The organism is Bacteroidota bacterium, assembly GCA_039821555.1.
Lineage (GTDB): Bacteria > Bacteroidota > Rhodothermia > Rhodothermales > Rubricoccaceae > JBCBEX01.
In genome coordinates, this window is record JBCBNX010000005.1 from 35069 (window position 1) to 92739 (window position 57671).

Below are 57671 nucleotides of genomic sequence, written 5' to 3' on the forward strand. Positions count from 1 at the left end.
AGCAGGCTGCACCGCGTCATCCTCACCCGCGACGACCTCGGCGAAGGGGTCGGACCAGCGCTCGTCGGCGAGGAAGGCTTCGTCGGTGAGCGTGCGCAAGAACGCCACCAGGGCCGCGCGCTCCTCAGCGGTCAGGTTGAGACGGAGCGGCTGCCCGTTCGGTGTGCGCAACGGGAAGCTCAGGTTCGGGTGGGGCTGAACGCCGCGGTCGTAGTGGTCAACGACTTCTTCGAGCGTGGCGAAGCGCCCGTCGTGCATGTAGGGTGCCGTCACGGCGATGTTGCGCAACGACGGCGACTTGAACTGGCCCCCACCGGCTCCCTCATCCGTGACCTGGGCATCGAGCCCGTTGTTGAGTGCCTCGACAGGGACCTGAAGGTCACCCCGGTGGCAGGCCGAGCAGCGGGCAGCGCCGTAGAACAAATCGAGGCCGCGGTTTTCTTGTGCCGTGAAGTTGCCAAGCGGCCCCCGCGGCGGTCCCATCGGCTGTGCCGCGCGGCCCTGGTCATACTTCGAGTTGGGCGCGACCATCGAGCGGACGAACTGGCTGAGCGCGCGGCTCATCCCTTCGTCCGTGACCTCCGGCGAGCCAAACGCGTCGGCGAAGAGGTCGGCGTAGAAGTCCGTCGCTTCGAGGCGTGCGCGCACGTCGTCGAGCGTCATACCCATCTCGATGTCGTCCTCGATCGGCATGAGGACCTGCTCTTCGAGCGTCTCGGCGCGCTCGTCCCAGAAGAAGCGCCCGTTGTCATAGAACCGCGCGAAGGCTAGGCTCATCGAGTGACGGCCCGTCTCGCCGCCTTCGAAGCCGATGCTAAGGATGCCAGGATCGGAGAAGCCTTGCTCTTGTCGGTGGCACGTCGCGCACGACACCGTCTGGTTGGCCGAGAGGCGCGTGTCGTAGAAGAGCACGCGGCCGAGCGTGGCGCCGGCGTCCGTGATCGGGTTCTCGGCGGGCGTGTTGTCCGTGTTCTGGACGGGCGGCACGTTGAGGTGCTGCGGGAGCGCGATGTTCGCGTAGTTGAAAGGCGTCGCCGGGAGCGTCGGCGTCTCTGCCGGTAGAATGGGCGCGGTGAACGCGGTAAGGACGAACGCGACGGCAGCGGCGACGAGGGCGAACAGGCGAAGCATAGGGAATAGACGGCAGGAGACGGGGCAGCGACGGTAGCAACATCGGCGGCGACCACTGCGACTTTATCGCGAACCTGTCACAGCCTCGCGCCAGGATAGCCACAAACGTCCAATCCGTTCACATCCAGACTCTTAGCCAAGGTCCCGCAGACGCTCAGCCCGCGATCATCGGCGTCCGATCAGCGAACGGCTCGGGCTGCACGACCGCATCGAGCATGTACGCGGCCACGTCGCTGCGGCGGATGTGCGCGGTGAGGCCGTAGTGGTTCACGCGGCGCGCGCGGCCCGTGGGACTACCCGGCGCGAGCGTCACGGGACGGACCGTCATCCAGTCGAGATCGCTCCCGGCGAGCACGCGCTCCATGCCCGCGAGGTCCGCGTAGGCCACACCGATGGTGCTCCGGTCGATCAGCGTCCGAAACAGCGGGTTCACCTGCGACCGGCTCTCCGCGACGCCGCCCGCGCTGATCGCGACGAGGCGCCCGATGCCCTGGCCGGGGAGCACCTCCACGAGATGCTCGGCGACGCGCGTGGTGAGGTCTGTTGGCGAGGCGGGGGCCGACCACGGATTCCACACCGCCTTGCGCTTGATGCCGAGCGCCGATACGACGGCGTGGCAGCTGTCCGCAGCGCGGTCGAGCACGGCACGGTCGAGCGCGCTGCCGCGAAACACCTCGGTGGTCTGCGACGGCGAGAAGGGCGTCCCGTCGCGCACGAGCGCACGGACGATGTGGCCCCGCTCCGTCGCGAGGCGGCAGAGCCACTGGCCGCAGCCCCCGGATGCACCTAGAACGAGCAGCTTCATCGGCGGCTAGCGGCCAAGCGACTGCTTTGCGGCGGCGGCGACGGCCTCAGGCGTGAAGCCGAGCGCCTTCATCACCTGGCCGCCCGGTGCGCTCTCGCCGAAGCGGTCGAGGCCGACGGAGACGCCGTCGAGCCCGGCATAGCGGCTCCAGCCGAGCGTGCTGCCCGCCTCCACGGTCACGCGAGCCCGGACGCCCGGCGGCAGCACGGATGCACGGTAAGCCGCGTCCTGCGCGTCGAACAGCTCGCAGCAGGGCATCGAGACGACGCGGGCGGCGATGCCTTCGTCTTTCAGCGTGGCCTGCGCGGCGAGGCAGAGGTGCACTTCCGAGCCCGAGGCAATGAGCAGCACGTCCGGCGTGCCGTCGCAGTCGGCGAGCACATAGCCGCCCTGGTGCACGCCGTCGGCCGACGCATGCGTCGTGCGGTCGAGCGTTGGGCAACCCTGGCGCGTGAACGCGAACGCCGAGGGGCCGTCGGTGCGCAGGAGCGCGGCTTTCCACGCCTCGCGCGTCTCGTTGGCATCGCACGGCCGGAAGACCGCGAGGTTCGGGATCGCGCGCAAGCCCGCGAGTTGCTCGATGGGCTGGTGCGTCGGGCCGTCCTCGCCCACGCCGATGGAGTCGTGCGTGAAGACGAACAGGACGGGCTGGTGCATGAGCGCAGCGAGGCGGATCGTCGGCTTCATGTAGTCCGAGAAGATCAGGAACGTCCCCCCGTAGGCCTGGAGGCCGCCGTGGAGCGTGAGGCCGTTCATCACCGCGCCCATACCGTGCTCGCGGACGCCAAAGCGGACGTAGCGCCCGCCCGCGTCCGCCGCCGTCACGTCGCGCATGTCCGACGTGCGGGTCTTGTTGCTCGGCGTGAGGTCGGCCGAGCCGCCGATGAGTTGTGGCACGGTAGGGACGAGCGCGCCGAGCACCTTGCCGCTGGCCGCGCGCGTCGCCATGCCCTTCGCGTCGGCCTCGAACTGCGGCAGCCCCGTGTCCCAGCCGTCGGGGAACGTGCCGGCCATCTGCGCCTCGAAGCGGGCGGCGAGGTCGGAGTGGGCGGCGCGGTAGGCTTCGAAACGAGAGTTCCAGTCGGCGTGCTGGGCGCGGCCTCGGTCGGCGGCCTCTTCGAGCAGCGCCTTCGCGCCCGTCGGGATGTAGAACGTAGGCTCGTGCGGGATGCCGAGGTTCTCCTTCGTCGCGCGCACCTCGTCCTCGCCGAGCGGGTCCGAGTGGATGTCCGACTTCCCGGCGAGGTTCGGGCTGCCAAAGCCGATGGTGGTCTTCGTCTGGATGAGCGTCGGGCGACCCGCATCGCCTTGCGCTGCGCGAAGAGCCTCCGCAACGGCGTCGATGTCGTGCCCATCGATGTCGCGGATCACGTGCCAGCCGAGCGCCTCGTAGCGACCCGGCACGTCCTCGGAGAACGAGAGGTCCGTGTGGCCGTCGATGGTGACCTCGTTGTCGTCGTAGAGCACGACGAGCTTGCCGAGCCCGAGGTGGCCCGCGAGCGACGACGCCTCGTTGGAGACGCCCTCCATCAGGTCGCCGTCGGAGGCGATGACGTAGGTGAAGTGATCGACGACGGTGTGCGCGTCGGTGTTGAAGGTCGCGGCGAGGTGCTTCTCGGCGAGCGCGAGGCCGACGGCATTGGCGATGCCCTGCCCGAGCGGCCCGGTCGTGGTCTCGATGCCAGGCGCGAGGCCGTACTCGGGGTGCCCGGCCGTCGGCGAATGGAGTTGGCGGAAGTGCTGCAGGTCGTCGAGCGAAACGGCATAGCCCGCGAGGTGGAGGAGGCTGTAGAGCAGCATCGAGCCGTGCCCGGCGGAGAGCACGAAGCGGTCGCGGTCGGCCCACTCGGGCGCGTCGGGATCGAAGGCGAGGAAGTCGGCCCAGAGCGTGACGGCGGCGTCGGCCATGCCCATCGGGAGGCCGGGGTGGCCCGAGTTGGCGTGCTCGACGGCGTCGATGGTGAGGCCACGGATGGTGCGCGCGGCGATGGCGTGGAGCGCAGGCTTGTCGAGGGCGGGGGCGTCAGCCATGAGAGCAGAGCGGTCGGCGGGAGAAGGAAGGGCGTCGCTGCAAAGTACCGAGGCGGGCCGATTCCGTTCACCGGCGCGTGGCGCCCCATCGCCTGCCGCCCGCCTTGCCAGGGGCCGCACGTCAGCCGGACCCACGCTCCACGTACGACACCGTCTACGGCACCTGTAAGCCCAACGAGGACAACAAAACACCGCCGAGGAAAAACGAAGTGACAATCGGTCAGAACGTAGCCTTTGCCCAAGTCAGGTGTCACGGTGATATACCATTCACGGAGGGTATTAACCGCATAAATCCAGCCCGGCACCTCCCTCCCTGCACGCTACCTAAGGCGCTACCTGTCAGCTAACCGCGCGAAAAAACCGGTTCCAGGCAATTCATAAACCCAAAGCGTTGAGTCTCGCTGCTTTGGCGTAGGGATCGCCGGGATCTCGTGCCTCCCTCATGAGGTCTGATCGAGGCATTTCGCCGCTTTGCGTTCTTGCTTGGTCTTCGTTTTCTTTAGAGGCGGCTTTCTCTGTTACCGGTGCTCCCCACCGTCCTGACCGGTACGAGAATCGCTTTGTGGTCGGCTCACCCGCCATTCCACCGCATCCCCTCCACGCTATCCCCTCCTCTTCGATGCGCGCTGTTACGCTTTCGCTGTGCGTCGCCCTGGTCCTGCTTCTGGCTCCGGCGGCGTCAGCCTCAGAGGTCGTTCGCACCGGCGAACAGGTCCCCGTACTCAACGGGGCGGCCCCCACGTCTATCCTCGCCTTCTCGTGGACATCCCGGACGGGCTGGGTCCAAATCCCTGTTCAGGTTGACGAACGCGAGTGGGTCGATGTGTCCGCCGCCTACGTCGGCCGCGACTTCTCCGGCTGCGACAACGTGGCCAACTGCCAGCTGATCATCGATCAGGTGGAGGTGCTCGAATACACGGACCCGAAGAGCATGCTAGGAGCCGACACCGATCCGACGTTCGACGCTGACGACGAGATCGTCTTCATGGAGCGGTTCGCTGGCGACCTCGCCCCAGGCAACCGCCACCCCAACGCCGTACGCCAAAACACGCGCACCACCGTGGTAACCGAGTCGGGCGTCGTCTACCTCTACGTCAGCCGCAACAACCGGGACCAGGGCGCGGGGCAGGACCTCGTGCGGTACGAGTTCGCGCTCGAAGCCGGCGCCTTCCCGCAGGCCTACGACTTCCAGGGCAAAGGTGAATACGAGATCATCGAGGAAGCGGGCGAACTCGTCGGCTCGAACCCGGAGCGTTCCTTTGCCGAGACCCCGTACTACCGCCAGGAGTTCAGCGACCGCTGGATCTCGGACGCGCTCTTCGTGAAGTCGGCCTCGGCCAACCGCTCGGCCTCGGACCTCCTGGATCGCCGCAAGTTTCTCTTCGCGCCCGGCTACTGCGCCCGCAGCGAATGGACCGCCTCGGTGGCGCGAGGCACGCTCGTAGCCAACATTGACGGGCCGGTGCGTGGCATCCGCGTGGTGCGCGGCTTCAACTCCGGCCCGATCACCACCCGGACGACCTACTTCTACGAGCAGGACGTGGTCAGTGTGACCGACGTGCGCGTCCACCCGGTCCCCTCGCTGATGGACCTCGTCGACTATGCCCCGTCGTTCCGCGACGCGACCTACGACAACCAGGAGAACCTCGCGCTCCGCGTCGACGGGCGCCCCGATGCCTTCGTGGCGGCGTCGCGCCCGGCCAACGAGCCGTTCTGGGAGGTCGTCAACGGCCGCCAGGGCTCGGTGGCGACGGCCCTCCAGGTGACCACGGACTGGCCCGACCTCACCATCGAGACCGTCTACCTCGAAGGCGACCTCTACCAGCAGTGCACCGGTGACGCGCTGGACCGCGGCACGAGCGGCTTCATCGTGCCCCAGAGCTTGCCGTGGACGGACGCCCGCTCGGAGCAATACATCACCGTGGTCGGTCTGCGCCGCTCGCGCTACTCGCAAACACCGATCAGCCGAGGCGAGGCCGAAGCGCTCTCGCAGCGGGCCTTCACGTACTACGGTGCCGGCACGCCCACGCGTCGCCTCGACGGCACCCCGTCTTCCGGCGGCGGTGTCGAGCCGCCTGTGGACCCGCCCGTCGATCCCCCGGTCGACCCGCCCGTCGATCCTCCGCCCCCGGCGCCTGCTGATGAGGCTGACCTCGTGATCGTCTACGACGGCCGCACGGCCACCATCACGAACCTTGGGCCGAGCACCTCCACGGGCGCCATCGCAGGATACCGAGGCCGCGACGAAATCGAGTCCGTCGCCCTGCCATCACTCGCGCCTGGCGAGACCTTCCAGTCCCGCGTCCGCAGGCCCGTCGACAACTGCGTCGAGGTACGCGCCGGCGACCAGGACGACCCGGATGCCACCAACAACCGCGCGTGCCAGACCAGCAACGCCGGGGCCTACCCGAACCCGTTCAACCCGTCGACGCAGATCACCTACACGGTCGACCGCCAGTCCCCGGTGACGGTGAGCGTCTTCGATGTGCTTGGCCGCCGCGTAGCGCTGCTCGTGGACAACCAGGTCCAGGAAGGCATCCAAACGGTCCGCTTCGACGCCAGCAGTCTCGCAAGCGGGGTCTACCTCTACCGCGTCGAGACGGCCGAGCGATCCACGACGGGACGCCTCCTCCTGCTGAAATAGCAGCAGCCGATCCTATTTAACCCCGCACGAACCGCTCGGTAGCCTGTCGCTACCGGGCGGTCTTGCATGGATATCGGCTCGTTGTGACCATGCGTTCTCCTCGGTGTGCTCACCACTCACATCGTTGTCGTGCTGAACCTGATTACTGGCGTGAACCTTCGGTTTCAGCATCTCAGCGATGCGGCGAGCCATTCGGGGCGACGGAGATTGGCTTCGCCGGCCTTCGGCTCTGAACCGAGTTCAGAGTGACACTGTAGCAAAGCGGGGAGCCTCTACGCTGCCTCCGCTTCGAACGGGGCGAGCGCGTCCTCCACGGAGCGCGCGGCCTCGAACCAGCCGACGACCTTGCGGATTACGCCGTCGAGGAGCGCGTCGGGGCATGAAGCCCCAGCGGTGAGGAGGATATCGAGCGGACGGCCGAAGTCCAGCGGGAGCCAGTCGCGGGTGACGTGGTGCGTCTTCGTGCGGTAGTGGAAGTGCCGGATTTCGTCGGGGCTCTCCAGTTCCTCAGGCCCCGAGACGAAGTAGGTCGGCATCGCCTCCTCGGCTAATTCGGCGAGGTGGCTCGTGTTCGAGGAGTTGTAGCCCCCGACGATGAGCGCCAGGTCAGCGCCGGCGGCGATAAGCGCCTTGGTGGCGTCCTGGTTTTCCTTCGTGGCGTAGCAGAGCGTGTCTGACGTGTCCGCGAAGTGGTCGTCGATGGCGTCGGCTCCGTAGCGCTCGACCATCGCCTGCTTCAGGTAGTCGGCGATGGCCTGCGTCTCGGTAGCGAGCATCGTCGTCTGGTTGACCACGCCGATGCGCGCGAGGTCCCGGTCCGGGTCGAAGCCCTCGGAGTAGCGGTCCGGGAACTGGTCGAAGAAGAACGCCGCGTCCTGCTCGCCACGGATGACCTGCGCCAGCCGCTCGGTCTCCTCCATGTTGCGGACGACGACCACCGGCGCGCCCGCCTCGGCATGGCTGAACGTGGCGCGCGTCTCCTCGTGGTAGCGCTTGCCGTGCACGACAATCGTGTAGTCCTTGCGGGCGATCTGGGCGCTCTTCTTCCACACCTTTGTGACGAACGGGCAGGTCGTGTCGTAGGCCTTCGTGTTCACGCCGCGCTCGGCGAGGGTCGCCTCGATCTCACGCGTGGTGCCAAACGCTGGGATGATGATCAGGTCGTCGGGGCCGAGCGCATCGAACGGGATGAGTTGCTCGCCGGTGGTGGTGCGGAGAAAGCGGATGCCGCGCCCCTGCAAGTCCTCGTTGACGTGCGGGTTGTGGATCATCTCCGAGAGGAGATAGATCTGCCCGTTGGCCGCCTTCTCGGGGTGCGTCTCAAGCGCCTTGTACGCGATCTCGATGGCGTTCTCGACGCCGTAGCAGAAGCCGAAGTGACGGCCGATCTTGAAGCGGACCGGTCCGAAGTCGAGGATGCTGGGTGCGAGGTCGCGCTTGAGGGGGTCGGTGGCACGGCGGGCGGCCTTGACCGGCCCGATGATCGCGCTGCGGTAGAACTCGGGGACGTTGAACGTGCGGGCCATGAAGGATGGAGCGGCCGGTATGCTAGGGCGTGTGAAATGCGGAGGCACGTACGCCGCAGCGCTGAGGGGGTTGCCGCGAACCTCGACCAGAATGTGCGGAGACGGTGGTCATCCTTCTGACCGTGCGGGTAGGATACGTGCAGGTCCTTGACGGCGGCGCGGAACCGCTCGTGTGTCTCATGTCGTCGGAGGGACCGTGACTCGGCTGCGGGCCACTGTCCTGCCGCTCCGTCCCCCAAGGGGGTGCGAGGCGGCCCCCTCTGCACGACGGTGTCTTCGAGTCCTCGCTCTTCCCTTCTCACATCCGCCTTTCTCTTCCATGATCTCCGCTACTCTCGGGAGCGGCCTTCGACGGCTTGCTTCCACTCTCGCGCTCGCCGCGCTGGTTGCCTTCGCACCGGCTGCGCTCGCCCAGACCTCCGACTACAACGCCATTCTCTCGGGCAGCAACGAGGTACCCGCTGTAGAGTCAGGCGCCACGGGGCGCGTTGGGCTCCAGCTCAACGGTACCACACTCGTGGTGACGGGCAGCTTCCAGAACCTCGAAAGCGCCTACAACACCGACATCGGCGCGCACCTGCACATCGGCGGGCCGACCGAGAACGGGCCCGTGGACATCGTCCTCAACCCGACGCTCGGTGCGCAGCAGCGCAGCGGCCAGTTCCAGGCTACCAACAACACGTTTGAGCTGACGCAGGAGCAGATCGACCGACTCGACGCGGGCGGCTACTACGTCAACGTCCACAGCGTCGACAATCCAACGGGCGAAGTGCGCGGCCAGGTGCTGCCTCTCGCCAACGTCATCCCCATTGCGGACGCCCGAGCGATGGGCACGGGCATGGAGGTGACCATCGAAGGCACCGTGTCCCGCGCGCTCGGGCAGTTTGCCTACCTCCAGGATGAGACAGCGGGCATCACGATCCGTCAGCCAAGCGGTGACCTCTTCGAGGACATCGCCGACGGCGACATCGGGCCCGGCACGGTCGTCCGCATCACGGGCACCACGAGCGAGTTCCGCCAGCTCTTCCAGATCAACGACGGGGACCTCACCGCCTACGAGGTGCGCGGCCAGTCGACCGCGCCGCAGCCGCAGGTGGTCACCCTCGCCGACCTCGCCGCGACCGGCGAAGACTTTGAGGGCGAACTTGTGCGCGTCACCGGCGCCACCATCGATGGGGGCGTGGGCGGCACCTTCGCCGCGGGCACTAACTACAGCGCGGACGACGGCACCGGGGCATTCACCCTGCGCATCGGCAACGCGGACAACACCAACCGCGACGATACCGGCATCCCGACGGGTGCAGTCACCGTCACGTCGGTGGTCACCCAGTTCGACTTCAGCGACCCCGCCATAGGCTACCAGCTTCTCCCGATCCAGGTCGGCGACCTGAGCGCCCCGACTCAGGTGATCCACAATAGCCCGGACCCCGCCGCGGCCGTCGTGGACATCTACATCAACGCCGGTGAAGACGATGCGCCTGCGCTCGCCGACGTGCCCTTCCGCCGCGCGACAGGCTTCCTCAACCTCCCGGCAGGCGTCGACCTCACCATCTCCATTGCGCCGGGCGACTCCGAGAGCGTGGACGAATTCGTCTTTCAGAACACCTACGTCCTCAACGGCGGCAGCACGCAACTCATCGCCACGGGCGTGCTCTCGGACGACCTCCCGGCCAACCCGGAGAGCATCAGCACGGACTTCACGCTGCTCGTCGCGGCAAACGCCCAAGTTGCGTCAGCCGACCCGATGCAGGTGGACTTCAACGTCGTCCACGGCTCGCCCAACGCGCCCTCGGTGGACGTGAACGCACGCGGCGTAGGGACGCTCTTCCCGAACGCACCCTACACCGGCATCACAGGCTATACCGGCGTGGCACCGGACACCTACATCATCGATATCACGGCGGCAGGCTCTCCTGACGCGGTGTTCTCGGCTGTTGCGCCGCTGGCCGACGCAGCAGGGGGCGCGCTCACGGTGTTGGCCTCGGGCTTCCTCGGCGAGAACCCTGGCCTGCCTGGCTTCGGCCTGCTGGCGGTCTTCCCGGACGGCGCGAGCACGCTGCTCCCCGCAGCCACGGCGAACGTGCAGGTGATCCACAACAGCCCGGATCCCGCCGCGGCTACCGTGGACATCTACATCAACGGCCAGGAGGGCGACGCCCCGACGCTTCCGGGCGTGCCGTTCCGCGGCGCGACAGGCTTCCTTCCGCTCCCCGCAGGTGAGGAGATCATCGTGACGGTGGTGCCCGAAGGTGGCGCGATCGCCGACGGGGCCGCGTTCCCGTTCACGCTCGACCCGCTGGTCAACTATCAGCTCATCGCGACGGGCGTGCTCTCGGACGGCCTGCCGGCCAACCCGGAGGAGATCAGCACCGACTTCGTCCTGCTCGCTCGGGACGGCGCGCTCATCCAGACCTCGTCGATGAACGAGGTAGGCGTGAGCGTAGTGCACGGCTCGCCCGACGCGCCGACCGTCGACGCGCTCGTGCGTGGCGCTGGGATCGCCCTCGCCGACGACGCGCCGTACCAGGGCATCACGCCCTACACGATCGTCCCGCCGGGCGAGTACATCGTCGACATCACGCTCGCTGACGGAACCACCAACGTGGCCGCCTTCACGGCTGACCTGACTGAGGCTGGCGGTCGCGGTGTGACGGTGCTCGCCTCGGGCTACCTCGCGCCCACCGGCGACCTGCCCGCGTTCGGCCTGCTGGCCGTCTTCCCGAACGGCGACTCGGATCTGCTCCCGTCGGCCCCGCTGCCTGCTCAGGCGCTCGTCCAGGTGATCCACAACAGCCCGGATCCCGCCGCGGCTGTCGTGGACATCTTCATCAACGGACAAGACGGAGACGATCCCACGATCCCGGACCTCGCCTTCCGCACGGGGACTGAGTTCGTACCCGTTCCCGCTGGTGAAGAGATCACGGTGACCGTGGTGCCCGACGGTGCCGCCTTCGCCGACGGCGCGCCGTTCCTGTTCACCCTGGACGCTGGCGTCAACTACCAGCTCATCGCCACGGGTGTGCTTTCGGACGGCCTGCCTGACAACCCGGAGGGCATCAGCACCGCCTTCACGCTGCTCCCGCGGGCGGATGCGCTCCCGGCGGCTGCCGCCGACGACGAAGTTGCCATCAGCGTGGTGCACGGCTCGCCCAACGCACCGACCGTCGACGCGCGCGTGCGTGGCACCGAGATCGCCCTCGCCGACGATGCCCCCTACCAGGGCATCACGGACTACACGGTCGTGCCCGAAGGCGTATACGTCGTCGACATTACGCTCGCCGACGGTGTGAGCCTGGTCGCGGCCTACGATGTGGACGTGAGCGAAGCTGGCGGCAGTGCCATCACGGTGCTGGCCTCGGGCTACCTCAACCCGCCGACGAGTGACCTGCCAGCCTTCGAGCTGCTCGCCGTCTTTGGCGACGGCAGCGAGGCGCTGCTGCCGCTGTCCGTCTCCAACGAGGACGGGACCGGGACGCTGCCCGAGGTGTTCGCCCTGCGCGGCAACTACCCGAACCCGTTCGCGGCCACGACGCGCATCGGCTTCGACCTGCCGAGCGACGCCGAGGTGCGCGTGAGCGTGTACGACGTGCTAGGGCGCACCGTGGCCGAGATCGCGCCCACGCGCTTGGCCGCCGGGTCGGGCCAGACGGTGGACCTCGACGCGAGCCGCCTCGCAGCCGGGGCCTACGTCTACCGCGTGGAGGCCCAGATGGGCGCTGAGACACGCGTGGAGACAGGCCGTATGACCGTGGTCCGCTAGTCGGACTCTGCTCAGACGCTCTGCGTTCGTAACAACCGGCGCGGCTTTAATGGCCGCGCCGGTTGCGTTTTGTTTACGCCTGGCTTGTCTTTTATCGGACGCGCTGCCGTATACTGCCTTGTTTCTTAGTAACAAGCTGCGTAGCTGGAGGGATACGCGGTGCGTCAACCCCGGCGTCTCCCCAGACGGTTCGGTGCGCCCTGGCATTTGTCGCCGGGCGTCCACCACGACTGGAACGACTAGGGTCCGCCATCGCCTCAACCCCTCCATCCCATGTCTATCGCTACGCTTCTGCGCGCGGGTGGCCGCACGCTCGGTGCCGTTGCTCTCACGGCGCTCCTGTTCGCAGCGACCTCTGCCTCGTCCGCTCAGGTCACCCAGTTCGGCGCCAAGCTCTCCGGGCTCAATGAAGTCCCAGCCAATGCCTCCACCGCCTCTGGTGTCGTCTTCGCCACGTTCAACGCTGGTGACAACTCACTTGCAGTCACCGGCTTCTTCGAGGGCCTAGAAAGCGACTTCAACTTCGGCGTCGGCGCCCACGTCCACGAGGCACCCGCTGGGGCCAACGGACCCATCGCCTTCGCCCTGACGCCCTCCATCAACGCCGACAACCGCAGCGGCAGCTTCAACGCTGCCCTGAACACGTTCGCGCTCACTGAGGACCAAGTGACGGCCCTCTTTGCCGAGGGCTTCTACGTCAACATCCACTCGACTGACATTGCGAGCGGCGAACTGCGCGGACAGATCGTGGAGACCGCCAAGGTGCAGGTCATCCACAACAGTCCGGAGCCTGCTGCTTTCTTCGTAGACGTCTATGTGGACGGCACCCTTGCCGTCGACAACCTCCGCTTCCGCAAGGCGACCCCCTACCTAGATGTCGCGGCAGGATCCACGGAGGTCGTCGTGATGTCGAGCGACTCGAACGAGGAGGGCAACGTCGAAGGAGCGACCACCTTTGGCACGTTTGACCTTGATCTCGAGGCTGGCGTCAACTACCAGGCAGCGGCATCGGGTGTCGCGCAAGCGGTACAACCCGCCTACTCGGGCAATCCCGACGGGCGTGACATCAGCTTCGCGCTGCAGATCAAGGAATCGGCGCAGACGACCTCGCCGCGCATCACCCGGGTCTCGGCCAACGCCTTCCACGGCGCTCCGGACGCCCCGACGGTCAGCCTGAGCCTCCGTGACAATTACGAAGGCCGTAGCGCCAGCATCACCTACGGGGACGTGACGCGCTACTACTCGCCCAGCGCCCGCCGCGACTACATCATCGATGTGTCGTTCGACGGTGAGGTGATCGCCGCGTTCTTCGCTCCAGCATTCACGCTCCAGGTGGGAGGCCTCGGCGGTGCTGTTCTCGCCTCGGGCTTCCTCACGCCAGAGGACGAGGCCACGCCTTGCAACACCTGCTCGGTGCAGAGGCTGCCCAGGTTCCGCCTCATGGCCGTCGCCCCCGACGGTCGCGCTGGTACGCTCAAGCCTGCACCGCTTCCCGACGAGGACGGCCCGACGGTCGCACAGACCGGGGGTGCTAGAGCCGAAGGCCTGATCGAGGAGATCGCGCTGCTGCCGAACTACCCGAACCCCTTCGCCGGTGCGACGCAGCTCCGCTTCGAGCTTCCCGAGGAGGCCGAGGTCAGCGCCCGCGTCTACGACGTGCTCGGCCGCGAGGTGCTCACGCTCCCGCAGCGCCCCTTCGCAGGCGGCACCACGCACGCCCTCGACCTCGACGCTTCGGGGCTCGCTGCTGGCACCTACCTCTACCGCATCGACGTGCAGATGGGCGCCACCACCGAAACCCTCAACGGCCAGATGACCGTGCTGCAGTAGCACCCCCTCCCGGTCATCTGCCCACGGCGCGGGCCGCTGCACTTCGGTGCGGCGGCCCGCGCTGCGTGACGGTCGCTGGACTACTTGTAGCGCCCCTCCGAGAACACCGCGCGGATGTCGGCGAGCACTTCGCGGTCGATGAGCAGCGGCTCGCCTGCGGTCACATCGGCGGCTTGCACCTCGTCGATGCGGAGGTCGTAGTTCTCCCAGCCCATGTAGTCGACGAGGATCTGCTGGAACTGGACGTCCACCTCGCCGTCGAGCGGGCCGTCGTAGAAGCCGCGCGTCTGCCAAATGGTTTGCAGTTCGCGGGCGATCTCGGGCGTGACCTCGACTTGGTCGGCGGGGTCGGTGTCGGTGAAGTAGAGGTTGTTGAGCCGGTAGAGCCGGTCGAGTTCGGACAGGGGCATGGGGTGGTCGTAGACCGAGATGTCGACGTAGTTGTCCTGGCCGTCGTAGCCCGCGCCGGCCTTCACGATGAGGAGCGCCGCGCTCTGCTCGCCGCGCTTGTCACCACCCGCCGCGCCCCCGGCCAGCATCGCCGCGACGAGCTTATCGCCGAGACCGCCGTCCGTGGCGAGGTAGGTGTCGGCCATCGCCTGCACGGTTTCCTCCGAAACGAGGATGTTGCCCTGCGCCGTGAAGCCCGTGCCCGTTACGACGGTCCCCGCGCCGCTCGCTGCGGACGCGCCGCCAGCTTGACCGACGCGCCCGCCAGCCCAGTCGAAGCACCCGGCGCCGGTCCACGAGGCAGCGTTGCCCTGCGCGTCCACGATGCCGACCTGCCGCTGCGCCGCGCCGGGATCGTTGCGGAGCAGAATGGTGAGTGCCTCCTCGGCCGTCGCGCCGTGGCGCATCAGTTCGAGGCCCTTGATGCCATAGTCGAGTTCAGCGAAGCTCTGCGTGGCGACGGCTCCGACGCCCGCCTCGGCCCACGGCACCACCGCGCGGACATTGGGAAACTTCGACTGGACCGCAACGCCGAGCTCACCCGTCGCGGCATCATAGCCGACGATGGAGAACGTGGCGACGAGCGGCGTGCCGTCGGCGTGGAGCGTGAGGCCGTTGTCGGGCGCACCGAGGCGCGCGGTGACGATGACGAGCGCGAGGGCGAGCAGCGGGAGTACGAAGCGCATGGGGCGGAACGTTGGGCGACGAGGGGTGTGTAGCGATGCCGCACGGCACCGCCAGAGTGTACGCCCGGCAGCCTCATTCGCCGAAACTGAGCCCTCCATCGTGTCCCGCATACCTTCGATGATCCAGCAACGAGTTCTCCCCTTGGTCGGGGCCGGTAAGGGTAAGCCTTCACAAAGAAGATGTCATTCTGAGCGAGCGCAGCGAGTCGAAGAATCTCCGAGCCAGCATCCAAACTCCCTCTTGACCTGGAGCTACGACCAAGATCCCCCGCCTCCGCTGGGGGCAAGCTCTTCGACTTCATCCGCTACGCGGATTGCGCTCAGGATGACAAGGTGGTGCATTCTATCCCTCGCCGTCCTCGTCTGCGCCCCGTCGTTTGCCCAAAACGTGCCCGAGGTGACGATCGCGCGGGTGCAGTACGGGGGCGGCGGCGACTGGTATGCCGACGAGCAGTCGCTTCCTGAGTTGCTCGCCTTCGCCCGCCAGGAAACGCTGCTCGACCTCGCCCCGCGTGAGGATGTCGTCGAGCTCAGCAGCGACAAACTCTTCACGTATCCGTACCTCTATCTCACGGGCCACGGCAACGTCGACTTCTCCGAGACCGAGGCGCGGCGGCTGCGGCGCTACCTCGACGGCGGCGGCTTCCTCCACATCGACGACAACTACGGCCTCGACACGGCCATCCGCCGCGAGATGCGCAAGGTCTACCCGGAGCAGGACTTCGTGGAGGTGCCCTACGACCACCCCGTCTACAGCACACACTTCGTCTTCTCGGACGGTCTCCCCAAGATCCACGAGCACGACGGCCAGCCCGCGCAAGGCTTTGGGCTGTTCCACGAGGGCCGCCTCGTCGTGTTCTACTCCTACGAGTCTGACCTGGGCGACGGCTGGGAGCCAGGCGACGTGCACCAGAACCCGCCCGAGAAGCGCGAGGCCGCGCTCCGCATGGGCACGAACCTCCTCGTCTACGCGATGACACTCTGAGGAGCTATCGGTTCTCCGCCGTAGACCAAACCGCTCCCCATCACCGAACGCAGACGGCTGACCGCCAAACGCCTCTTCGCACCATGCGCACCTTCTTCTTTCTCGTCGTGATCGCGGCGCTGCTGGCGCTCTCGAACCCGACGCTGGACGACTTCGCCGACCACGCGGGCGATACCGTCGCGGCCGAGATCGCCCGCGAGGGCCCTGGCTGGGCGGGCGCCCTCGGCGGCCTCGCCACCGAGGCACTCGTGGACCGCACTACCCAGCGCGACGACTATCTCCTCGCCAGCCGCTATACCCTCGAACTCAGCGACGACCCCGACGAGGCGTGGGTCTTCCTCGGCGTCGCCACGCGGTTTGTCGAGCTCCAGCGGCCCGCCTCACTTCGGGAAGACGAGACAAGCGAGTAACGCCACCGCGTGGGTGTTTGGAAGCCCGCGTTAAACGCGCAGTTTTCTGCCGGTCCAGCGGAACGATTGCGGGCGATTTCGGATAGCCGTCGCGCATGGGTCGCTGTATCTTGGCGGCCTGCCCCGGCATCACGTACGACGACCCTTCTGTACCCCATGACGTTCGAGCACCTCGCGTCCCAGGACCCCGACCTCTACGCCATCGTGCGTAGCGAAATCGACCGCCAGAACGACGGCCTGGAACTCATCGCCTCCGAAAACTTCGCCTCCCTGGCTGTCATCGAGGCGATGGGCTCGCCACTGACGAACAAGTACGCCGAGGGCCTGCCGGGCAAGCGCTACTACGGCGGCTGCCAGTTCGTGGACCAGGCCGAAGAGCTCGCCCGCAGCCGCGCCAAGACGCTCTTCGGCGCCGACTGGGTGAACGTCCAGCCGCACTCCGGCGCGACGGCCAACCACGCGATCTACCTCGCGTTCATGGAGCCGGGCGATACGCTGCTCGGCCTCGACCTCGCCCACGGTGGCCACCTCACGCACGGCAGCCCCGTCAACTTCTCGGGCATCCTCTACGACGCGCACTTCTACGGTGTCGAGAAGGACGGCCCGCTCGCCGGCCGCATCGACCTCGACAAGGTCCGCGACAAGGCACGCGCGGTGAAGCCCCGGATGCTCTCCGTCGGCGCGAGCGCCTACAGTCGCGACTTCGACTACGCCGCCCTCCGCGAGATCGCCGACGAGGTCGGCGCGCTCCTCTGGGTGGACATGGCGCACACGGCCGGGCTGGTCGCGGCGGGCGTGCTCAACGACCCGCTGCCCCACGCGCACGTCGTCTCCACGACCACGCACAAGACGCTGCGCGGCCCCCGCGGCGGCATGATCCTCGCTGGTAAGGACGCCGAGGACCCGCGCGGGCGCACGTTCCGCAGCGGCAAGCGCAAGACGATCTCGCAGGTGCTCGACACGGCTGTCTTCCCCGGCGTGCTCGGCGGCCCGCTCATGCACGTCATCGCCGCCAAAGCCGTCGCCTTCGGCGAGGCGCTGCGCCCCGAGTTCGAGGACTACAGCCGTCAGGTCGTTGAGAACGCCCAGGCCATGGCGCAGGTCTTCACCAAGCGCGGCTACGACGTGATCTCGGGCGGCACCGACAACCACCTCATGCTCCTCGACCTACGCTCGCGCGAGCTGACGGGCAAGGAAGCCGAGGCGCTCCTCGGTGAGGCGGAGATCACGGTCAACAAGAACATGATCCCCTATGACCCCGAGAGCCCGTTCGTGACGAGCGGTATCCGCCTGGGCACGCCCGCCATGACCACGCGCGGCTTCGGCATCGCCGAGTTCGAGCAGGTAGCGGACATGATCGACCGGGTGCTGTCCCGTCCTGAGAGCGAGCAACTCCGCGAGGTCGTCGGCCGCGAGGTGTTTATGCTCTGCCAAGACTTCCCGCTCTATACGATGGAGGCCGTCTAAACGCGGCTCCTAAAAAAGTGAGCCCGGGTAGATTTTCGGAAACCTCGACTGGAACAGCGTTTGTAAACTTCCCGCGCAGCCCCACGTACCCCCTCCCCACCGCCGCCGCGGCCCAAATTTCGGCGTCCGTTGCATCGGCTCCCGAATCCCGGGTCTCACCTTGACACGCCGCCCGCGCCGTGTCGCGCCTCCGCTTCCCATGCCCAACGACTTCAGCAGCACGGTCCCCGAATCGGCGCTCACCCGCCTGGGGCACCAGCTCTACCAGCGCGCCCTCGTGCGCCGCGATGAGGAAGCCATCACCGACCCGCGCGGGCAACCCATCGGCTGGCTGCTGGACACCCGCACCCCGATGCTCGACGGCGAGCTGTTTGCGGAGATCGGCGAGGTGCTTTCCGAACGCCTTCGTGCACGCGGTGTGACCCAGGTGGCCGGTTTCGGATACGGCGCGTTCCCGATCGTCTGCTCCGTGCTGAGCGCGCCCGTGCCGACGAGCCCCACAGGAGAGGCTGCGGCTCCGTTCAAGGGCGGTTTCATCCGTGAGCGCCGCAAGGCCTACGGTCGCCGCCGCCTCGTTGAGGGCCCGATGGACCGCAGCCAGCCCGTCGCGCTGGTGGACGACATCCTCAACAGCGGCCGCTCCGCCGCGCGCGCCATCGCGCTTCTGCGGTCCGACGGCTTCGAGGTCGCCGGGCTGATGACGCTCTTCAACTTCACGTGGAGCGGGGGCCGCAGCCGCCTCGAAAACGACGGCCTCTGGGTCGAGTCGCTGCTCGAACTCAACCTCCGTGAGGGTGCCTCGCAGCGTAGCCGCTTCTCGCACTCGGACTCGCAGTAGAGCCGACCAGGTGGAAGAGCGAGGTAGCGTGCGTGGCACCGAGGCTCGCCGCGTCCAGCCCGTCTCGCCTTAACCTTACCTCGCGTGTCATCCTGAACTTGATTCAGGATCTGAGCGATCTTGTTGAGATGCTGAATCGAGTTCAGCATGACAAGCTGGGAAGACCGTGCTCGTCAGGTCATCGTCGATCCTCCTGCAATTCCGCTCCCGATGAAACTCACCACGAACCCGTTTCGGAAGAAGGCGGGCGCTTCGGGCGACGGAGCGGCGGGGGGACTGCCCAACCCTATGGTCCCGCAGGAGGGCGAGATGCCGTTCCTCGACCACTTGGAGGAGTTGCGCTGGCGCATCTTCAAGGCGCTCGGCGCGGTGCTCGTCTGCTCGGTGGCGTGCCTCTTCTTCGCCGAGTGGGTCATCGACGAGATCCTGCTCGCGCCGACGCGAACCGACTTCTTCGTCTACGAGGTCTTCCGCATGGACGCCAAGGAGATCGTCCTCCAAAACCGGACGATCACGGGGCAGTTCTTCGCTTATTTCGGGACGGTGCTGGCCGTCGGCATCCTGATCGCCATGCCGATGGTGATCTACCAGTTCTGGAAGTTCATCGAGCCGGGCCTCTACGACCAGGAGAAGGAAGGCCTCCGCTTCGCAGCGGTCTTCGCAGCGGTGTTTTTCGCACTGGGGGCAAGCTTCGGCTACCTCGCGCTGATGCCGCTCTCGCTGCAGTTCTTCGCAGGCTTCGTGATCTCGGGCTCGATCATCAACGAGTTCGACATCGCGCGCTACTTCTCGATGATCACCACGACCACGTTCGGCGCGGCGATCCTGTTCGAGTTGCCCGTGGTGGTCTACTTCCTCGCCAAGATCGGCGCGATCACCCAGGCGTGGCTGCGACTCGCGCGGAAGTATGCCCTCATCGTGATCCTCATCATCGCGGCGTTCCTGACGCCGCCGGACCCGTTCAGCCAAGCGCTTATGGCCGGGCCGATGCTGCTGCTCTACGAGGGCTCGATCTGGCTCTGCGGTGTGGTGGAGCGCCGCCGCGCGAAGGACCTCGCTAAGCTCGCAGCCGAGGCAGCCAAAGCGGCCGCTGCACGCAACGCTGGCCCCCGCCTCGACCAGATGTAGAGCGCGACGGTGGCGCCTATCGCGGCGCGTCAGTACCCACGTCTTCGACCCACAGCACACGCGTCTTGACGAGCCCATTAGCCCAGCACGTTTCGAGGCGAAGCGGCTGGCCGAGGTAGGCCGTCAGGGCTGGCACATAGCCTGACGGGAAGAGCCGATCGGTCGCCACATCGCCGATGTAGGGCACGCCGGTGCCGGATTCCGTGTAGGCCGGCAAGCTCAGAGCCAACGTCTCCGCGTGGAGCGAGTCCGCTTCGGTGCTTTCCAACACCGCGCGGGTGAACGGCTGTCGCCACTCGTCCGTCGCGGCTTCGACGCCAGCCAGCACGACGATCTTGCTCGTACTCGTGCAGCCGGTCAGAGCCGGGTCCTCCGGGCGCGTCTCGGTGCGCTCGTCGAGCAGTCAGGCGACGGGGCCGCGGTCGTCGCGGACGAAGCTCTCCAGGAAGCGCCGCGCGCGCAGGTCGAGATCGCTGCGGGGCATGAGGCCATCCGGCGTGACAGCGAAGGGGCGCCCGGTGAAGTAGAGCCCCTCGCCACGCTCGCCGGTGGGATCAGGACCGCCGACCCACTCCGTCGCCCAAATTGCGAGTTCGTTGTCTGCTGCGACGAAGCTACTGCCCGCCTCGCCGAACTCCTCGACGCGGAAGCGATACGCTGGGACGCCGTCCCGAAGGACGGTTGCGGTCCAGTAGCTCACGCCCATCCCGTTCGAGACGGCGTCGAGCGTTGCCGCGAGCACGGCCTCGGTCGTGTCCGTGCTGGGAAGCACGAACGCGCGGAGGTCCAGCAGTGACGGCGCGCCGAGATAGGCCCACCGCGCTGTCTCCACCGTGTCTCGCTCGACCGTCACCACGAGCGCTTCGTCGGCGTCGAAACCGAGACAGACTTCCGTCGTGGCGCGCTCGGTTGTCTGGGAGGTGCAGCGCGGGAGTCCCAGCGCGTGCGTTGTGTTGGACGACACGGCGCCGAACGGGACCTGCGCTGCCGTGGGTAGCGCCACCGCCAGAAGACCGAGCAGGAGCAGACGGCGTCTCATTCCTCCAACTCAGTCTGGTCGACCTGCCCGCGGGCCTGGCGCGTCCAGGCATCTTCGAGGGCTGCCCGGACCGTGGGACGGAGGTAGACCGTCTCGTGCGGCAGTTCGCGCAGGCACGCGGCAAGCACATCGACATGCGTCTCGACGGGCAGGCGGCGGTTGAGCACGACTTGCTCCTCGTCGCCCACCACGCAGCGTCCGCCTCGGAACGTGCCGCGCTCGTAGCGTACCCGCACGCCGAGTTGCGTGACGGCCTCTTCGAGCGCGCGGACGACGGCGGCGGGGTTCATGGCAGAGTGGGATCAAGTGGCAAGTGACACGTGGCAAAGCCGCACTCAGCAGGCCTTACCACTTGCTTCTTGTTACTTGCCACTCTGGACAGCGTACTTCCTCGTGAGGTCCTTCCCTGACTTCCTATCGCGCACTTCGAACGTGAGGGGGTTCACGTCGTCGGTCACGTCGACCTCGAAGCGGGGAGCGCGGAAGCGCATGCGCCAGCGGAGGAGCATGCTCGGGATGCCACGCTTGAGGAACGCCGCCATGAACGGGTGGACGCGCACCACGATGGGGCGGTGCTTGTGCCTCTCGCCGACGTTGTCGCGGTAGTGACTCAGCCACGCTTCCAGATGGGTCACCACCTCGGCGGCCGACCGGGAGTCCTCGGCCTCCGTTGCAGGCGCCGACGGCGACGCGACAGGCGCTTCGTGCAGCGTCGCCTCGGTCACCACTGTCGTCTTCTCTTCGCGGGCGATGCGGTCGATCTCGTGGCGCGTGCGGTCGCTCTGGACGATCTCGCCCGCTCCAGCGGCTTCCTGGCCGTTCTGGCCGTCGCCGTCGGCGGTGATGCTCGGACGGAGGCGCTGGCGCGTGATCTGCACCACGCCGAAGTCGCTCATCGGGAGCAGCTTTGTCACTGCGCGGTCCTTGCGGAATTCCTGCTTGAGCGTGTCGTAGAGCCTGCGGCGGTGGCTGTCGAGCCGCATGTCGATGAAGTCGACGCAGATGATGCCGCCGAGGTCGCGCAGGCGGAGCTGCTTGGCGATCTCGCGGGCGGCCTCCAGGTTGACATCGAGTAGGTTCTGTGCCTGCGACTTCCCGCGTCCGGCGCGGCCCGAGTTCACGTCCACGACGTGCATCGCCTCGGTGTGCTCGATGAAGAGGTAGCCGCCCGACCTCATGTTCACGCGCGGCGAGAACGCCTCTTCGACGGAGCGCTCGATGCTGGCCGAGCGGTAGATGCCCTGGCGGCCCTTGTAGAGCTGCACGTTCTTGGCCATCTGCGGCGCGACCGCCTCGATGTAGCCCTTGACGTTGCGGTAGAGCTTCGGGTCGTCGATGAGGATGCGGTCGAAGTCGTCTGTGAACAGGTCGCGGATGATCGACGACACCATGTTGACGTCCTCGTAGAGCGCTGCGGGCGGCTTGACCTTATCGCGGAGTTGCTTCTCGATGGAGCGCCACTTGTCGAGGAGCAGACGGAGGTCAGTGTCGAGGGCCTTCGCGTCGCGGCCGTCGGCGACGGTGCGGACGATGATGCCGAAGCCTTCGGGCCGGAGGCTGCTCGCGAGCGAGCGCAGGCGGCGGCGCTCCTTCGACGACTCGATCTTCTTCGAGACGGCCACGTAGTCGGCCATCGGCACGAGCACCATGAAGCGCCCGGCGAGCGAGATGTCCGTCGAGATGCGGCTGCCCTTCGCCGAGATCGGCTCCTTGATGATCTTGACGAGGATGTTCTGGTCGCGCTGGAGGTAGTCCTCGGCGCGCTTCGACGAGGCCACCATGGCGATGGGCCGCGCCTCGCCGTTGGACTCCTTGGAGGAAGACTTTCCGGACGGCTTCGACGACCGCTGCGAACGTGGCGACGACGACTTGGGCGCGTCTTGCTTCTCGCTCTTGGACGTCTGCTTGGCCGACGCTCCACGGGACGTGGCCTTTCGCCCTGATGTCTTCTGCTCCGACGCCTTCTGCTCCGACGCCCTCTGCCCAGGAGTCGGCTGCTGCGCGTCGTCCTGCGCGTCGTCGGTCTTGGCGCGGCCTCGGTTTCGGCCCCGCCCGCCGCGGCGCCCGCGCGAGCGACGCGACCGACCGCCCTTGCTGGCAGCTTCCTGGTCGTCTGAGTCTTGCGGCGAGGCGCTCTCCGGTTCCGCCTTGGAGGCGTCCTGCTTCGCCGCAGGCACGTCGCCGGACGCGGTGTCCTGCACCTCATCCTGCGCCTCCGGACGGCGGCGCGAGGAGCGACGGCTACCCGAGCGGCTGCGGCGTTGTGGCTCGGCTTTGGCGGCAGGCTGGTCGTTGCTGGTTTCCTCGTCCGCCTCGCCTTGGGCGACCTCTGCCGAGGCCTCGGCGTGCTGTTCGGAACGGCGGCGGCCACCACGGCCCCGCGAGCGGCGCGACGGTGCGTCACGCTCGTCGGCGTCCGACGCAGCGTCATCGTTCTGGGGTGTCCCCGCTTCAGGCTCGGACGCCTCGGTGGTAGCTGCGTCCGGCGCGGCGGCGCCAGGCGACTCCGTCTCGGCACGCTCGCTACGACGCTGGCTGCGCCGGCGCGGTGCTGAGGACCGACGCACTGGCGTGCGCTTCTCCGCCGGTGCCTCCTCGGCTGCGGCGTCGGTAGCATTGGCCTGGGGAGCTTCAGCCTGTTCGGTGTCAGCGCTCGGCGCCTCCGCAGCCTGTAGCGTCTCCTCGGCCCGCACAGCATCGTTTTGCTTTGAGCGGCGCGAGCGGCTCCGGGTGCTGCGCTTCGCGTCGCCCGCAGGCTCGTCGCCAGGCGCGGTGCCGCTGGACGCCTCTGCGTTCGGCGCAGGATCGGCGAGCTTCTCAGCACCGTTGCCTGATGCCTCAGCCGGAGGCACTGCGGTCGCTGCATCGCTCGATGCGGTTCTGTCGGTGCGAGCCGGCATCGACGGCTTGGCGGCCTGCGACGTGAGGTCGATCACATAGGGCGAGGTGCGCCGGGCGCGCGGCGTCGACTCCTCTTCCTCTTCCTCCGAGCGACGGTTGTCACCGCCTCGGTTGCGACCGCCACGACGACGACCGCCACGACGACCGCGGCGGCGCTTGGTCTGCTCGCGGCGCTGGCGGTTGCGGCGCTCGTCGTCCGACTCCATCTCCAGGTCCGCGGTCGCGGTGTCGTCGTCCTCGCTGGCCTGGAGCGACTTCGGCGCCTTCATCAGGCTGCGCGCGTCCGGGATGTCACCCGCCGCGATGGCGAGCAACTCAGGAACGTTGTCCGTCAGGTCGGAGAAGTGCAGGAAGGCGTCCTGCTGCTGGCCGATGTCCACAAACGCCGCACGGATGGCGGGCATGATCTTGCGGACGCGGCCGAGATAAATATTGCCAATCGTCCGGACGTTATCCGGGTTTTCGACGTAGAGCTCTACGAGCTCCCCATCCTCCACGATGGCGATGCGCGAGCGGTCCTTGCTCGCGTTGATGATGATTTCCTTGGACATACAAGAAGGGTAGACAGGAGCGGCCGTGCTGCACGTGCCCGTCGTCTCCACCGCGCCGGGGCGGCAGGAGCACCCCGACCGCCACGACGCTCGGAGGTACCCCCAGGCACATGCCTGGGGCACGTCCCGCCGTGCGGGGGGTGGATGCGCCGCGGAACCCTTCCACAGCGGACAGGCGGCCAAGAGCCAGACCGGAGACGCCCGTGCCGACCTGCGCGGAACGTTGGGCGAGAGGCCCAACTCCGACAGCCAAGAGGCGCACGAGACGATGAATAAAACGAAGCAGCACGAAGGCTAGCGATAGGTAGGCAGTACGCTCATCGAGCGCATTTGCGGGGCGGCGTTCGTCCTCAGTGACGAAGCCTCCCGAGAAAACGGGGTGCTCGGTGCGCTGTAAGCCTGGTGGTGTCTCGGCCGACGTCAGGATGAGGTGCGTCAGGGAGCGGCGACCGAGAAGCTTAGGAGCTGGCAGCGCGTGACCGCTGCGGGTGCACGTTTGAGCAATGGGTGAAGGTACGCTGAGCTTGCAAGGCGTCGCAATGCTGCGTGTTGGCAAATGGCACGTGGGACCAGTGTACCTGCAGGACTGTGTGCGAAGGCACAAAGCAAAAGGCCCGCACAGCGTGCCTCGTTGGATGGTATTGGCCACCTAGCCGTAAGGTCCCTCCGCCCTAGTCCACCTCTGGCAACACCCGCAAAGTTTGCGCGAAACCGCTTCCGTAGCCTCCGCGGGCCCGGCAATTGGTGGATGCATCGGCTATTCTAGCGGGCACGTGCTTCTGCCCGCACGCGGGTCCGGGCAGTCGCCACGCCCTTTGTCGCGTGGCTTCGGCACGCCCCCAGATACTATTGGTTTTCGTCCGTGCTAGCTGCTATGTCTGCTCCTCCGTCTGCCCCCACCAACACCCGCGGCCTCGCGGGCGTCGTCGCGCTCGACTCCAAGATCTCGGCAATCAACGGCGACGAGGGCACGCTCGTCTACCAGGGCTACACCATCGAGGACCTTGCGCGGGACGCGAGCTTCGAAGAGACCGTCTACCTACTCTGGAATGGCGTGATGCCCAACCAGGCGCAGCTCGACGAACTCAACGCACAGCTTCGCGCTGAGCGCGCCCTCCCGGACGGCGTCACCAACCTGCTGAGGGCGACCCCGCGCGACGCCAACCCGATGGCCGTCCTGCGTACCGCCGTGAGCTACCTCGCCGCCTTCGACCCGGACGCCGATGCCGATGTCACCGACCGCGCGGCAGGCTACCGCAAGGCGGTCAAGCTCACCGCCAAGATGCCAACCATCGTGGCGGCGTTCGATCGGCTGCGCAAAGGGCTGGAGCCTGTCGCCCCCCGTGCTGAGGGCTCGACGGCGTTCGAGTTTTTGCGCATGCTCACCGGCGAGGAGCCGGGCGCACGCGCCGAGGAGGTCATGGACGCCTGCCTCGTGCTCCACGCCGACCATGGCCTCAACGCCTCGACTTTCACCGCCCGCGTCATCGGCTCGACACTCGCCGACATGTATGGGGCTGTTGCTGGGGCGATCGGCGCGCTCAAGGGACCGCTGCACGGCGGCGCCAACCGCGCCGTGATGGAGATGCTCCAGGAGATCGACGCCCACGACCTCGACACGCAGGAGTACATCGAGCAAAAGCTCGGCCGCAAGGAGAAAGTCATGGGCATCGGGCACCGGGTCTACCGGACCCTCGACCCGCGCGCCAAGATCCTCGGGGCCATGCTTGAAGGCCTCTCCGAAGAGAAAGGCGAGATGAAGTGGTACGAGATGTCGGTCGCCATCCAGTCCATCATCAAAGAAGAGAAGGGCCTCAACCCAAACGTCGACTTCTTCTCGGCGTCGGTCTACTACCTCCTCGGTATCGAACCGGACCTCTACACGACGATCTTTGCCGTCAGCCGCACGGCGGGCTGGACGGCCAACCTGCTGGAGCAGTGGGAGGACAACCGCCTCATCCGCCCCCGCGCCGAGTACATCGGCCCGCGCGACAAGACCATCCTACCCATCGCGGAGCGGTAGCGGTGAGACGTGCGGACGCGTCTCGATCTCAGCGTGTGAACGAGTAGACGCCCAGGGTGGGTCCACCGTCGCACGTCCTCCCGTGCCGCATGCTGACGCATGTAAGCGCTCTCTCCCCGGAGTCTTCGCGTAGGGATATTTCCTGCGCGCCCTTCCTGCTTTGCACTACGTACGGGGCGCGTTACCTTGCCCTTGCGGGCTGCTGAGCACACGCGGGCGATGTTCAGCGAGGTTTCAATCTAAATTGAAACCTCCGAATCATTCCTGCTTTTAGAGTGCCCCGGAACCGCTATCGCCCGGCGCGTGCCCGGCGCTTCACCTTCCTCTTGACGACACCCCTCGCCTGATTCTCATGGCTGTCGACACCCTCGCCCGTAGCCAGGCCGCTGCCAAGCCGAAGCCGTTCACACGCTACAAGGTGCGCACGGGCATGTTTGCCTGGATGCTGCACCGCCTCACTGGCCTCGCGCTCGTGGGCTACCTCGTGGTCCACGTCTGGGGCCTGCGCGCGATCACCAACGCCGAGGCGTACAACACGCTCATCGCGAAGTACCACGCGCCCATCTTCAAAGTGGGCGAGTTCTTGCTGCTGGGCGCCGTGATCTACCACGCGCTCAACGGACTCCGCATCGTGCTAATTGACTTCATGGGCTGGAGCCCAAACCAAACCAAGCTCTTCTGGACGCTCGGCGCGGTGGCGGCGGTGCTCTTCACCGTCGGCGGCTACCCCAGCATCGCGGCACTCGTAGCACACTTCGGCGCGTAGCGCTCTTGCACCCCAACCTTCATTCTGATGGCTAAGCAATACGGGCGCAGCGCGAAGTCGAGCGCCTACCAGTGGTTCATCCACCGCATCACCGGCACGTTCCTCGTGTTCCTCCTCATCACCCACTTCTGGGTGCAGCACTACGACCGCACGACGGCCTCCATCTCGCACTCGGTCATCACGGCCTCGGAGGCGAAGGAAGGCGTCCTGCCGCAGTATTCCGAGCGCGCCAACGAGGCCGTCGAGGCGCGGCGCGGAAGTTGGCTAGAGAGCCAGGAAGCCGGAGCAGCCGAAGCAGCCCCCAGCGTGCAAATCATCCCCACCGACGAAAGCGACGCACTCGCGGGCCATGAGGGCGGCGCGACGCCGTATGACATCCTGATGCTGCGTCTCGCCGACCCGGTCTATGCGGTGCTGTGGAAGGCGTTCAACATCCTGTTCCTCGTCTTCGCGCTGCACCACGGCTTCTACGGCCTCAACAACATCATCACCGACTACGTCCGCAACGATATGGCGCGCGTCGGCGCGGTCGCGCTCTCGTGGACCGTTGCCTTCGGACTGCTCGTCATCGGCGTCTACTCGGTGACCGTCGCCGGACTCAATCTTTAGCGCGCCGCGCGCGGTCGCAGGTTCCAGGTCGAACACCGCAGGTCGCTCCTGCTATCGATCCCGATGACCTACGACCCCATGACCTACGACTTACGACCCCCAACACCATGACTTTCACGCACGACATCGTAATCGTTGGAGCCGGCGGCGCGGGCCTGATGGCAGCGCTGTATGCCCGCGAGGGCGGCGCGGACGTCGCCGTCGTCTCGAAGCTGCACCCCCTGCGCAGCCACACTGGCGCGGCCCAAGGCGGCATCGGCGCAGCGCTCGGCAACGAGGAGGAGGACCACTGGCTCTGGCACGCCTTCGACACCACGAAGGGCTCCGACTACCTCGGCGACCAAGACGCCATCGAGATCCTCTGCCAGGACGCCCCGCGCACGATCATCGAGCTCGAGCACTACGGCGTGCCGTTCTCCCGCACGAAGGAGGGCAAGATCGCCCAGCGCCGCTTCGGCGGGCACACACGCAACTTCGGCGAGGCCCCCGTCCGCCGCGCGTGCTACGCCGCCGACCGCACCGGCCACATGATTCTGCACACGCTCTACGAGCAGTGTGTGAAGCAGAACGTCAACTTCTACGACGAATTCCAGGTGCTCGACCTCGTCACGAACGAGGACGACGCCGTCGTGGGGTGCGTGGCCTATGAGATCCTCACGGGCGAGGTCCACACGTTCCACTCGAAGATCACCTGCTTCGCCACGGGCGGCTACGGCCGCGCGTTCAAGACGACATCCAACGCCCACGCGGGCACGGGCGACGGCTTCTCGATGGTGCTGCGCGCGGGCATCCCGCTGCAGGACATGGAGTTCGTGCAGTTCCACCCGACGGGCCTCTACCGCCTCGGCATCCTCATCACCGAGGGCGCACGCGGCGAGGGCGGCATCCTTCGCAACTCCGACGGCGAGCGCTTCATGGAGCGCTACGCGCCGACAGTGAAGGACCTCGCGCCGCGCGACATGGTGTCGCAGTGCATCTACAAGGAGATCCGCGAAGGCCGCGGCATCAAAGGCCGCGACCACGTCGTGCTCGATATGACGCACGTCGGCAAGGACGTACTGGAGCACAAGCTCCCGGAGATCTCGACGTTCTCCCGCGTCTACCTCGGCATCGACCCCGTCAAGCAGCCGATCCCGGTGGCCCCGACCTGCCACTACGCGATGGGCGGCATCCCGACCAACGTGGACGGGCAGGTCGTGCGCGGCACGGACAACACCAACCCCGACGACTTCGTAGAGGGCTTCTACGCCTGCGGTGAGTGCGGCTGCGTGAGCGTCCACGGTGCCAACCGACTGGGCACGAACTCGCTACTCGACCTCGTGGTGATCGGCCGCCGCACTGGCATGGCGATGGCCCGCGCGATCAACGAGGGCAAGACGCTCCACCCGATGGTCGACAGCCCGGAGAAGCGCACCCGCGAGCTGCTCGACGACCTGCTCAGCCGCGACAAGGGCGAGCCGACCGTCGCCGTGCGGACCGACCTCCAGGAGTCGATGATGAAGAACGTCTCGGTCTTCCGCAACGAGGACACGCTCTCCGAGGCGATGGCCGACCTCGCCGCCTTCCGCCAGCGCGCCCGCAACGTGGTCGTGCAGGATAAGGGCAAGCGCTTCAACACCGACCTCATGGACGCCGTCGAGATCGGCTTCATGGTCGACTACGCCGAAGCCATCGCCGGGAGCGCCCGCCACCGCACGGAGAGCCGTGGCGCGCACCTCCGCGAGGACTTCCCGAAGCGCAACGACGACGAGTGGCTCCGCCACACGCTCTTCTTCAGCGACGGCAACGGCACCATCGAGATGGGCGACAAGCCCGTCACCGTCACCCGCTTCCAGCCGAAGGAGCGCAAGTACTAGAGGACAGGGACTAGGGAATAGAATGCTCCCTCCCGGCTACCTCACCCAGACCCACCCGCATCAACCTCATGGCAACGACGACAGCGCCTGCTCCAACCACGACGACCAACGGCACGAAGCCGGTCGACGGCCCCACGATGACGGTCACCGTGAAGGTGCAGCGCTTCAACCCCGAGGTCGACGACAAGCCTCGCTGGGAGTCCTTCCAGGTTCCGACCGACCCGATGGACCGCGCCCTCGACCTGCTCCACTACATCAAGTGGCACCTTGATGGCTCGCTCGCCTTCCGCAAGTCCTGCGCGCACGGCATCTGCGGCTCCGACGCGATGAAGATCGACGGCGAGAACAAGCTCGCCTGTTCGATCCTGCTCCACGACCTCGGCACGAAGGACGGCGGCACGGTCACCTTCGAGCCGCTCCCGGCCGCGCCGGTCGTGAAGGACCTCGTGATCGACCAGAGCAAGTTCTTCGCGAAGTACCGCGCGATCATGCCCTGGCTCATCAACAGCACACCGGCCCCGGAGAAGGAGCGGTTCCAGAGCCCCGAGCAGCACGCCATCATCGAGGACGCGACCAAGTGCATCATGTGCGGCGCGTGCACGCACTCGTGCCCCTCGACGTGGGCCGACCCGGACTACCTCGGCCCCGCCGCCATGCTGAAGGCCTTCCGCTACGTCTTCGACAGCCGCGACACGGAGAGCGAGGAGCGTCTCAAGGTCGTTGACTCCAAGGACGGCCTCTGGAAGTGCTACACCATCTTCAACTGTGTGCAGGCCTGCCCGAAGGAGATCGACATCACGCGGTGGCTCTCCGCCCTCAAGCGGAAGTCGGTCACGGCGCGGCTCTGACCTCCGCGCCCCTTTCATAGCTCGGACATCCGCTCCGATTCGCAAGCCCCGGCTACGGCTGGGGCTTGCTTTTTTACGGTTCGGCGGAAATCGCCACCTAAAGCGATGGCAGTTTGGTAGGCTATATCCTAGCCGTTTCTCTCACCGACTCGTCACGTCCTATGTGGGTATCGCTACGCCTCACGCTCTCCTTCGCACTTGCCGCATTCTTCGTGGCCGCCCCAGCTTTCGGACAGACGGGCTCTGCCGAGAAGCGCCTTCCTACCACACCAGCAACGGCCAGCGCCGTAGCTACCGACTGCCAAGTCGGCATCGCCGAGGCTGAACTCGTGGTGAGCGATGTCCGCGCCAAGCTCTACAACATGGGCAACCTCTTCTGGCGCAGCTTTGACCCCGTCTACCGGGTGCCCAAGACCGGCAGCGCGGGCGCTGTCTTTGCCTTTGGCCTCCTGGTTTCAGGGTTCGTAGACAGCGACTTTCGAGCAGTTGGCAGTGAATACGGCCCGTTCGAGTTCGCCCCCGGCCCCCTCGACGATGCCGGCAACGCTCCTGTCGACTGCGCCGCCTTCGACCGCATCTGGAGCGTCACCGACCAGGACCTCCGCCGCTACGACGACACGGGCATCGCTACCCGCGATCTGCGCGACTGGCCCGCCGATCTCGGTGCCGAGGTGATCGATGGCGACGGCAACCCCGACAACTACGACCTCCCGGCGGGCGACCGGCCCCGCCTCTTCGGCACGCAGACGGCCTTCTGGGTCATGAACGACGTGGGCGTACCGCACCAGCGCACGGGAAGCCTGCCGCTGGGCATCGAGGTGCAGGTGACGGCGTGGGCCATTGCGAGCGCCGACGCGGCGCTCGACCAGGCGACATACTACCGCTACCGCGTCGTGAACAAGAGTGGGCGTCGCATCAATGACATGATCGTCTCGCTCTTCGCCGACATGGATCTCGGCCTTCAGTTCGAGGATGACTACATCGGCAGCGATCCTGCACGGGACCTTGGCTTCACCTACAACGCTGACAATCTGGACGAAGACGGCTACGGAACGCAACTGCCTGCGATCGGTGTCCGCTTGCTCGACGCTCGGGCGGGCGCGGTGACGTACTTCAACAACGGGGGCTGCACCGACCAGTGCGACCCAGAAGACGCTGAGCAAATTCGCTTCTATCAGACGGGTCGGTGGAAGGATGGCGAGCCCTTCACGATTGGCAACACAGGGCGGGGCGGCACCGAGGCAACGAGCTTCGTCTACGCCGAAGAACCTGGGGCCTTCTGGAGCGAGCCGTGCCCCGAGGCAGGGTGTGCGGGGGACCCAATCGAGCCCTCCGACCGGCGCTTCCTGATTTCGACAGCACCCTTCAACCTAGCCACTGGCGCCTCGCGCGACGTGACGTTTGCGCTGCCCTTCGCCTTTGGAACGCAGAACTTCGGGCCGGTAGGCAATCCTACAGGCTCGGTCCAGGCGATGAAGCGCGCCAGCGACCGCATCCAGGCCGCCTTCGACGACGGCTCGCTCCTCGCGCCAGCCTCACGTACGCTCACCCTCGCTGCGCCCACGTTGCTCACGCCAGCCGACGGGGCCGAACTGACTCTGGAGGACGCTGAAGCACCCCCCCGTCTCCAATGGTCTTCGGTGCCTGGCGCCGAAGGGTATCGCATCCTCTTCGACGTAGAGCGGGACGGACGCACCGTCACCTCAGCGCTCTACACGACCAACACGGAGATCACCATCGGCGGCCCCCCGGCTGGAGAGGTCTACACGTATCGCTGGTCTGTCGAAGCCGACGGGCGCCTCGCCGACGGCAGCCGGATCGCGGGCGAGCGCTCCGAGACCGGCACGTTCACGCTCTTTCGCTACGTTCCCGGCTTGCTGGGCAACAATGGCGAGGGCATCGTTGAGGTCGCGAGTGCCTCGGGCACCGACCCTTGCGCCGACACCCCCACGGACGTGGGCTGCGCTGGTGGGATCGGCGGCAACACCGTCTGGCAAGACCCCGACGCCACCGGCGACTACTACATCTCCGGAGGCTCAACAGGAGGCCTCAGTGACCTTGCTCTCAACCGCACCATCGCCGACGAAGACGACGTGGAGGTGCGCTTCACCGCGGCCTGCGCCGAGCCGGGCGCGTGCCTTGCTGTCTACTTCACGCCGGCGTCGCGCAACGGCCAGATTCTCAGCGTACCGTTTGAGGCCTGGTACCTCGCCAGCACGCCCGACGACCCCTCGGACGATCTCCGCATGATCCCGCAGGTGCTCGAGAACGGGGACACCCCTGTGGTTGACTTCGCGAACACGTTCACAGACAACGACCTGTGGGGCGATTCCAACGCCCCGGTCACCGAGCGCGTCTACCTCTTCATGCCCGACCTCCCCGACGGCTACAGCCTCTTCAACGAGGCCGCGCGCCGCTTCGGAGGTCCAGGGGCCGAGTACGACCGGACAGCCGACGGCGATACACAGGTCGACCTTGCCGACGAAGACAGCGAGGTGTGCAGTGCGCAAGGCCTCTACACCGACTTCTGCTTCCGGGGGCCGGACCGCGGCCGGAGCTACCTCTACGGCAATATTGTCTTCGCCGACGCCGCAGGCGACGGGACCACACCAGGCGTCGGGACCATCGTGCGGTTCAAGACCAACAAGCGCCAGCCGGTCGTGGACGAACCTCCCACGCCGCCGGTTGCTCCGCTCGCTTTGACGGTCTACCCAAACCCGGCGCAGGGCACGGCGACCCTCGCCTACACGCTGCCCGAAACGGGACGGACGCAGCTGGTGGTCTACGACGTGCTAGGCCGTGTCGTCGCGCGCCTCGCCGATGAAATGCAGGCCACCGATATGACCCACACGGCTACCCTCGACACGGCCCGGCTGTCCGCTGGCGTCTATGTCGCCGTGCTGGTTACTGAGGACGGTCGCCAGACGCGCACCTTCACGGTTGTGCGCTAGTCCGCACCACCACGGTCAACCTGTCTCGTTTCGGTCGCTCCCACACGTCGGGGGCTGCCCTAGCGGTCTAGTCTGCCTACGCAGCCTAACTACCCAACTTCAATACTCCATGTTTCTACGCCCTACGTATCGCTGCGCCCTAGCCCTAGCGCTCTTCCTTTTTTCCGTACCGCTGCACGCGCAATCGACCGAAGACAAGCGTCTTGCCGCTGCGCCCGCCATGCCCAACGCCGTGGCGAACGACTGTGAGGTAGGCCGTGCCGAAGCCGAGCTTGTAGTTAGTGACGTGCGCGCCAGGCTCTACAACATGGGCAACCTCTTCTGGCGTAGCACTGCCCCTGCCTACACGGTCCCCAAGACCGGTGGCACCAACGCCCTCTTCGCCTTCGGGATCTGGATCAGCGGCTTCACCAACGGCGAACTGCGAGCCGCAGCCAGCACGTACGGCCCGTTCGAGTTCGCCCCGGGCCCCCTCGACAACGATGGGAATGCCCCCGCCGACTGCGCCGCCTTCGACCGCATCTGGAGCGTCGACGACCAAGACCTTAGCCGTTACGATGATACAGGCATCGCCACCCGCGACCTGCGCGACTGGCCGGTCGATCTCGGCGCCGAGGTGGTCGACGGCGACGGCAACCCCGACAACTACGACCTCGCCGCGGGCGACCGCCCTCGCCTCTTCGGCACGCAGACCGCCTTCTGGGTCATGAACGATGTCGGCGTGCCGCACCAGCGCACAGAGAGCGACCCGCTGGGCATCGAAGTGCAAGTGACCGCGTGGGCGATCGCGACCACGGAGGCCGCCCTCGACCAGGGGACGTACTACCGCTACCGCCTCGTCAACAAGAGCGGACAGCCTATCGACGAAGTCGTCCTGACGACGTTTGTGGACGCCGACGTGGGCAACGAGTTCGAGGACGACTACATCGGCAGCGACCCGGCGCGGAGCCTCATGTTCGCCTACAATGCGGACAACGAGGACGAGGGCGGCTACGAGACACCGCCGCCTGCCGTCGGCGTACGCTTCCTCGACCCGGCTGCAGGAGCCGCAGCTTACTTCAACAGTGGAGCCTGCGATGATCTATGCGATCCCCAGGGTGCCGAGCAGTACCGCTTCTATCAGACGGGCCGCTGGAAGGACGGGCTACCGCTCACCGTCGGCAGCACTGGGCGTACCGGCACCGAGCCTACGAGCTTCGTCTACCCTGGCGAGCCCGGCACCTACTGGAGCGAAGCCTGTCCCGACGATCCCGGCTGCGGCGACCCGGTCCCGCCCTCCGACCGCCGCTTTCAGATCTCCACGGCCCCGTTTGACCTCCCCGCCGGCGCCTCGCGCGACGTAACGTTTGCGCTACCCTTCGCCTTCGGCACACAGAACTACGGCCCCGTCGGCAACCCCACGGGCTCCGTGCAGGCGATGAAGCTGGCCAGCGACCGCATCCAGGCGGCCTTCGACGACGGCTCGCTCTTCGCGCCCGCCCTGCGCCCGCTTACCCTCGACGCGCCCACACTGCTCGAACCCGCCGACGGCACGCTCTTCCGCATCGACGAGGACGACACGCCGCCGACGCTGAGCTGGGCGCCCGTAGCAGGCGCCGAAGGCTACCAGGTCCAGGTGGAAGTCGACGAGGAGGAGACCACGACGACGCGCTCCTTCTACGTGACGGAGACCTCGTTCGTCTTCAACGACATCGTTCCCGACAACACCGTCTTCAGCTACCGCTGGTCGGTCGAGCCCGACGGGCGACTCCCCGACGGCACCCGCACGGCGGGCGAGCGCTCCGAGACCCGCGCCTTCGCCCTCTACCGCTTCGTCCCCGGCATCGCGGACAACGGCGTGGGCCTCGTCGAGGTCGCGAGCGCGTCGGGCACCGACCCGTGCGCAGCCACCCCGGACGACGCGGGCTGCGCGGGCGACTTCGACGGTAACACCGTCTGGCACGACACCGACGCTACCGGCGACTACTACGTCTCCTCGGGCGGCAACACTGGCCTGCTCGGCGAACTGGTTCTCAACCGCGCCCTCGTGCAGGAGGACGAGGTCGAACTCCGCTTCACCGCCGCCTGCGCAGAACCCGGCGCCTGCCTCGCAACCTACCTCTCCTCCGGCGATGGCGAGATCCTCAGCGTTCCGTTCGAGGCATGGTACCTCGGCGACACGCCCGACGACCCCGCCGACGATGTCCGCATGCTCCCGTACTTCCGCGAGAGCGGCGACACGCCTATCACCGACTTCGCGGACACGTTCACCAGCACCGACAACTGGGCTGAGGGACCGGGCGCGCCCATCACCGAGCGCATCTTCCTCTACATGCCTGACCGCCCCGACGGCTATGCCCGCTTCAACGAGGCCGCACGCGGGTTCGGCGGCCCCGGCGCGACCTATGAACGCGACACCGACGGCGACACGCAAGAGGACATCGCGCCGCTCGACAACGAGCCCTGCCGCCTCCAGGGGATGTACACCGACTACTGCTATCAGGGCACTGGGCGCGACCGAGGCAACTCGCTCTACAACAACGTGGTCTTCGCCGACGCCTCGGGCGACGGCACCACGCCCGGTGTGGGCACGGTCATCCGGTTTGTGACAACGAAGCAGCAGGCGGTCTCGGACGAAGGGGGTACGCCGCAGCCGCAGACGCTCACGCTCGATGCCTACCCCAATCCGGTGCGCGGCACAGCAACACTCGCCTATACCCTGCCGGAATCGGGGCGTACGACGCTGGCCGTCTACGACGTGCTCGGCCGCCGCGTGGCCGTGGTGACGGACGCAACGCAAGCGGCCGGTGCGCACGTGGAGACGTTCGATACCCGGCGACTGGCGAGTGGCGTCTACGTGGCCGTTCTCACGACGGAGGCAGGGCAGCAGACGCGCCGTTTCACGGTGCTACGCTGACTGTGCTCCGCTGACCACACCGGGCCTCAGCCACGGAGCGTGCTCGCGTGCTTGGTGAGCTTGGCCACGAAGAACGCCTCCATCGTCGCGCTTGGAAGCACACGGACGGCCGCGCCGACCTCGTCGGGGAAGGCGCGGCCGTTCCACTCCGAGAGCGTTGGCTGCGTGTTTGGCAGCGCAAGCGCCTCGCCGTCGAGCGTGACAGGCAGCAGTTCGATGGCATCGCCGAAGGTGCGGAGTGCTTTAGCGAGCACAGCCTCGTTCTCTTCAGGCGCAAACGTGCACGTCGAGTAGACGAGCGTGCCGCCGGGCCGCAACGCCTGGATGCCGGAGAAGAGCAGCTTCTGCTGCTTGCTGCGCATCTCCTTGATCTTGCGGCGCGACCAGTAGCGCGTCGTCTCGGGCGTGTCCGTGCGAAAGCGGCCTTCCGTCGAGCACGGCGCGTCGAGGAGCACGCGGTCGAACGCCTCGGGCGAGCGGTGCCAGAAGCCTGCCCCGTTGGCACACACCGGCTCGGCGAGGGTGCTGCCCTGCTGCGCGAGGTTGTCACGGAGCTTGTAGTAGCGCTTGCGCACGACCTCGACGGCCACGATGCGTCCCTCGTCCTGCATCAGCGTCGCCAGTTGGCGCGTCTTGCTGCCTGGCGCCGCGCACAGGTCGAGGACCGTCTCGCCCGGCTGCGGGTCGAGGACGAGCGGCGGCAGCTGGCTCGCCAGGTTCTGGACGTAGACGTGGCCCTCGGCGTAGGGCGTGCCGTCGAGCAGCGCCGCGCGCTCTGCAGCCTCGACCCAGAAGCCGCCCGGGATGCCGTCGGCCGCGTGCGGATGCAGCCCCCCGTCACGAAGCGCATCGAGCACGGACGACGCCTCGGCGCGGAGCGTGTTGACGCGGAAGCCGGTTGCCTGCGGCGCAGCAAAGCTTGCCGCCACGGCGTCGTAGTGCTCGGGCGGCACGATAGTGCGCAGGCGGTCGAGGAAGGCGTCGGGAAGCACGGATGTTCGCGGGACGATGTTTGATTTTTGATTCGCCGTTGTTTGCAGCGCCCACATCGAAAATCGCCAATCCCACACCGGAAATCGCGCCTTCGCAGAGTCCGTATACTTGTTCCGTTCCACCGCCTCCCCTCTGCCCCATGAATCCCGTCGGCGACGAGATCATCCGCTGTTCCTTCTGTGGGCGCGCCGCGCACGAGGTCGCCTCAATGGTGGCGGGGCCGGACGTCTACATCTGCGACCGCTGCATCGAGGACGCGCAGCGGATCGTGCAGGGCGAACTGCTGCCCTACACGGCACCCCCGCCGCGCCGCCCGAACCGCAACCGCCGTCTCACGCCGCGCGAGATCAAGACGGCGCTCGACGAGCACGTCGTCGGGCAAGAGCGGGCCAAGCGGGCGCTCTCCGTCGCGGTCTACAACCACTACAAGCGGCTCGAAGCGCACGACTACCTCCTTGACTTCGAGGACGTGGAGTTGGAGAAGTCGAACATCCTGTTGCTCGGGCCCACGGGCACCGGCAAGACGCTACTAGCGCGCACGCTCGCGCGCATCCTCGACGTGCCGCTCGCCGTCACCGACGCCACCGCACTCACCGAAGCGGGCTACGTCGGCGAGGACGTCGAGTCGATCCTGAGCCACCTCCTGCAAGCCGCCGACTTCAACATCGAGCGGGCCGAGCGTGGCATCATCTACCTCGACGAGATCGACAAGATCACGCGCAAGGGCGACAACGCCTCCATCACGCGCGACGTGTCGGGCGAGGGCGTCCAGCAGGCGCTGCTCAAGATGCTCGAAGGCACCATCGCCGGCGTGCCGCCGAAGGGCGGGCGCAAGCACCCCGAGCAGAACCTCGTCTCGTTCGACACGACCAATGTGCTCTTCGTCTGCGGCGGCGCGTTTGAGGGCCTCGGCGAGATCGTCCTGCGGCGGCTCGCGAAAGCGCCGATCGGCTTCTACGTCGAGCCCGGCACGAACGGCGTGCAACCCGGCGCGCTCGACAAGAACGACCCCGCGCTGCTGAGCTACGTCGAGCCCGACGACCTCGTCCACTACGGCCTCATCCCCGAACTCGTCGGGCGGATGCCGGTGATGACCGCGCTCGACCAACTGACGCCCACCGAGCTGCGACGCATCCTGACCGAGCCGAAAAGCGCGCTCGTGAAGCAGTATCGTAAGCTCTTCGCGATGGACGGCGTGGACCTCTTCTTCGACGACGAAGCGCTCGACGCCGTCGTGACGCGGGCACTCGACCGGGGCACCGGCGCACGCGGCCTCCGCGCCGTGCTCGAAGACACGCTCCTCGACGTGATGTTCGACGCGCCCGGCATGCACGGCGTGGCGTCGTGCCGCATCACCCGCCGGGTGGTCATCGGCGACGCCACGCCGGTCTACGAAGAGCGCAAGGCCAGCGCGTAGGGAGGCCCTACCTCTCTTTCCGGAGGACGACCTGCTCGGTACCGGCCCGCTCCACCGCTGCGAAGAACGCCCGCACGTCGTCGTAGGCTGACGCGGGCAGCTCACGCGCGCGAATCTCCAGGGTCCGCATGAAGCGCAGCGCGCCATCGTCGCTCAGGTCCGCGCGCGTCTCGAAGCGCCCGAACTCTGTGTCGAGCGCGACCGGCTCGGGAAGCACCTCGATCCCGTAGCCTTCGGGAAGCTGAAGTGTGACCTCGTCCGTGTCGAGGTAGGGGTGGGCGAAGCGGATAGGATGCAGGCGCTGCTCCGTCTCCGACGGGACGCTTGGCGTGTGGAGCAGTCGGCTCGGCTGGACGAAGAGGCGGCTGCCCATGCTGGACGCAAAGCGCGGCACGTCGAGGCTGGCCGTGAGCTGCAAGGTGTCGGAGCGCGTGTCGACGCGGCTGAAGTCGGGCGCCGAGAGGTCGCCGCCCTGGGCCGCCTGTTCGTAGAGCCAGTCGAGGCGGTCTTGCGGCGAGGCCTGCCAGAGCGCGCCGCGCGCACGGTCGACCTGCGCGCCGGTGTAGGTGTAGCGCAGCGTGCCCGACACGCGCCCGCTAGGAGCGAGCGTGAGGGCGAGGTGGCGGTCTTCTCGGTTCTCGGCGGCTGTGCTCGCGGGCGTCCGCACGAGTCGCCCCCCTGACGGCGTCACCACGAGCGCGTGCCGGTCCTCGTTGCTCGCGCCGATATGGCCGAAGGCCATCCGCGTGCTGGTCGCTTCGAGCCAGAGTGGCGGCTCGGTCCCAGGCAGCGGCTCGGCCCCCAGCGGCGACTCGTCCTCGGGCGTCGCAGCGTCGTCCATGGGGATGTAGAGGACGACGTGGTTGAACTCGTTGTAGGGAAAGTCGGGGTCGAGGTCTTCGGCGCGGGAGCCGTTGAGGATGAGCGCGGGGTACGCCTCGATGCCGACGGCGGCGAGCATCGCCATAAGGTAGTTCGAGAGCGCCTTGCAGTCGCCGTAGCGCCGCTCGAAGACGTAGGCGGCGTCGAAGGGCTGCCAGCCGCCGAGGCCGAGTTGCACGGAGACGTAGCGCATCGAGGTCTGGAGGTGCTCGTAGAGAAGGCGCACTTTCTCCCGCTTCGTCGCGCCCTGCGCGGCGATGGCGAGCACCTCCGCGCGTGCGGCCTCGGGGAGCTCCGCGCGTCCCTCGCTGAGCCGGCCGTACCACGCTCCAAACGCTTGCCATGAGTCGAGCCGCCCGCGCTCTCCGCCGATCTCGAAGGCGTCGAGCGTGACCTCGACGTGCGGCACCTGGTCGGCAAACCGGGGGCCGAGGGCCTCGCGGTCGCGGCACGGCAGCATCCCCAGCATCCAGGTGTAGACGGTGCTCCCGCCCTGCTGCGTCACCGTCGGCGCTGCATCATCGCCGAGGTGGCGCGCGCGATGCCGAAGCGGGAGGCCGCCGCTGACCGCCACGGTCAGCCGCGCCTGCTCCACCGGGTTGCCCGACGGCTGCGGTCGCCACGCAGGCGGGCCGCCGAGGAGCCCATCGTGCTCCACCTCCGTCTCGAAAACGACGGTATACGGATAGACATCGTGGACAAACTCCGCTACGCGCACACGGTTGTCGTCGTAGAGCGAGTAGTTGCTCGTGGCCGGGTAGTCGGCGAAGTCGCGGCGGCCGAGGCACCGGATCTCCTCGCCCTCGGCGTCGAGGAGGCACGCGCGGAAGCGCTTGAGCTTGCGGAAGCTGTCGTGGAAGACCACGTGCGTGCCATAGTCGCGTCCGCGCGCGTCGAAGATGGTCACGGCGCGGCGGTCGGTCTGGACGGCGCGCCCTGGGCCTCGGATCTCGACGCGGGTGTCGTGCCGCCGGACCACGGCGCCGTGGTCGTACAGTTCGTAGAGCAGCTGCGCTGCCGCGTTGACGGCGAGGCTGGGGTCGTCGTCGGGCGGGAGCGCATGCGGTGGCGTGGCGTGAGCGAGCAGCGGTGTCGCCAGAAGCGCCAGGAGGGCGAGTACTCGGGCCATGGGTCAGTCCTCGTCGCCGCTGCCTTCATTACCGCTGCCTTCGTCGTTAGCGGCACCAGGCGGGTCTGGCTCGGCCGGGGCCTCGGCGGCAGGCGCGCCGCGCTTGAGCACCACCATCTGGTCATCGGCGCTGACCATGCGGTCGTAGTAGGCGCGCAGCTCAGGGTACACCCGCGGCTCCACGCTGACGGCGCGCAGGTTCACTGACCGGCGCACCACGAGTTGGCCTGCCTGCTCGCCGAGTTGGCACTGGTAGGTCCCCGCGTCGCGGGCGAAGGTGAGGCGCACCGGATCAGGTATCTCGTCCACCACGAAGCCCTCCGGCAGCCGCACGATGCCCGTCAGGCGATGCGTGCGCGGGTAGTTGAAGTCCACCGGGAAGAGCCGCTCGGGCGAGGTGAAGGGGTTTTCGAGATAGCGGTCGAGCGGGACTGGGTTGAAGAAGTAGAGGTCGCTGGCTGTCTGCGCGTAGTCGGGTACGTGGACGTAGGCGTAGAGGTCGAGCGGGGCGCCGAGGTCGGTGAGGCTCTCCACGCGGGCGCTGTCCAGGACGACGCCCGGCATGTCGCTGAGATAGTCCCGCATGAACGCCTCCGGGGACGCTTCGTCGACGCGGCGCCGCATCCAGATGGCGTCGTAGCCTTCGGCGCGGAGCCGGATGGCAGCGGTGAGCGTGCCGTCCTCGCCGAGGTCTCCTTCAAAGCTGATCGCACGCTTGCCTGGACCCAGCACGTCGATGGGGATCCACATCGGGGCGTCCTTGTCGGGCACCCAGCCCTTGCCAGCGAGCGCCTCGGCGGGCAGGAGACCCATCGGCCGCATCGAGTCGGTCGCGTCGAGCCAGTACGAGGCGTTGCCCACGCTGGCGAGCACGGCGACGTAGTTGAACTGGGTGATGAGCGGATAGGCCACCTGCACGAGGCCGTGGTCGCGCGTCGAGAGGAGGACCGGCACCGCACCGATGTCGGCCTCGCGCAGCATCTGAAGCAGCAGCAGGTTGATATCGGCGGCGCTGCCAGAGCGCTCCTCCAGCGTCTCCTTGAGGCTGGCGCTGGTGAGGTAGCCGCGGCGTCCGTCGTGGCGGATCGACGTGCGGACGTAGTCGTAGAGCGCGGCCATCTTCTCGGCAGGGTCGGTGAGACCCGCAGTCACCTCTTCCACCTGGCTGCGCAGCGCACGCGACGAGCGGAGCGCCCCGCCGAAGCTGGGCAGGCCGTCTAGGTCGTCGGCTAGCGTCTCCCACGTGTCGAGCACCTTCTCGACGCCGTAGCCTGGCACGCTGTATTCGGCCAGTTGGAATTCGATCTTGTGGATGTAGTCTTCCAGCGTGGTCACGAACGGCTCCTCGCGGAGCGCAGGCACGTCCGTGCGCACCCAGCGATACTTGATGGCATCGATGCCAAACCGATTGACCCGCTCGTCTGTCTGCACATCGAAGGGGAGTGTGCCCTGGCTGGCGCGGACATAGTTGAAGGACCGAGGGATGACGGCCTCGAACTCGCTGTGGAGGACCGGCACGTCGTCCTGGAAGTACCACGTGGGGAAGAGGAGCAGGCTCTCCGTGTTGATGCGGTAGCGGTACTCGAAGATGGCGCCCGGGGCGAGGGCGGGGAGCGTGAAGGTGATGCGCTCGCGGCTGTCGCCAACGCGCTCGCGGAAAACGGCGTCCCGGTCCATCTTGACGCGCCGGTAGCCGCCTTCCCCGTCGGGCACGAACGTCTGCCCGCGCACGCCGCTGACGTCCTCAGAGTCGCGGAACGTGACGATGGAGATGGTCGCCTGGTCGTAGCCCGCCTCGGTAAAGAGCTTGACGCGGCGGTGTCGCTCCATCTCAACGTCGAACCGATCGGTGATGCGCGCCTCGCCCACGTCGAAGAGCACCACGGCGGCGGCGCTGCTGTCCTCGGCGTAGACATCGAGCGCGGTGTGTGCGTCTTCGAGGTCACCCCAGCGGGCCGGCTGGGCGATCGCGGGAGCGAGGGTGGAGGAAAGAGCGAGGACGGCCGCTAGCAGGAGCGGCGCAGCGAAGCAGCGCATGGGAGCGGGGGTGATGGAGGGGTAACCCTGATGCCTCGCACCAAAAAGGCGCGTTAGGGGCCACGAAGCTACGGGACGCCCTGTCGAATTTCAACCCAGCCACCAGGCACGTCCGCAGTCGCTAGCTCGCATGCAAACGAGGCGGCTCGCGCTATGCGAACCGCCCCGCTGGACGTGGGATGGACGACCGACCTAGGCGACGGCTGCCGCCTCGTACATCGAGTCGATCTCCGCCTCGTAGGCCTTGTGGACCTTGCCGCGCTTGACCTTCATAGTCGGCGTGAGGAGCTCGTTCTCGACGGTCATCGTGCCGGGGATGAGCTTGAAGCGCTTGACCTGGCTCCACTTCTCCGGCACCTCGCGGTTGGCCTCGGCGACCAACTCCTCGAACTTGGCCAGCACCTTCGGGTGCTCTACGAGCTCGGCCATCGACTTGCCGCCGAGGCCGTTGCGCTCGGCCCAGCCGGGGAGCGCCTCGGCGCCGGGGAAGATGAGCGCCGTGCAGTACTTGTAGCCCGAGCCGAGCACCACGGCCTGCTCGATGAGCGGGTCCTTGAGCAGCTTCGACTCGATGGGCGTCGGCATGACATACTTGCCCGTCGAGAGCTTGAAGAGCGACTTCTTGCGGTCGGTGATGCGGAGGTAGCCCTCGGGCGAGAACTCGCCGATGTCGCCGGTGTGGAACCAGCCGTCGTCGTCGATGACCTCGGCGGTCTTGTCCGGAGCCTTGTAGTAGCCCTGCATCACGTGCGGGCCGCGCGTGAGGATCTCGCCGTCCTCGGCGATGGCGACCTCGATGCCCACGATAGGCGGCCCGACGGTACCGGCCTTAGCGCTACCCGGCACTTCGGTCGCGATCACGGGGCTCGTCTCGGTGAGGCCGTAGCCCTGGTAGGTCGGCACGCCGAAGGCCGCGAAGGCATTGGCGAGGTCCTTCCGGAGCGCCGCGCCGCCGACCGAGACGACCTTCGTGCGCGTGAGGCCGAGCTTCTCGCGCAGCTTCGAGTAGACGAGCTTGTCGGCGATGCCGTGCGTGAAGCCGGGCTGGCTGCCCGCCTCGAAGTTCTTGGCGAGCTCCATCGCCCACGAGCCGATCTTGTGCTTCAGGCCCGTGCTCGACTCGACGCCCACGAGCACCTTGTCGTAGACCTTCTCCAGCACACGCGGGACCGTCGCGAACATCGTCGGGCGCACCTCCGGCAGGTGGCCGATGAGCAGGTCCGGGTTGGAGTAGTAGATCGACTGGCCCCAGGCGACGCACGCGAACGAGAGCATCCGGGCGTAGATATGGGTCATCGGGAGGAACGTGAGCGCGTTCTCCTCCTGGTGCTGCAGCGTGTAGAAGCCGTTGAACGCGGCGTAGACGTTCGACGAGATGTTCTCGTGCGAGAGCATGACGCCCTTCGGCGTGCCCGTGGTGCCCGAGGTGTAGATGATCGTCGCGAGGCTCTTCGGGTCGATGGCGTCGCGGAGGCGCTGCGGGGCCTCGGCGTCGGCCGCGAGCAGCTCCTGCCCCTTCTTCATCAGGTCGTCCTGGTGGAGGAACGTGACGCCGTCGGGCAGCCCATTGATGACGTCCGTTCCGGTGCCCTCCGCGAGGATGACGTACTTGATCGCGGGCGTGTCCTTGAGAACGGGTGCGAGGCGCTCCAGCAGTTCGTCGTTGGAGACGTAGATCGCCTTCGACTCGGAGTGGTTGATGACGTAGGCCGTCGTCTCGGCCGGGTTCGTCAGGTAGATCGGCACGTTGACGATGCTCGCGACCGTGCAGGCGAAGTCCGCGCGGGCGAAGTGGAGATCGCTCTCCATGTAGTAGGCCACCTTGTCGCCCGAGTCGATCCCGTCGAGGTCTAGCAGCGCGAGCGCGAGTACGTTGACCTGGTCGCGGAACTGGGCGTTGGAGAGCGTCATCCAGCCGGAGCCTGCCGGCTGGTTGAAGCCCTTCGGGTTGGGGTACTTCGCCACCGCGTCATCGAGGAGCGACGGCAGGCTGCGGCCCAGGATGACCTTGCCGCGGCTGTTCGGGGGGGCGGTGTGGATCTGAAGTGCCATAGGTGGTGAAATGTCTTAGGTGAGCAATGGTGGGCGCCGGACCCTGACAACGGCCCTGATGCGGTCGTTTAAGATACGATGAACCACCCTATCGAAAGCGCTTACGGCGTAGCAGTTTCAGGGGGGCTCGGCCTGACTCCTTAACAGCGTTCACGCTCGAAGAGTCACGGCCCCTACCCGGCCACGACGGCCGCGCGCCGGAAGGCGTGCACGGCCCGCTGCACCGTCTCCTCCACATAGGCCTCCAGCGGGATCTTGACATCGAGCCGGTGCGCCATCGCGAGGGAGACGGCCCCGTGGAGCGTCGCCCAGAGCACGGACGAGGCCACCTCGGGCCGCTCGACGTCGAGCAGCCGGGCGGCGGCCCCGGCTTCGAGTGCCTCGGCGAAGAGGCCGAGGTTGCGCCGCGCGCGGCGGTAGTTCTCCGCCGGGTAGCGCGCCATCTGGTCGGGGCGCAGCAGGAACATCACCTCGTAGTACTCCGGGTTGCTGAGCCCGAAGTCGACGTAGGCCCGCGCCATGGCGAGGAGCCGGTCGACGGGGTCGGCGTGCGCCCGCTCGGCCTGCTCCAGTTCCGCGTGCAGCATCGTCATGCCCTCGTCGATGAGCGTGTGGACGAGCGCGTCCTTGCTGTCGAAGTGGAGGTAGATGCTCGTGGCGCTGCACCCGACGGCGAGCGCGATCTTGCGCATCGAGAGGGTCGCGTAGCCGTCGGCGAGGAGCAGGCGACGGGCCTCGTCGAGGATCGCGCGGCGGAGCGCCGCCCCGGACGGGCGGTCGGCGGAATCGGGGCGGGAGGTGGTCACAGAGCTGGAGAAGGGGAGCCGGTGGGGATGGGCCAGGACAGCCCGACGCGCGTGCGACGGGAATATATCCTCCTCGGTCGTTTGGCGCGCCTCAAATCGGACGCATTCGAACCCAAAGCGCGGACGGGGGGACTATTCGAGCAGCGGCGCGTTGGTATCGGGCACCTCTCTGTTTGCCTCTCTCCTGCTCGCCTCTCCGATGCGCCGCTCTCCGACGGATGACGTCCTGCCCCACGTCCCGCCTGTGCCCGTGCCCGCCGACCTGCCCCCCGTGGCGGCTCGCTTCTGGCGCTACGTGCAGGTGCACACCACCTCCGACCCCGACAGCGGGGCCACGCCGTCGACGCTCTGCCAGAAGGACCTCGCGCGCATCCTCGCCGCGGAGCTGCGCCTGCTTGGCCTCGACGACATCGAGATGGACGACCACGGCTACGTCTACGCCACGCTGCCCGGCATCCAGGCCGAGGGGCTGCCGACGCTCGGGCTCATCGCCCACGTGGACACCTCGCCCGACGCGCCCGGCGACGGCGTTCATCCGGTGCTCCACCGCAACTACCAGGGCGGCGTCCTGCCGCTCCCCGGCGACACCTCCGTCACGCTCGACCCGGCACGACAGCCTTCCCTTCGCGCGCATCTCGGGCACGACCTCCTCACCAGCGACGGCACGACTCTCCTCGGGTCGGACGACAAGGCGGGCGTGGCCGTCATCATGCAGGTCGTCGCCGACTTTCTCAACGCCGACCTCCTGCACGAGCATGGGGGCGAGGGGCCGCGCCCGCCCGTACGCGTCCTCTTCACCGTAGACGAGGAGGTCGGGCGCGGTGTCGAGCAACTCGACCTCGCCCGCTTCGGCGCCGACGTGGCCTACACCGTCGATGGCGGCGCAGTCGGCGGGATCTATGCCGAGACGTTCAACGCCGCCGAGGCCGTGGTCCGCATCGAAGGGGTGACGGTGCACCCCGGCTACGCAAAGGACGTGATGATCAACGCGGTCGAGATCCTGAGCGAGCTCATCGCGGCCCTGCCGAGCGACGAGACGCCCGCCACCACGCACGGGCGGGAGGGCTACTTCTACGCGCACCGCCTCGCGGAGTCCTCAACTGCCGAAGCCGAGGCCCGGCTGATGCTGCGTGACTTCGACGACGACGGCATGGCTCGCCGCAAGCGGCTCCTGCGCGAGCAGGCCGACCGCCTCCGCGTGCGCTACCCCGGCTCGCGCATCACCGTCACGATCCAAGACCAGTACCGCAACATGCGGTCGTACATCGAGGAGACTGACCCGCGCACCATCGCCTTCGCGCTCGACGCAGCGCGCACGGTCGGCATCGAGCCCGAGTTGAAGCTCATCCGGGGCGGCACCGACGGCGCACGCCTCTCCGAGCAGGGCATCCCCACGCCAAACCTGTTCACGGGCGGGCACGACTTCCACAGCGTGTTCGAGTGGAACACGGTCCAGAACCTCGAACAGACGCTCGCCTACGTGAAGGCGCTCGTCCGCTACTGGGGCACGCACGGCGGTGCCGAAGTTCGAAGGTAGAGGTTCGAAGGATGAGGTGGGGACCGTTCGACCTTTGAGACGGCGACTCGATTGGAGTTGTACGGACTTATAGTCGCGCCTGCGCGTACCGGACGTACCGAGCGCTACTGCGCCACCGTGACCCGCCGCGTGGCGATCGTCGCACCGGCGGTGGCGCGGACTACGTAGACCCCCGCCGGCCAGCCCGCCGTCTCGAACGTGAGCGAGTGCGTGCCTGCGCCGCGCGTGCCCTCCGCCAGCCGCGCGACTTCGCGGCCGAGGAGGTCCACGACCGCCACACGCACGTCGGCGGCTTTCCCCAGCACGAGAGGCACCGTCACGGCCCTCGTCGTCGGGTTGGGGTAGACCGCGCCCAGCTTCACCGCTCCAGGCGTTCCCGGCACCTCCTCTCCTGCCGACGACGTTACCGGCTCGACCGTGCGCAGCACCGTCCGCGACGTACCTACCCACACCCGGCCTTCCCAATCCACTACGATGTCCTCCATGCGGAACGAGTCGCCTACCAACTCCTCTCCGTCGAACTGTCCCACGTTCTCCCACGTCGCTCCACGGTCCAGCGAACGGTACACCGCGCCAAACTGCGTCGTGTCGCGCCCGCTGTCCATGATGCCCCACAGGCTCCCATCCTCGCCTGCCGCCAGCCGACCTACGAAACCGAAGATGTCGGCCGGCAGCCGCCCCCGCGTTGTCCACGTGCGCCCGTCCGTGCTCTCGCGCACCACCCCCTTCTCGCTCCCGCCGTCCTCCACCGGGCCGTTCATGTACGTGTAAAACGCGTCCTGGTAGCCTGAGTAGATCACGTCCTCCGAGTCGTAGCCGAAGAACTGCGTGAGGTTCGACGACTGCCAGGTGAGCCCGTCGTCGGTGGAAACCGCCGCGCCGCCGAGGCCTGCCACGACGAGCCGCCCGTGGGGGAGTTCCGGCGTGGGCGGGCTCTGGGCGAAGGCGCGCCCGAAGACGCTCTGGAAGAGGGGATCGTCGCGGCCGATGACGGTCCAGGAGTCGCCGCCGTCGGTGGAGCGCTCGACGCCGAGGTTGTCGGTGGCGGCGACGAGCGCGCCGGAGTGCGTCTCGATCACCGCCTCCCCGCGCTCTACTGCCACGAGGGCGCGGCGGCCATAGTCCTTCGACATGCGCAGCCCGTCAGAGACAAAGAAGAAGCGCCCGTTCGAGGTCATCGTGACGCGTTCATGGATTTGCCGATCATTGACCTCGACGAAGCGGTCAGGGCCGGAGCGCCGCCACACCCACGTCCCTCGCCCACCGGTGAGGTACACAGTCGAGTCCCCCGCCACCGAGAGGTCCCAAGCATCCGTCGCATTCGGAACGACCTCCCACGCGACGGGCGAAGCCTCTTGCGCGAAGCCGCCCGGTGTGGCCAGCAGCAGTGCCGTCGCCAGCGCTGCGGCTTTTCTGTCACGGCTTCTCATCGCACCACCGTGAGCGTCCGCGTGAACTGCTCCGTCGCCGCCTGGGTCCTCACGGTCGCCTGCACTAGGTACACACCCGGAGCCAGCCCCGCCGTGTCGATCTCGTAGGCGTGCACGCCCGCACGAGCGGTCTGCGCTTCGAGAGCGCGCACCCGCTGCCCGAGCGTGTTCACGAGCCAGAACGTCACCTCAGCGTCGCGCGCGAGCGCCAGCGGCACCGTCACGCCTGAGGCCGTCGGGTTGGGATACGGCGCACGCAGTTCGGTCGTCGTTGGCACCGTCCCGTCCACCGTGGAGGCCTGCACGGAAGGCGCTGCCGTGCGCGGGGTGCCTGGAGCCGAGGCTCCGCCGCCTTCGACGAGATCCCCTTCGCTCGCCACAGCGAGTGCCCGCTCAAGGAGTTCGGTCTCATGCTCGGGCCATCCAGCGCGCAGCGCCGCCAGGGCGGCTTCCGCCTCCGCGAAGTCGCCCGCATCTCGTGCGACAGCGTGGAGCGTGAGCCATCCGCGGCGCGCGTGGTCGGTCCCCGCGTATTCCGTCGTGAGCGTTGTCGCGGTCGCACGCGCCTCGTCGTGGCGACCCGTGCCGTAGTAGACCTCCGCGAGTGCGGCGTGCGCATAGCCTCCGTGCTTCCGGGTCCGGCTCTGCCCGTGCAGGAAGCCTTCGAGGCCGGGGTGTGCCTCATTGCGCCCGAGTTGGGCGGCCACATCGAACCCACGCTGGGTCTCAAACGGCGTCCGGGCACGCTGAATCGCGCTCACCACATGGCCGATGCCGACATTCCGGTCGGGGTTCTCAGCGCCCTCCGCGATGGCGAGCCAGCGGTCTTCCGACATACCCTGCGGCGGCCCACCTTCCTCACTACCATCATCCTTGGCACCCTCCATCCCTGCGGCAGTGCCACGTGCGAACGTGCCCCCGCTCGTCGTGAGGTCATCCGAGGGCGGCGTAGTCCCGCAGGTGGTCGAAATGGCAGGCGGATCGTAGAGGAACGGCGAGCCGTCGAAGGTGCCGTAGCCGCCGATAGAGACACGCGCCAGGTCCGGGCCGGTCGGCTCGTCCCAGTAGTTGCACTCCGCGATCACCTCGGCGTAGCCAATCGTAGCATGCTTCTGATTGGGGTTGCCGCTGTTGAGCCGGAACCAGTTGTGGCGGTAGTTGAAGTCGAACTTGACACCAGCGCCGCCGCCGTAGATCGTGGCACCGAGTTGCGAGGAGAGGGTGCTGGTCTGGCTGTCCGCAACAAGATTGTTCTGGCCCGTAATCAAGCCGCCGAGCCCGACGTGCCCAAAGACGACCCGACCATTGTCGTTGGCCTTCGCGCCGTTCTCGCCGCTTTCGTCCACCGTAGAGAGGCGCATAAAGATGTCGGCCCCATCATCGGCGTAGACGCCAGCGAGCCCGCTATTTCTGATGATTACGTCATCAAGGATCACGTTTGCTCCTGAAGTAGCAACCACACCATTATGCTGGTTGTGGTCGAGAATTCTCGATGACCCGAGCGCGCTAGATCGCATTGTGACGTCAGCGTTGCTACCGGTGACGAAGAGGCCATCGCCTGCGCCGTCCTGCAGCGTAACGCCTTCCAGCGTTACGTTGGCATTCCACACGTAGATGGAGGTCCCCGGCGAGCCCACCACGTCGGTAATCGTCGTGTTGCGGAGCGTGCCCGAACTGCCGGGCCGGTAGTAGACCCCACCCCAGGTGTCGTTGCCCGTTGAACAGAAGGAACCGCAGGGGATGGGGGCGAGCGTGACACCGTCCGCGCCGAACGAATCCAGCGTGCCGTTCACAATGAGGCGTTCGCCCGACCCGAACCGCAGCGTCACGTTGTCTCCGATCCGCACGGCTCCTCCTGTTTCAACGAATATCCCCTCTTCGAAGTCAATGAGCGTACCCGTGTCTCCGCCGTCGAACGTGAGCGTCACCCCACTCTTGACGCGCACCTGGCCCTCAAACGACCGATTGTTGGTCTCAGGTCCCATCCACGAGTCCTCGCGTATCGACACATATGGCAGGGTAAACGGATCATCGTAGTAGTCAAACGCAATCGTGGTACTTCCGGAGACGTATCGGATGTTGTCGATGACAGGAAACAAGGGATAGCCGGAGGGTACCTGGGCAGCCGTCGAGAACCCCTGGATGTTGGGCCGCGTCCAGGCCGAGAGTTGCACGTCGCGGCTCGGTTCCCAGAGGTCGCCGTCGTAGAGATCGTAGAGGGAGGGAGGCGTGTTCGTAGCCAGTCGGCAGTCGTCGATGTTGGCAAGGTCCCCGTCTGCGGGAATCAAGTCGCGTCGCCATGTCCTGCTGTTGGAGGAGGGGAATCTCTGTATCTCTCCCAATTCGACCATCAGGCCATAGTCGGTGTTCTGGAACGAGTTGATGTCGACGCAGCCTCCGCAGTTGCTCAGGTTAGCCTTCACAATAGGCCGGTCGGTCCACGGCTTCACGTTCTGGACATTCGAGAGGTAGAGACTGCGCTCGGAGGTGAGGCGGAGCGAGTAGCACCGGTCCGAGTCGATCAAGTCCTCGAGTTGATAGGTGCCTGCGCTCGAAAGCCGTGGGCACTCGATCCAGTCATCGAAAGTGGTCTCCGTGGCCTCGCCGATGAGGTGCCGCTCGAATGCAGAAGGGGAGGTGGGGGGTAATGTTTCCTCGGCAGTTCCTTGACCTCGCATTAACGCATAGCCCGCAATCTTGTCGGCGTAGGTCGAGTCACCCGGGAGGATCACCTCGTCGTCGTACAGCGTCTCGGTGCGGCGCATGGGCACGTAGTTACCCGCAATGGGGTTCAGGTGGATCACATCTTTCCAGATGTGGTGCCCCAACTCGTGCGCGGCCAGGAGCAGGTTGTTGGAGAGCGGGTTGATCGACTGCCACCGCATGAACGTCCCCAGGTTGCTTGGCACCTCGATATTCCCGCCCGGCGACACCACTGTGAGCGTCGAGTCTAGGCCCAGTGAGGCAATGCCGCTGAATTCGAGGCCTCCGCCTCCCGCCGGTGGTCGAAGCGTGCCGTTGTCACGCAGAAAAACGAACACGTAGTCGATGACGCCGTCGCTGGCATGGTCGTACTCGGAGAAGTCTTTCACGGCGGCTGCCGCCAATATCGCGTCCTGTGACACCTTACCCCAGTCTACACGCGCCGAGTCCGTGGCGTTGGTAGCATAGCCAGAGGATGGGCCTAGCTCTACGCCTACCACATCGGTATACAACTCGAACTTGCCTCGCGACTGGCTAAAGAAGAAGTCGCCGAGCGACCCGGGCTGGAAGGAGGCTGGATTTCCGACCTGAAAGTTGAGCATCGTGTCCGCCACCTGTGGCATGGCCGATGAGGCGGGCCACTGCTGGTGGCAGCTCTCGGCGTTCGCGTCCGCGAAGCGAGCAAAGATGATAAGCGTGCGCCAGGTACCGCCTACCACAGAACTACTAGCAGCCGTACCTCCGGCTGCGCCGGTGCCTCCCTGGTCTTCGTGTGACCCGCAGACAAACCCAGGCCCTTGTGCCTGTGCGGTTCCTCCGGCCAGCCCCCATGCGAGCAAGAGCGATACCAGGAAAGCACTGCCCTTACTAAACGTAACCGCTAGACTGCCAGAGAGAGGATGTGGCTGCATGGCGGACTCAGTAGAAACGTGAATGAAAGACGGGGCGATGGGGCACCTACATCATACAGTTTCGGAAAATCTATTACAAACGGCCAAACTATTCAGTGTCGCCAAACCTAGACCTCTACTGTCTTTACTCTACCGCTGATGCTAGCCCCCGCGCACAGACTGCCAGGCCAGCGAGCGTCCTCACTCTAAGCGGAGGGTCTGCGAATCCGGTAGTCCCAAGCGAACGCAGCGCCCTAGCCCTCGTTTACACTGCGTTGCTCCCCTTGTCTCCTCCGACGACATCCCCACGACGATGCCGCTCAACCGCAAGCAGAACCGCCTGTTCGTCCTCGCCTTCCTCGTGCTCGCCTTCGCCATGGCGCTCTTCGCCACCGTGTCAATCTATCAGGGCTGGAACGACGAGGAATTCCAGCGCCACGTCCAGGAGGCCGAGAAGACCAACGAGCCGCCTAAGATGTTCTAGGTGAGCTGTCGGCGCTCGTCTTTCGGCTAGCGACGTGCACTTCCGATACAGAAGCGCCCGGCCTCCGCGTTGGAAGCCGGGCGCTGTCGTTTGTGCTGCCGAGAGCCGACGGCCTTGAGCCGATAGCCCTATCGCGCCATCAGCCGCTCGATGCGGTCCTGCGTGGGCGGGTGCGTGGCAAAGAGGTTGCGGAAGCCGCCCATGCGCCCTGCGAGCGGGTTGACGATGAACATGTGCGCCGTGCTTGGATTGGCGTCCGCCGGGATAGATGCCGCGCCGCGCTCCAGCTTCGCGAGTGCGCCTGCGAGGCCGTTCGGCGTGCCCGCGATGTCGGCCCCCGTGGCGTCGGCCGCGAACTCACGGGCGCGCGAGATCGCCATCTGGATCAGCATCGCCGCGATGGGCGCGAGGATGAGCATCAGCAGGGCCTGGAGCCCGCCGCCGTTGTTGTCGCGGCCCACCGGGATGAAGATGGCGAAGCGCGCCAGCAGCGTGATCGCCGAGGCGACCGTCGCCGCGATGGTGGACGTGAGGATGTCGCGGTTCTTGATGTGCGCGAGCTCGTGCGCGATCACACCTTCGAGTTCCTCCTTCGTGAGCATCCGCACGATGCCATTCGTCACGGCGACGGCAGCGTTGGCCGGGTTGCGGCCCGTGGCGAAGGCATTGGGCTGGTCGCTGGGCGTGATGTAGACCTTCGGCATGGGGAGGTCGGCGCGCTGGCGTAGTCGGTCTACCATGTCGTAGAGCTCCGGGGCCTCGTCGCGCGTGACCTCGCGACCCTTGTACATCTTCAGCACGATCTTGTCCGAGAACCAGTAGCTGAAGAAGTTCATCCCGACAGCGAAGACGAACGCGATGATGAGGCCCTGGCTACCGCCGAGCGCCTGCCCGATGAGGGCGAAGAGGGTGATGAGCGCCGCCATCAGCGCCGCCGTGCGAAAAGCGTTGGTGGTCATGGCCGAACTGCCGTTCTGGCAGCGGTTGGTGGGAATGACTTGACAGGCCGGTATACGCCAAACCCCGTGCCCGGGTGCATCCGTGGCGGCACCACCCCTTCGGCTTCACGCGGCCCGCACAAAGCCTACTCCCATCACACGAAGGCAGCCTGTATACGAGGCCGGGCCTGAAGCCGAAGCGACAACTCTGCCTTGACATGCTTCAGTTCGTCATCATCAAGAGGGTTTGGTCCCGCAAGGAGCACTACCCTCTCGAATAGAAGGCAGCTCTCCGACGTGTGTTTGACCTGCCGGATCCGGTCCAACACGTAGAACCAGAACGTCACGATGGCTTGCTCTACCCCTTCTCGGCAAATCGACAGAGCCACCAGGCTCTCGAGAGGCCACACGCCGAGCCTGAGGCGGAGCCCCTCGCAGCAGTACGAGAAGCCATATCGAACTCTGTATTCCTCCTCGTCAGGCACCACCTCCAAGCACTCGATGACGTCCGTGGGGTCCCAGTCCAGCAGCGGCATGTCTAGGGGACCATCCGGATGTCCACGCTCGCGGCCTGCGCCGGGTCGAGGCCGAGCGCTTCGGCAGCGCGGCGCGACAGTTCCATGACGAACTGACCACTCACCGGACCACGGTCGGCGATCCGCACGAACACGCTGCGCTGGAGTGCCGGATTGGTGACGAGCACCACGCTCCCGAACGGTAGGTCGCGGTGGCTCCCGACGAGCGCATCGGGATCGTAGGCAACGCCGCTGGCCATCGCGCGGCCAGCGAGGCCGTCGGGATAGACGAGCACTTGGCCCGTCTCCGTGGGCGGCGGCAGCGATGCCTGGACGGTGCGGTGGTACTGCATCGTACCCACTTCCTCGGGAAGGAACAACAGCTGCCCCGCGACGAGCGGTGCCGTCGTGAGCCCGGGGTTGGCGCTCACGAGCGCCTGTGCCCCGATCTGGTAGCGCGATGCGATGGCGTAGAGCGTCTCGCCGCGCCGCACGAGGTGCACCTCATCGGCCGGCACGGTGGTGTCGGTCATGACGAAGGGCGGCGGGGCCACTGTGAGTTGGACCACCTCGGCTGGCTGGAGCGAGCGCGGGGCCGGGAGCGGCGCTGTCGGTGGCACGGACGCGGTCGTCGAAGCCGCGTCATTCGACGGCACCGATTCCTCGGGAGCTTCCACATCGGGCTCCTCCGCATTCGGATCGTCAGCGAGGTCGGCGCTCGAGAGCCCGCCTGGCAGTACGCCACCTGGCACCGGGGGCGGCACCGTCGCCCTCGTTTCCTCCGGCTCGTCGGCGTCCACCGGCAGCGTCGCAGCCACGTCCGCGCCCGCAGGCTCCTCGTCCTGGACGGCATCGGTAGGAGGAACGGCAGACTCGGTCGGCTCGCTCGGGGGCGGCACAGCTTCCTCCCGAGCCGGGCTCGCCGCGGCCACCTGCGCGGCCTGGCGTACGACCACGCGCTGTCCCACGCTCAGCTGCGTGTCGGTCAGTCCGTTCCACCCCATCAGTTCATCGACCGAGGTATCGAACCATACCGAGAGGCGATAGAGCGTTTCCCCAGGCCGCACCGTGTGCACGAGCGCCCCGGTGTCATCTACGACCGCAGGCACGGGAGGAGCGGAAGCTAACGGCGAGGACGGCGGCACTGCAGACGACGGCGGTGTCGTCCCGGGAATTCGGAGGGTCTGCCCCACCTGGATGCGGTTGTCGAGCAGTCCGTTGACCTGGCGAAGGTCGAAGACCGTCGTCTCGAAGCGCTGGGCGATGTTGTAGAGCGTGTCGCCGCGCTCCACAACGTACGCGGAGGTTGTCTGGGCGAGCGTGGGCGGCGCGGCCACGAGGAAGAGCAGACCGCAGAGCAGGAGGAGACGTGTCATGATCGGAGCGTCAGCGCGAGGGCTGTGGGCGTGTCGTCAGCCATCCGTGTCGTCAGTCGTCAAAGCCGAGACCCTCGGCTTCGAGGAGCGCGCTCTGGAGCTCGGCGCGGGCGTGGAGGTCGCCGAGGCGCTGCGCCGTGCGGATGCCCGCCTGGTAGGTCGCGATGGCCTCTTCGAGTCGGGCGAGGTCTTCGTAGAGCTTGCCAAGGTGGTAGTAGGTACCGACGTAGTTTGGGTGGTCGGCCACGAGCCCTTCGAAGAGGGCCAGGGCGTCGTCGGTCTGGCTGCGTTTGCGGTACTCGGTGGCGAGGGCATAGCGGGTGAACGGGTCCTCGGGGTCGTCCTCGTAGTAGGTGAGGAGCGTCTGAAGTCGGTCCATGCGCGCGTGGGGAACGCGGAAAGCGAGCGAATAGGCGAAGATACGCCGATGGCTGCGCCAGGTCGACGGCGCCCCGCCTCACCCCAGGGGCTCCTCTCGAGCATAGCGTCGCGCCCTGCCTCGACTCACTTTGCGCCTGTGCCTTGGCACTTCATCATTGCCCCCGCTTCCACCTCCGCCCTTTCCACTTCGAGCATCGGCTCACCAGCTACCGCCTGCGCCGCCGCCTCCGAAGCCGCCGCCGCCAAACCCGCCGAAACCACCCCCACCGAAGCCGCCGCCGCCAAACCCGCCCCGGCTCGACCCGCCAAAGCTGCCTGGGAGCACAACGATGCCCGGTCCAGAGCGACGACGACGTCCGCCCGAGGAGCCGCCCCCCGTGCCGCTGATCAGGCCGCTGATGATGAAGTAGGCGAGCAGGATGCCGAGGTAGATCAGCGCCACGTTGACACCCTCGCCCTCGGGCGCTTCGGGGACGGCCTCGTATTCCCCCGCCGCCGCGGCCTGGATCGCATCGACGGCGCGCTGAATGCCCGCGTAGAAGTCGCCCTGCCGAAACGCCGGGACGATGACGTTGCGCACGATGCGCCCCGCGAGCGCGTCCGGCACCGCACCTTCGAGCCCGAAACCCGTCGCGATGTAGACCTGCCGCGTGTCGCGCACCACGAGCAGCACCGCGCCGTTGTCCACGTCGCCGCGCCCGACGCCCCACGTCTGCCCTAGTTCGGTCGCATACATCCCCGGATCGGCCCCGCCGATGTCAGGCAGCGTCACCACCACGATCTGCGTGGACGTCTCCCGCTCGTAGGCGAGCAGGTCCTGCCGAAGCGCCTGCGCCTCACTCGGCGAGAGCAGGCCCGCGCGGTCCACCACGAGGTCCTGCACCGGCGGGATCACGTCCGAACTCTGTGCGCCCACCGTCAGCGTGGGGAGCAGCGTCCAGACGAGAAGCAGAAATCGGAGACCCACGACCGTGTTGCGTGTTAGGTGGTACGTGTTGGGGTAGCGCTCCTCAACGCAATACGCAACACGCACCACTTGCTGAGCCGCCGAACCCGCTAGGCTGAAAGACGGCCGCTAGTCGAAGCTCACATCCGGCGCGTCTTCGGCCCCCGCGTCGGCCTCGAACGGCGTGCGGCGATCAAAGCCAAAGATCCCGGCGAAGAGCGCCGTCGGCATGCGACGAACCTGCTGGTTGTAGTCCGTGACAACCTCGTTGTAGCGCTGGCGGGCGACCGAGATGCGGTTCTCGGTGCCTTCGAGTTGCACCTGGAGGTCGCGGAAGGCCTCGGTCGCGCCGAGTTCGGGGTAGTCTTCGCGGACGGCGTTGATGAGCGCGCCCGTCGCCGCGCCGAGTTGCTGCTGCGCGTTGAGGTACTGCTCGACGGCCTGCGGGTTGTTGAGGTCCTCGGCGGTGAGCGTCACGTTGACGGCGCGCGTGCGGGCCTCGGTGACCTGCGTGAGCGTCTCCTGCTCGAAGTCAGCGGCGCCTTCGACCGTCGCGACGAGGTTCGGGATGAGGTCGGCGCGGCGCTGGTACTGGCTCTCGACGTCGGCCCATGCCTGGTTGACGCTCTCGTCCTGGGTGACGAGCGAGTTGTAGGCCCCGCACCCGACGCAGCCGCCGAAGCCGAGGATGAGGACGAGGACGAGAACGATGATGGAGCCGGTGCTACGCATGGCTGGATGGGGCTGGAGAGCGGGTCGGTGGACGAGAGGGCGGCCGGCAGCGCGTGCCGGACGCGGGTGGCACGGCGCAATCTACGGAGCCCCCCGACTTCGGATGCGCGATCACGCCCCGTGGCGGCTCAACGCCCCACTTCAACGGCGGCGACGTCGGGTATGACGAGGCAAACCGGCGCGACAGCAACGTCGGCTACGATGTCGGCTGCGATGTAGGCTGCGATGTCAGCGAGGCACCCGGCTCCACGTCAGTGGGCACGGTCTCTCTGGCTTTCTGCCTCGGATCGGA

General features: G+C 67.1%; 40 protein-coding genes. 18 read left to right on the plus strand and 22 right to left on the minus strand.

The genetic code is table 11. From position 1 onward, the window contains the following. The 3 genes from AAFU51_07750 to tkt all read right to left on the minus strand — a co-directional run. Positions 1-1131, minus strand: a 1131-nt coding sequence (locus AAFU51_07750; protein ID MEO1571149.1) for a cytochrome c peroxidase, incomplete at its 3' end; no start/stop codon positions are given. 154 nt (positions 1132-1285) lie between these two features. After that, a complete protein-coding gene (locus AAFU51_07755; GenBank protein ID MEO1571150.1) occupies positions 1286-1936 on the minus strand; it encodes an NAD(P)H-binding protein in 651 nt (216 codons plus the stop codon). Positions 1937-1942: 6 nt separating this feature from the next. Next, on the minus strand, positions 1943-3967 hold the full coding sequence (tkt, locus tag AAFU51_07760; protein ID MEO1571151.1) for a transketolase: 2025 nt from the start codon (positions 3965-3967) through the stop codon (positions 1943-1945). A gap of 619 nt (positions 3968-4586) precedes the next feature. Here tkt and AAFU51_07765 point away from each other — a divergent pair. Further along, positions 4587-6611, plus strand: coding sequence for a T9SS type A sorting domain-containing protein (locus tag AAFU51_07765; protein MEO1571152.1), 2025 nt, complete (start codon positions 4587-4589; stop codon positions 6609-6611). A gap of 272 nt (positions 6612-6883) precedes the next feature. On the opposite strand, the gene AAFU51_07770 is transcribed toward AAFU51_07765, so the two are convergent. Next, a complete protein-coding gene (locus AAFU51_07770; protein ID MEO1571153.1) occupies positions 6884-8137 on the minus strand; it encodes a 4-hydroxy-3-methylbut-2-enyl diphosphate reductase in 1254 nt (417 codons plus the stop codon). Positions 8138-8456: 319 nt separating this feature from the next. Between AAFU51_07770 and AAFU51_07775 the strand changes: the two genes are divergently transcribed. Continuing rightward, entirely contained in the window at positions 8457-11897 is a 3441-nt protein-coding gene (locus AAFU51_07775; GenBank protein ID MEO1571154.1) for a DUF4397 domain-containing protein, read from the plus strand. A gap of 273 nt (positions 11898-12170) precedes the next feature. Then, positions 12171-13727: a CHRD domain-containing protein gene (locus tag AAFU51_07780; protein ID MEO1571155.1), complete on the plus strand. Its 1557-nt coding sequence runs from the start codon at positions 12171-12173 to the stop codon at positions 13725-13727. Positions 13728-13807: 80 nt separating this feature from the next. Here the strand turns inward: AAFU51_07780 and AAFU51_07785 are convergent, their stop codons facing one another. After that, a complete protein-coding gene (locus AAFU51_07785) occupies positions 13808-14863 on the minus strand; it encodes a DUF1028 domain-containing protein (GenBank protein MEO1571156.1) in 1056 nt (351 codons plus the stop codon). 325 nt (positions 14864-15188) lie between these two features. On the opposite strand from AAFU51_07785, the gene AAFU51_07790 reads away from it, so the two are divergent. The 5 genes from AAFU51_07790 to tatC all read left to right on the plus strand — a co-directional run bounded on the left by AAFU51_07790 (position 15189) and on the right by tatC (position 19691). Next, positions 15189-15848: a DUF4159 domain-containing protein gene (locus tag AAFU51_07790; protein ID MEO1571157.1), complete on the plus strand. Its 660-nt coding sequence runs from the start codon at positions 15189-15191 to the stop codon at positions 15846-15848. 83 nt (positions 15849-15931) lie between these two features. Next, a complete protein-coding gene (locus AAFU51_07795) occupies positions 15932-16258 on the plus strand; it encodes a hypothetical protein (GenBank protein MEO1571158.1) in 327 nt (108 codons plus the stop codon). 156 nt (positions 16259-16414) lie between these two features. Continuing rightward, the gene (glyA, locus tag AAFU51_07800) at positions 16415-17725 is read left to right on the plus strand and encodes a serine hydroxymethyltransferase (protein MEO1571159.1); all 1311 of its coding nucleotides are present in this window, start codon (positions 16415-16417) and stop codon (positions 17723-17725) included. Between the two features lie 199 nt (positions 17726-17924). Further along, positions 17925-18563 (plus strand): orotate phosphoribosyltransferase, encoded by a 639-nt coding sequence (locus AAFU51_07805; GenBank protein ID MEO1571160.1) that lies wholly within the window; start codon positions 17925-17927, stop codon positions 18561-18563. Positions 18564-18773: 210 nt separating this feature from the next. Continuing rightward, positions 18774-19691 carry a twin-arginine translocase subunit TatC gene (gene tatC, locus AAFU51_07810; GenBank protein MEO1571161.1) on the plus strand — a complete coding sequence of 306 codons (918 nt, stop codon included), beginning with the start codon at positions 18774-18776 and terminating at the stop codon, positions 19689-19691. Between the two features lie 16 nt (positions 19692-19707). Here tatC and AAFU51_07815 read toward each other — a convergent pair whose 3' ends face one another. The 4 genes from AAFU51_07815 to AAFU51_07830 form a co-directional block, all read right to left on the minus strand. Then, entirely contained in the window at positions 19708-20019 is a 312-nt protein-coding gene (locus AAFU51_07815; protein MEO1571162.1) for a hypothetical protein, read from the minus strand. A gap of 75 nt (positions 20020-20094) precedes the next feature. Further along, positions 20095-20730, minus strand: coding sequence for a hypothetical protein (locus tag AAFU51_07820; protein ID MEO1571163.1), 636 nt, complete (start codon positions 20728-20730; stop codon positions 20095-20097). Further along, a complete protein-coding gene (locus tag AAFU51_07825; protein ID MEO1571164.1) occupies positions 20727-21020 on the minus strand; it encodes a hypothetical protein in 294 nt (97 codons plus the stop codon). The genes AAFU51_07820 and AAFU51_07825 overlap by 4 nt, the downstream gene beginning before the upstream one ends. 72 nt (positions 21021-21092) lie before the next feature. Continuing rightward, positions 21093-24182: an Rne/Rng family ribonuclease gene (locus AAFU51_07830; protein ID MEO1571165.1), complete on the minus strand. Its 3090-nt coding sequence runs from the start codon at positions 24180-24182 to the stop codon at positions 21093-21095. An 874-nt stretch (positions 24183-25056) separates the two neighbouring features. Between AAFU51_07830 and AAFU51_07835 the strand changes: the two genes are divergently transcribed. The 7 genes from AAFU51_07835 to AAFU51_07865 all read left to right on the plus strand — a co-directional run bounded on the left by AAFU51_07835 (position 25057) and on the right by AAFU51_07865 (position 36131). After that, entirely contained in the window at positions 25057-26205 is a 1149-nt protein-coding gene (locus AAFU51_07835) for a citrate/2-methylcitrate synthase (GenBank protein MEO1571166.1), read from the plus strand. A 352-nt stretch (positions 26206-26557) separates the two neighbouring features. Further along, positions 26558-26971, plus strand: coding sequence for a succinate dehydrogenase, cytochrome b556 subunit (sdhC, locus tag AAFU51_07840; GenBank protein ID MEO1571167.1), 414 nt, complete (start codon positions 26558-26560; stop codon positions 26969-26971). 27 nt (positions 26972-26998) lie between these two features. Further along, positions 26999-27580, plus strand: a complete 582-nt coding sequence (locus tag AAFU51_07845) for a succinate dehydrogenase (protein MEO1571168.1) — start codon at positions 26999-27001, stop codon at positions 27578-27580. Between the two features lie 107 nt (positions 27581-27687). Continuing rightward, positions 27688-29436, plus strand: coding sequence for a succinate dehydrogenase flavoprotein subunit (gene sdhA / locus AAFU51_07850; GenBank protein ID MEO1571169.1), 1749 nt, complete (start codon positions 27688-27690; stop codon positions 29434-29436). A 137-nt stretch (positions 29437-29573) separates the two neighbouring features. After that, positions 29574-30284: a succinate dehydrogenase iron-sulfur subunit gene (locus tag AAFU51_07855; GenBank protein ID MEO1571170.1), complete on the plus strand. Its 711-nt coding sequence runs from the start codon at positions 29574-29576 to the stop codon at positions 30282-30284. A 161-nt stretch (positions 30285-30445) separates the two neighbouring features. Continuing rightward, complete coding sequence (locus AAFU51_07860) at positions 30446-33235, plus strand: T9SS type A sorting domain-containing protein (protein ID MEO1571171.1); 2790 nt, start codon at positions 30446-30448, stop codon at positions 33233-33235. Between the two features lie 109 nt (positions 33236-33344). Then, a complete protein-coding gene (locus tag AAFU51_07865) occupies positions 33345-36131 on the plus strand; it encodes a T9SS type A sorting domain-containing protein (GenBank protein ID MEO1571172.1) in 2787 nt (928 codons plus the stop codon). 26 nt (positions 36132-36157) lie between these two features. On the opposite strand, the gene AAFU51_07870 is transcribed toward AAFU51_07865, so the two are convergent. Next, positions 36158-37123, minus strand: a complete 966-nt coding sequence (locus AAFU51_07870; GenBank protein ID MEO1571173.1) for an RsmB/NOP family class I SAM-dependent RNA methyltransferase — start codon at positions 37121-37123, stop codon at positions 36158-36160. A 140-nt stretch (positions 37124-37263) separates the two neighbouring features. Between AAFU51_07870 and clpX the strand changes: the two genes are divergently transcribed. After that, positions 37264-38541, plus strand: coding sequence for an ATP-dependent Clp protease ATP-binding subunit ClpX (gene clpX, locus AAFU51_07875; GenBank protein ID MEO1571174.1), 1278 nt, complete (start codon positions 37264-37266; stop codon positions 38539-38541). Positions 38542-38548: 7 nt separating this feature from the next. Here clpX and AAFU51_07880 read toward each other — a convergent pair whose 3' ends face one another. From AAFU51_07880 to AAFU51_07895, 4 genes are all read right to left on the minus strand, one after another. After that, a complete protein-coding gene (locus AAFU51_07880) occupies positions 38549-40552 on the minus strand; it encodes a DUF3857 domain-containing protein (protein ID MEO1571175.1) in 2004 nt (667 codons plus the stop codon). Between the two features lie 3 nt (positions 40553-40555). Next, entirely contained in the window at positions 40556-42589 is a 2034-nt protein-coding gene (locus tag AAFU51_07885; protein ID MEO1571176.1) for a DUF3857 domain-containing protein, read from the minus strand. A 192-nt stretch (positions 42590-42781) separates the two neighbouring features. Further along, positions 42782-44641: a long-chain fatty acid--CoA ligase gene (locus tag AAFU51_07890; protein MEO1571177.1), complete on the minus strand. Its 1860-nt coding sequence runs from the start codon at positions 44639-44641 to the stop codon at positions 42782-42784. Between the two features lie 173 nt (positions 44642-44814). Then, complete coding sequence (locus tag AAFU51_07895) at positions 44815-45447, minus strand: TetR/AcrR family transcriptional regulator (GenBank protein MEO1571178.1); 633 nt, start codon at positions 45445-45447, stop codon at positions 44815-44817. A 199-nt stretch (positions 45448-45646) separates the two neighbouring features. Between AAFU51_07895 and pepT the strand changes: the two genes are divergently transcribed. Beyond that, on the plus strand, positions 45647-46984 hold the full coding sequence (gene pepT / locus AAFU51_07900; GenBank protein ID MEO1571179.1) for a peptidase T: 1338 nt from the start codon (positions 45647-45649) through the stop codon (positions 46982-46984). 104 nt (positions 46985-47088) lie between these two features. On the opposite strand, the gene AAFU51_07905 is transcribed toward pepT, so the two are convergent. Together AAFU51_07905 and AAFU51_07910 are read right to left on the minus strand one after the other, a co-directional pair. Beyond that, the gene (locus tag AAFU51_07905; GenBank protein MEO1571180.1) at positions 47089-48414 is read right to left on the minus strand and encodes a T9SS type A sorting domain-containing protein; all 1326 of its coding nucleotides are present in this window, start codon (positions 48412-48414) and stop codon (positions 47089-47091) included. Next, on the minus strand, positions 48411-51740 hold the full coding sequence (locus AAFU51_07910) for a T9SS type A sorting domain-containing protein (protein ID MEO1571181.1): 3330 nt from the start codon (positions 51738-51740) through the stop codon (positions 48411-48413). Before AAFU51_07910 ends, AAFU51_07905 begins: the two co-directional genes overlap by 4 nt. Before the next feature lie 580 nt (positions 51741-52320). Here AAFU51_07910 and AAFU51_07915 point away from each other — a divergent pair. Next, positions 52321-52491, plus strand: coding sequence for a hypothetical protein (locus tag AAFU51_07915; protein MEO1571182.1), 171 nt, complete (start codon positions 52321-52323; stop codon positions 52489-52491). Positions 52492-52619: 128 nt separating this feature from the next. Here AAFU51_07915 and htpX read toward each other — a convergent pair whose 3' ends face one another. The 6 genes from htpX to AAFU51_07945 all read right to left on the minus strand — a co-directional run bounded on the left by htpX (position 52620) and on the right by AAFU51_07945 (position 57379). Beyond that, on the minus strand, positions 52620-53450 hold the full coding sequence (gene htpX, locus AAFU51_07920) for a zinc metalloprotease HtpX (GenBank protein ID MEO1571183.1): 831 nt from the start codon (positions 53448-53450) through the stop codon (positions 52620-52622). Positions 53451-53584: 134 nt separating this feature from the next. Then, complete coding sequence (locus AAFU51_07925) at positions 53585-53965, minus strand: hypothetical protein (GenBank protein ID MEO1571184.1); 381 nt, start codon at positions 53963-53965, stop codon at positions 53585-53587. 2 nt (positions 53966-53967) lie between these two features. Further along, positions 53968-55320 (minus strand): LysM peptidoglycan-binding domain-containing protein, encoded by a 1353-nt coding sequence (locus AAFU51_07930; protein MEO1571185.1) that lies wholly within the window; start codon positions 55318-55320, stop codon positions 53968-53970. Between the two features lie 52 nt (positions 55321-55372). Further along, a complete protein-coding gene (locus AAFU51_07935) occupies positions 55373-55699 on the minus strand; it encodes a tetratricopeptide repeat protein (GenBank protein MEO1571186.1) in 327 nt (108 codons plus the stop codon). A 201-nt stretch (positions 55700-55900) separates the two neighbouring features. After that, the gene (locus tag AAFU51_07940) at positions 55901-56668 is read right to left on the minus strand and encodes a TPM domain-containing protein (protein MEO1571187.1); all 768 of its coding nucleotides are present in this window, start codon (positions 56666-56668) and stop codon (positions 55901-55903) included. Between the two features lie 108 nt (positions 56669-56776). Continuing rightward, entirely contained in the window at positions 56777-57379 is a 603-nt protein-coding gene (locus tag AAFU51_07945; GenBank protein MEO1571188.1) for a LemA family protein, read from the minus strand. Positions 57380-57671 lie beyond the last annotated feature (292 nt).

Bases quoted from the DNA above. Each gene is read 5' to 3' on its own strand.
- AAFU51_07935 (MEO1571186.1), bottom strand. From the start codon at position 55,699: ATGGACCGACTTCAGACGCTCCTCACCTACTACGAGGACGACCCCGAG.
- AAFU51_07775 (MEO1571154.1), top strand. From the start codon at position 8,457: ATGATCTCCGCTACTCTCGGGAGCGGCCTTCGACGGCTTGCTTCCACT.
- AAFU51_07910 (MEO1571181.1), bottom strand. From the start codon at position 51,740: ATGCCACAGGTGGCGGACACGATGCTCAACTTTCAGGTCGGAAATCCA.
- AAFU51_07795 (MEO1571158.1), top strand. From the start codon at position 15,932: ATGCGCACCTTCTTCTTTCTCGTCGTGATCGCGGCGCTGCTGGCGCTC.
- AAFU51_07865 (MEO1571172.1), top strand. From the start codon at position 33,345: ATGTTTCTACGCCCTACGTATCGCTGCGCCCTAGCCCTAGCGCTCTTC.
- AAFU51_07770 (MEO1571153.1), bottom strand. From the start codon at position 8,137: ATGGCCCGCACGTTCAACGTCCCCGAGTTCTACCGCAGCGCGATCATC.
- clpX (MEO1571174.1), top strand. From the start codon at position 37,264: ATGAATCCCGTCGGCGACGAGATCATCCGCTGTTCCTTCTGTGGGCGC.
- AAFU51_07855 (MEO1571170.1), top strand. From the start codon at position 29,574: ATGACGGTCACCGTGAAGGTGCAGCGCTTCAACCCCGAGGTCGACGAC.
- glyA (MEO1571159.1), top strand. From the start codon at position 16,415: ATGACGTTCGAGCACCTCGCGTCCCAGGACCCCGACCTCTACGCCATC.
- AAFU51_07825 (MEO1571164.1), bottom strand. From the start codon at position 21,020: ATGAACCCCGCCGCCGTCGTCCGCGCGCTCGAAGAGGCCGTCACGCAA.
- AAFU51_07805 (MEO1571160.1), top strand. From the start codon at position 17,925: ATGCCCAACGACTTCAGCAGCACGGTCCCCGAATCGGCGCTCACCCGC.
- AAFU51_07915 (MEO1571182.1), top strand. From the start codon at position 52,321: ATGCCGCTCAACCGCAAGCAGAACCGCCTGTTCGTCCTCGCCTTCCTC.
- AAFU51_07755 (MEO1571150.1), bottom strand. From the start codon at position 1,936: ATGAAGCTGCTCGTTCTAGGTGCATCCGGGGGCTGCGGCCAGTGGCTC.
- sdhA (MEO1571169.1), top strand. From the start codon at position 27,688: ATGACTTTCACGCACGACATCGTAATCGTTGGAGCCGGCGGCGCGGGC.
- AAFU51_07930 (MEO1571185.1), bottom strand. From the start codon at position 55,320: ATGACACGTCTCCTCCTGCTCTGCGGTCTGCTCTTCCTCGTGGCCGCG.
- AAFU51_07905 (MEO1571180.1), bottom strand. From the start codon at position 48,414: ATGAGAAGCCGTGACAGAAAAGCCGCAGCGCTGGCGACGGCACTGCTG.
- pepT (MEO1571179.1), top strand. From the start codon at position 45,647: ATGCGCCGCTCTCCGACGGATGACGTCCTGCCCCACGTCCCGCCTGTG.
- AAFU51_07925 (MEO1571184.1), bottom strand. From the start codon at position 53,965: ATGCCGCTGCTGGACTGGGACCCCACGGACGTCATCGAGTGCTTGGAG.
- AAFU51_07790 (MEO1571157.1), top strand. From the start codon at position 15,189: ATGACAAGGTGGTGCATTCTATCCCTCGCCGTCCTCGTCTGCGCCCCG.
- AAFU51_07880 (MEO1571175.1), bottom strand. From the start codon at position 40,552: ATGGCCCGAGTACTCGCCCTCCTGGCGCTTCTGGCGACACCGCTGCTC.
- AAFU51_07945 (MEO1571188.1), bottom strand. From the start codon at position 57,379: ATGCGTAGCACCGGCTCCATCATCGTTCTCGTCCTCGTCCTCATCCTC.
- AAFU51_07860 (MEO1571171.1), top strand. From the start codon at position 30,446: ATGTGGGTATCGCTACGCCTCACGCTCTCCTTCGCACTTGCCGCATTC.
- AAFU51_07830 (MEO1571165.1), bottom strand. From the start codon at position 24,182: ATGTCCAAGGAAATCATCATCAACGCGAGCAAGGACCGCTCGCGCATC.
- AAFU51_07820 (MEO1571163.1), bottom strand. From the start codon at position 20,730: ATGAGACGCCGTCTGCTCCTGCTCGGTCTTCTGGCGGTGGCGCTACCC.
- AAFU51_07765 (MEO1571152.1), top strand. From the start codon at position 4,587: ATGCGCGCTGTTACGCTTTCGCTGTGCGTCGCCCTGGTCCTGCTTCTG.
- tatC (MEO1571161.1), top strand. From the start codon at position 18,774: ATGAAACTCACCACGAACCCGTTTCGGAAGAAGGCGGGCGCTTCGGGC.
- tkt (MEO1571151.1), bottom strand. From the start codon at position 3,967: ATGGCTGACGCCCCCGCCCTCGACAAGCCTGCGCTCCACGCCATCGCC.
- AAFU51_07785 (MEO1571156.1), bottom strand. From the start codon at position 14,863: ATGCGCTTCGTACTCCCGCTGCTCGCCCTCGCGCTCGTCATCGTCACC.
- sdhC (MEO1571167.1), top strand. From the start codon at position 26,558: ATGGCTGTCGACACCCTCGCCCGTAGCCAGGCCGCTGCCAAGCCGAAG.
- AAFU51_07845 (MEO1571168.1), top strand. From the start codon at position 26,999: ATGGCTAAGCAATACGGGCGCAGCGCGAAGTCGAGCGCCTACCAGTGG.
- AAFU51_07885 (MEO1571176.1), bottom strand. From the start codon at position 42,589: ATGCGCTGCTTCGCTGCGCCGCTCCTGCTAGCGGCCGTCCTCGCTCTT.
- AAFU51_07890 (MEO1571177.1), bottom strand. From the start codon at position 44,641: ATGGCACTTCAGATCCACACCGCCCCCCCGAACAGCCGCGGCAAGGTC.
- htpX (MEO1571183.1), bottom strand. From the start codon at position 53,450: ATGACCACCAACGCTTTTCGCACGGCGGCGCTGATGGCGGCGCTCATC.
- AAFU51_07835 (MEO1571166.1), top strand. From the start codon at position 25,057: ATGTCTGCTCCTCCGTCTGCCCCCACCAACACCCGCGGCCTCGCGGGC.
- AAFU51_07780 (MEO1571155.1), top strand. From the start codon at position 12,171: ATGTCTATCGCTACGCTTCTGCGCGCGGGTGGCCGCACGCTCGGTGCC.